Source organism: Caballeronia sp. dw_276 (genome assembly GCF_018449635.1).
In the GTDB taxonomy this organism is placed as follows: Bacteria; Pseudomonadota; Gammaproteobacteria; order Burkholderiales; family Burkholderiaceae; genus Caballeronia.
The window spans coordinates 285839-343509 of sequence record NZ_JAAVUV010000002.1; the positions used below are offsets into that span (position 1 = coordinate 285839).

General features: G+C 59.1%; 51 protein-coding genes and 2 pseudogenes (2 of these 53 running past the window's edge). 23 read left to right on the top strand and 30 right to left on the bottom strand.

The window, feature by feature from the left end; translation table 11 throughout:
• On the top strand, positions 1-286 hold the 3' portion of the coding sequence (locus tag HB633_RS04250) for a LysR family transcriptional regulator (RefSeq protein WP_213776817.1). The gene continues 611 nt to the left of window position 1, outside the view; only the last 286 of its 897 coding nucleotides appear in the window; its start codon lies beyond the left edge, outside the window; its stop codon occupies positions 284-286.
• Positions 287-305: 19 nt separating this feature from the next.
• On the opposite strand, the gene HB633_RS04255 is transcribed toward HB633_RS04250, so the two are convergent.
• Positions 306-509: a hypothetical protein gene (locus HB633_RS04255; protein WP_213776818.1), complete on the bottom strand. Its 204-nt coding sequence runs from the start codon at positions 507-509 to the stop codon at positions 306-308.
• A gap of 207 nt (positions 510-716) precedes the next feature.
• On the opposite strand from HB633_RS04255, the gene HB633_RS04260 reads away from it, so the two are divergent.
• Positions 717-1316 (top strand): GNAT family N-acetyltransferase, encoded by a 600-nt coding sequence (locus HB633_RS04260; protein WP_213776819.1) that lies wholly within the window; start codon positions 717-719, stop codon positions 1314-1316.
• Positions 1317-1329: 13 nt separating this feature from the next.
• On the opposite strand, the gene HB633_RS04265 is transcribed toward HB633_RS04260, so the two are convergent.
• The 11 genes from HB633_RS04265 to HB633_RS04315 all read right to left on the bottom strand — a co-directional run bounded on the left by HB633_RS04265 (position 1330) and on the right by HB633_RS04315 (position 13033).
• Positions 1330-2364, bottom strand: coding sequence for an NADP-dependent oxidoreductase (locus HB633_RS04265; RefSeq protein WP_213776820.1), 1035 nt, complete (start codon positions 2362-2364; stop codon positions 1330-1332).
• A gap of 75 nt (positions 2365-2439) precedes the next feature.
• Positions 2440-3387, bottom strand: coding sequence for a PfkB family carbohydrate kinase (locus tag HB633_RS04270; RefSeq protein WP_213776821.1), 948 nt, complete (start codon positions 3385-3387; stop codon positions 2440-2442).
• Complete coding sequence (locus HB633_RS04275) at positions 3384-4823, bottom strand: cytosine permease (protein WP_213776822.1); 1440 nt, start codon at positions 4821-4823, stop codon at positions 3384-3386. The genes HB633_RS04270 and HB633_RS04275 overlap by 4 nt, the downstream gene beginning before the upstream one ends.
• A gap of 54 nt (positions 4824-4877) precedes the next feature.
• The gene (locus HB633_RS04280) at positions 4878-5915 is read right to left on the bottom strand and encodes an ADP-ribosylglycohydrolase family protein (RefSeq protein WP_213776823.1); all 1038 of its coding nucleotides are present in this window, start codon (positions 5913-5915) and stop codon (positions 4878-4880) included.
• Positions 5915-6640 carry a GntR family transcriptional regulator gene (locus HB633_RS04285; RefSeq protein WP_213776824.1) on the bottom strand — a complete coding sequence of 242 codons (726 nt, stop codon included), beginning with the start codon at positions 6638-6640 and terminating at the stop codon, positions 5915-5917. The genes HB633_RS04280 and HB633_RS04285 overlap by 1 nt, the downstream gene beginning before the upstream one ends.
• 72 nt (positions 6641-6712) lie before the next feature.
• Entirely contained in the window at positions 6713-7729 is a 1017-nt protein-coding gene (locus HB633_RS04290) for a porin (protein ID WP_213776825.1), read from the bottom strand.
• A 224-nt stretch (positions 7730-7953) separates the two neighbouring features.
• A complete protein-coding gene (locus HB633_RS04295) occupies positions 7954-8574 on the bottom strand; it encodes a hypothetical protein (RefSeq protein WP_213776826.1) in 621 nt (206 codons plus the stop codon).
• Between the two features lie 53 nt (positions 8575-8627).
• The gene (locus HB633_RS04300) at positions 8628-9056 is read right to left on the bottom strand and encodes a DUF3597 domain-containing protein (protein ID WP_213776827.1); all 429 of its coding nucleotides are present in this window, start codon (positions 9054-9056) and stop codon (positions 8628-8630) included.
• Between the two features lie 38 nt (positions 9057-9094).
• Positions 9095-10315, bottom strand: a complete 1221-nt coding sequence (gene thrS / locus HB633_RS04305; protein ID WP_213776828.1) for a threonine--tRNA ligase — start codon at positions 10313-10315, stop codon at positions 9095-9097.
• Positions 10316-10565: 250 nt separating this feature from the next.
• On the bottom strand, positions 10566-12698 hold the full coding sequence (locus HB633_RS04310) for a phospholipase C, phosphocholine-specific (RefSeq protein WP_213776829.1): 2133 nt from the start codon (positions 12696-12698) through the stop codon (positions 10566-10568).
• Positions 12699-12775: 77 nt separating this feature from the next.
• Positions 12776-13033 carry a hypothetical protein gene (locus tag HB633_RS04315; RefSeq protein WP_213776830.1) on the bottom strand — a complete coding sequence of 86 codons (258 nt, stop codon included), beginning with the start codon at positions 13031-13033 and terminating at the stop codon, positions 12776-12778.
• A gap of 225 nt (positions 13034-13258) precedes the next feature.
• On the opposite strand from HB633_RS04315, the gene HB633_RS04320 reads away from it, so the two are divergent.
• Positions 13259-13675 (top strand): MarR family transcriptional regulator, encoded by a 417-nt coding sequence (locus HB633_RS04320; protein WP_213776831.1) that lies wholly within the window; start codon positions 13259-13261, stop codon positions 13673-13675.
• Between the two features lie 43 nt (positions 13676-13718).
• Entirely contained in the window at positions 13719-14108 is a 390-nt protein-coding gene (locus HB633_RS04325; protein WP_213776832.1) for a tautomerase family protein, read from the top strand.
• 28 nt (positions 14109-14136) lie between these two features.
• On the opposite strand, the gene HB633_RS04330 is transcribed toward HB633_RS04325, so the two are convergent.
• Positions 14137-14958: a helix-turn-helix transcriptional regulator gene (locus HB633_RS04330; protein ID WP_213776833.1), complete on the bottom strand. Its 822-nt coding sequence runs from the start codon at positions 14956-14958 to the stop codon at positions 14137-14139.
• Positions 14959-15113: 155 nt separating this feature from the next.
• Between HB633_RS04330 and HB633_RS04335 the strand changes: the two genes are divergently transcribed.
• Both HB633_RS04335 and HB633_RS04340 read left to right on the top strand, forming a co-directional pair.
• Positions 15114-15959, top strand: coding sequence for a carbon-nitrogen hydrolase family protein (locus HB633_RS04335; protein WP_213776834.1), 846 nt, complete (start codon positions 15114-15116; stop codon positions 15957-15959).
• Between the two features lie 89 nt (positions 15960-16048).
• On the top strand, positions 16049-17389 hold the full coding sequence (locus HB633_RS04340) for an APC family permease (protein WP_213776835.1): 1341 nt from the start codon (positions 16049-16051) through the stop codon (positions 17387-17389).
• A 229-nt stretch (positions 17390-17618) separates the two neighbouring features.
• Here the strand turns inward: HB633_RS04340 and HB633_RS04345 are convergent, their stop codons facing one another.
• Complete coding sequence (locus HB633_RS04345) at positions 17619-18419, bottom strand: helix-turn-helix transcriptional regulator (RefSeq protein ID WP_213776836.1); 801 nt, start codon at positions 18417-18419, stop codon at positions 17619-17621.
• A gap of 124 nt (positions 18420-18543) precedes the next feature.
• On the opposite strand from HB633_RS04345, the gene HB633_RS04350 reads away from it, so the two are divergent.
• The gene (locus tag HB633_RS04350; protein ID WP_346730261.1) at positions 18544-19443 is read left to right on the top strand and encodes an MFS transporter; all 900 of its coding nucleotides are present in this window, start codon (positions 18544-18546) and stop codon (positions 19441-19443) included.
• Between the two features lie 366 nt (positions 19444-19809).
• On the opposite strand, the gene HB633_RS04355 is transcribed toward HB633_RS04350, so the two are convergent.
• A complete protein-coding gene (locus HB633_RS04355; RefSeq protein WP_213776837.1) occupies positions 19810-20559 on the bottom strand; it encodes a glucose 1-dehydrogenase in 750 nt (249 codons plus the stop codon).
• 349 nt (positions 20560-20908) lie between these two features.
• Between HB633_RS04355 and dhaK the strand changes: the two genes are divergently transcribed.
• From dhaK to HB633_RS04370, 3 genes and pseudogenes are all read left to right on the top strand, one after another.
• A complete protein-coding gene (gene dhaK / locus HB633_RS04360; RefSeq protein ID WP_213776838.1) occupies positions 20909-22612 on the top strand; it encodes a dihydroxyacetone kinase subunit DhaK in 1704 nt (567 codons plus the stop codon).
• On the top strand, positions 22581-23468 hold the full coding sequence (locus HB633_RS04365) for an SDR family oxidoreductase (protein ID WP_255580740.1): 888 nt from the start codon (positions 22581-22583) through the stop codon (positions 23466-23468). Before dhaK ends, HB633_RS04365 begins: the two co-directional genes overlap by 32 nt.
• Positions 23469-23817: 349 nt before the next feature.
• A pseudogene (locus HB633_RS04370) lies at positions 23818-24549 on the top strand (alpha/beta hydrolase).
• 581 nt (positions 24550-25130) lie between these two features.
• Here HB633_RS04370 and HB633_RS04375 read toward each other — a convergent pair.
• Positions 25131-25712, bottom strand: a complete 582-nt coding sequence (locus HB633_RS04375; RefSeq protein WP_213776839.1) for a hypothetical protein — start codon at positions 25710-25712, stop codon at positions 25131-25133.
• Between the two features lie 189 nt (positions 25713-25901).
• Between HB633_RS04375 and HB633_RS04380 the strand changes: the two are divergent.
• A pseudogene (locus tag HB633_RS04380) lies at positions 25902-26528 on the top strand (tyrosine-type recombinase/integrase).
• Between the two features lie 110 nt (positions 26529-26638).
• Here HB633_RS04380 and HB633_RS04385 read toward each other — a convergent pair.
• Together HB633_RS04385 and HB633_RS04390 are read right to left on the bottom strand one after the other, a co-directional pair.
• Positions 26639-27655: a DMT family transporter gene (locus HB633_RS04385; protein WP_213776840.1), complete on the bottom strand. Its 1017-nt coding sequence runs from the start codon at positions 27653-27655 to the stop codon at positions 26639-26641.
• Positions 27656-27685: 30 nt separating this feature from the next.
• A complete protein-coding gene (locus HB633_RS04390) occupies positions 27686-28324 on the bottom strand; it encodes a TetR/AcrR family transcriptional regulator (protein ID WP_213777189.1) in 639 nt (212 codons plus the stop codon).
• A gap of 258 nt (positions 28325-28582) precedes the next feature.
• On the opposite strand from HB633_RS04390, the gene HB633_RS04395 reads away from it, so the two are divergent.
• On the top strand, positions 28583-29269 hold the full coding sequence (locus HB633_RS04395) for a hypothetical protein (protein ID WP_213776841.1): 687 nt from the start codon (positions 28583-28585) through the stop codon (positions 29267-29269).
• A 452-nt stretch (positions 29270-29721) separates the two neighbouring features.
• On the opposite strand, the gene HB633_RS04400 is transcribed toward HB633_RS04395, so the two are convergent.
• Complete coding sequence (locus HB633_RS04400; RefSeq protein WP_213776842.1) at positions 29722-30615, bottom strand: SDR family oxidoreductase; 894 nt, start codon at positions 30613-30615, stop codon at positions 29722-29724.
• 78 nt (positions 30616-30693) lie between these two features.
• Between HB633_RS04400 and HB633_RS04405 the strand changes: the two genes are divergently transcribed.
• On the top strand, positions 30694-31260 hold the full coding sequence (locus tag HB633_RS04405; protein WP_213776843.1) for a TetR/AcrR family transcriptional regulator: 567 nt from the start codon (positions 30694-30696) through the stop codon (positions 31258-31260).
• A gap of 297 nt (positions 31261-31557) precedes the next feature.
• A complete protein-coding gene (locus HB633_RS04410; protein ID WP_213776844.1) occupies positions 31558-32184 on the top strand; it encodes a tyrosine-type recombinase/integrase in 627 nt (208 codons plus the stop codon).
• Between the two features lie 281 nt (positions 32185-32465).
• On the opposite strand, the gene HB633_RS04415 is transcribed toward HB633_RS04410, so the two are convergent.
• Both HB633_RS04415 and HB633_RS04420 read right to left on the bottom strand, forming a co-directional pair.
• Positions 32466-33158, bottom strand: coding sequence for a hypothetical protein (locus tag HB633_RS04415; protein WP_213776845.1), 693 nt, complete (start codon positions 33156-33158; stop codon positions 32466-32468).
• Between the two features lie 498 nt (positions 33159-33656).
• Complete coding sequence (locus tag HB633_RS04420) at positions 33657-34439, bottom strand: helix-turn-helix transcriptional regulator (RefSeq protein WP_213776846.1); 783 nt, start codon at positions 34437-34439, stop codon at positions 33657-33659.
• Positions 34440-34695: 256 nt separating this feature from the next.
• On the opposite strand from HB633_RS04420, the gene HB633_RS04425 reads away from it, so the two are divergent.
• From HB633_RS04425 to HB633_RS04445, 5 genes are all read left to right on the top strand, one after another.
• The gene (locus tag HB633_RS04425; protein WP_213777190.1) at positions 34696-36345 is read left to right on the top strand and encodes a cyclic peptide export ABC transporter; all 1650 of its coding nucleotides are present in this window, start codon (positions 34696-34698) and stop codon (positions 36343-36345) included.
• Positions 36346-36386: 41 nt separating this feature from the next.
• A complete protein-coding gene (locus HB633_RS04430; RefSeq protein WP_213777191.1) occupies positions 36387-37232 on the top strand; it encodes an ATP-binding cassette domain-containing protein in 846 nt (281 codons plus the stop codon).
• Positions 37229-38209 carry an ABC transporter substrate-binding protein gene (locus HB633_RS04435; protein WP_213776847.1) on the top strand — a complete coding sequence of 327 codons (981 nt, stop codon included), beginning with the start codon at positions 37229-37231 and terminating at the stop codon, positions 38207-38209. Before HB633_RS04430 ends, HB633_RS04435 begins: the two co-directional genes overlap by 4 nt.
• Positions 38210-38246: 37 nt before the next feature.
• The gene (fhuB, locus tag HB633_RS04440; RefSeq protein WP_255580741.1) at positions 38247-40244 is read left to right on the top strand and encodes a Fe(3+)-hydroxamate ABC transporter permease FhuB; all 1998 of its coding nucleotides are present in this window, start codon (positions 38247-38249) and stop codon (positions 40242-40244) included.
• 243 nt (positions 40245-40487) lie between these two features.
• Complete coding sequence (locus tag HB633_RS04445; RefSeq protein ID WP_255580742.1) at positions 40488-42578, top strand: TonB-dependent siderophore receptor; 2091 nt, start codon at positions 40488-40490, stop codon at positions 42576-42578.
• A 355-nt stretch (positions 42579-42933) separates the two neighbouring features.
• Here the strand turns inward: HB633_RS04445 and HB633_RS04450 are convergent, their stop codons facing one another.
• From HB633_RS04450 to HB633_RS04485, 8 genes are all read right to left on the bottom strand, one after another.
• Positions 42934-45171, bottom strand: coding sequence for an NADP-dependent isocitrate dehydrogenase (locus HB633_RS04450; protein ID WP_213776850.1), 2238 nt, complete (start codon positions 45169-45171; stop codon positions 42934-42936).
• Positions 45172-45371: 200 nt separating this feature from the next.
• Positions 45372-45725, bottom strand: a complete 354-nt coding sequence (locus HB633_RS04455) for a copper resistance protein CopC (RefSeq protein ID WP_213776851.1) — start codon at positions 45723-45725, stop codon at positions 45372-45374.
• Positions 45726-45739: 14 nt separating this feature from the next.
• On the bottom strand, positions 45740-46636 hold the full coding sequence (locus tag HB633_RS04460; protein ID WP_213776852.1) for a hypothetical protein: 897 nt from the start codon (positions 46634-46636) through the stop codon (positions 45740-45742).
• Between the two features lie 92 nt (positions 46637-46728).
• The gene (locus tag HB633_RS04465; protein WP_213776853.1) at positions 46729-47115 is read right to left on the bottom strand and encodes a DUF2946 domain-containing protein; all 387 of its coding nucleotides are present in this window, start codon (positions 47113-47115) and stop codon (positions 46729-46731) included.
• A 57-nt stretch (positions 47116-47172) separates the two neighbouring features.
• Positions 47173-47397, bottom strand: coding sequence for a DUF333 domain-containing protein (locus HB633_RS04470; RefSeq protein ID WP_255580744.1), 225 nt, complete (start codon positions 47395-47397; stop codon positions 47173-47175).
• A 200-nt stretch (positions 47398-47597) separates the two neighbouring features.
• Positions 47598-49841, bottom strand: a complete 2244-nt coding sequence (locus HB633_RS04475; RefSeq protein ID WP_213776855.1) for a DEAD/DEAH box helicase — start codon at positions 49839-49841, stop codon at positions 47598-47600.
• A complete protein-coding gene (locus tag HB633_RS04480; protein WP_213776856.1) occupies positions 49813-51123 on the bottom strand; it encodes an ATP-binding protein in 1311 nt (436 codons plus the stop codon). The genes HB633_RS04475 and HB633_RS04480 overlap by 29 nt, the downstream gene beginning before the upstream one ends.
• Complete coding sequence (locus HB633_RS04485) at positions 51120-53261, bottom strand: TerB N-terminal domain-containing protein (RefSeq protein ID WP_213776857.1); 2142 nt, start codon at positions 53259-53261, stop codon at positions 51120-51122. The genes HB633_RS04480 and HB633_RS04485 overlap by 4 nt, the downstream gene beginning before the upstream one ends.
• Positions 53262-53590: 329 nt before the next feature.
• On the opposite strand from HB633_RS04485, the gene HB633_RS04490 reads away from it, so the two are divergent.
• Complete coding sequence (locus tag HB633_RS04490) at positions 53591-54598, top strand: DUF1214 domain-containing protein (protein WP_346730274.1); 1008 nt, start codon at positions 53591-53593, stop codon at positions 54596-54598.
• Between the two features lie 33 nt (positions 54599-54631).
• Here HB633_RS04490 and HB633_RS04495 read toward each other — a convergent pair whose 3' ends face one another.
• Entirely contained in the window at positions 54632-55519 is an 888-nt protein-coding gene (locus HB633_RS04495; RefSeq protein WP_213776858.1) for a LysR family transcriptional regulator, read from the bottom strand.
• A 161-nt stretch (positions 55520-55680) separates the two neighbouring features.
• On the opposite strand from HB633_RS04495, the gene HB633_RS04500 reads away from it, so the two are divergent.
• The 3 genes from HB633_RS04500 to HB633_RS04510 form a co-directional block, all read left to right on the top strand.
• Positions 55681-56427: a glucose 1-dehydrogenase gene (locus HB633_RS04500; protein ID WP_213776859.1), complete on the top strand. Its 747-nt coding sequence runs from the start codon at positions 55681-55683 to the stop codon at positions 56425-56427.
• Between the two features lie 92 nt (positions 56428-56519).
• A complete protein-coding gene (locus tag HB633_RS04505) occupies positions 56520-57509 on the top strand; it encodes a zinc-dependent alcohol dehydrogenase family protein (RefSeq protein ID WP_213776860.1) in 990 nt (329 codons plus the stop codon).
• Positions 57510-57535: 26 nt separating this feature from the next.
• On the top strand, positions 57536-57671 hold the 5' portion of the coding sequence (locus HB633_RS04510; protein WP_213776861.1) for a glucose 1-dehydrogenase. 614 nt of this gene lie beyond the right edge of the window; only the first 136 of its 750 coding nucleotides appear in the window; the start codon lies at positions 57536-57538; its stop codon lies off the right edge, out of view.

Consider the following 57671-nt stretch of genomic DNA (forward strand, 5'->3'; position numbering starts at 1 on the left):
GTTTCAGGAGGCTGGTCGCCGCCGCGAGGTGCAGGTACGCGGGACGTTGTCGACGGCGAGCGGCGAAGTGCTGCACGACTGGGCGCTCAAGGGCCGCGGTCTTGCGTTGAAGGCGCTTTGGGATATTGAAGACGACTTGCGCGAAGGGCGGCTGGTCGAATGCCTCGCGCCCTATCACTGCGATGAGATTGAGTTGTATGCCGTGTTTGCGAATCGCCGGCATTTGTCGCCGCGCGTCCGGGTGTTTCTGGACTTCGTTGCGCAGGCGTTCAGTGAACGGCCTTAGCTGCCCGATGCATTACGTTTCAGCCCGACGCCAGCGGCATCCACGGATCGCTGCCGGTGGCCGGATACATTAACGACACTTCTTTGCTGACGCGCACGATTTCATGAATATTGTCCCGGAAGTTCTGGCTCTTCTCGTAACTGATAAACATGGCGTCCGCGATCGCGGACATGGTGAACAGCGCAAAAGCAATGCGCTCGAGAATTACGAAGCGGCGGGGCATTTCCAAAGTTCCTAGAATCATCAACTTCGGGCATTATAAGGGTTTTCCCCTATCGACCGCCATACCTTCGTGCGCCGCATTGCGTAATTGACACAGTTGGCAACACAGTCGAACTTGCCAAATCCGTTTTCAATTAATCCGATTTATTAATTCTTCATATTGAATGCGGCGTTTGTTTCGCAATCAGCGTTCATTAATTACCCTGCAATGGCATTCGATTTCAAAAGCAAAGCAGTTCCCGCATTTCCGCCAGCCGGTCTGGCCGCAAAGCATGTCGTTCTGCGCCGCGCCGACTTGCAACACGCCGATGCCATGCTCGCCTACCGGTTGGCGAATCGCGCACATCTCGAGCCTTGGGAGCCCTTGCGCGACAGCTGCTTTTACACGACGCAAGCGGCGAACGAACGGGCCATGCAGATGGAACAGGCCATGGCCGAAGGTACGGCGCTCCACTTGCTGATCTTTTCGAATGAACCGGGCGCGGCGGAAAACGCGCTGATCGGCGATTGTCATTTCACCAATATCGTTCGCGGACCGTTTCAGGCGTGCAGTCTCGGGTATTCAATCGATCAGCGTCATGAAGGTCGCGGGCTGATGCATGAAGCACTCGATGTCGCGGTGCGCTTTGTGTTCGAGTCCTACAAGCTGCATCGCGTGATGGCGAGTTACCGGCCGGAAAATGAACGCAGCGGACGATTGCTCGCCCGGCTCGGATTTGACTACGAGGGCCTTGCGAAGGCGTACCTGAAGATCGACGGGAAATGGGCCGATCACGTCATGACTTCGCGGGTCAATCCGGTGGATTGAATCTCCCCCGCGATTAAAAGTCACTACCACCCACCCTCACCAGCACCTTCCCGAAATTACGTCCATCGATCATATCGAGGAAAGCTTGCGGCGCGTTCGCGAGTCCATCGGTCACGTCTTCCTGATGCTTGATCTTGTCCTCGCGTAAATAGCCGCCGATGTCGTTCAGAAACGCTTCGCGATACTCCGCCAGAAACTCGTAATTGATATACCCGCGCACGGTCAGACTGCGGGTCAGGATCGCGCGCATGGTGGTCGCAAGGCCATCGTCCACGCCGTCATTTTTCCCCGAAGTCTGCGCCATCAGCCCGCAGACCGGCACGCGTCCGTATTGGTTGAGCAAGGGCAGAACCGCCTTCCACACCGCACCGCCGATGTTCTCGAAATACACATCGATCCCCTTCGGACACGCGTTCGCCAGTTGATCGGCGAAGTCGGCCGAACGATGATCGATGGCGGCATCGAAACCCAGTTGCTCGACCACGTACGCGCACTTTTTCTCGCCTCCGGCAATTCCCACCACGCGCGCGCCCGCCAGCTTCGCAAGCTGCCCGACCAGCGATCCAACCGGTCCGCTCGCCGCGCCGACCACCACGGTCTCGCCGCTCTTCGGCTTGCCGATCGCGGCCATGCCCGAGTACGCCGTGAACCCCGGCATGCCGAGCACGCCGAGATATGCGCGGGCGGGAATGCCATCGGCGGGAAGCGGATTGAGGTTTTTTGCATCGGCGACCGCGTGCGAGACCCAGCCCGCCGTCACCAGCACTTGCGCACCGACGGGCAGCGCAGCGTCCTTCGATTCGATGACCGTCGCCACGCTTTCGCCCGGCATCGGCTCGCCGACTTGCGCGGGTTTTGCGTACGAGCGCGCGTCGTTCATGCGGCCGCGCATGTACGGATCAAGCGACAGGTAGTCGATGCGCAACAGCACTTGCCCTGCCTTCGGCACAGGCATGGGCACTTCTTCGAGGCGGAAATCGGTGAGCTGGGCGCGGCTACCCGTGGGGCGCGCGGCCAGAACGATTTGCTGAGCGGTGGATGCGGTCATGCGGGTCTCCGTGCACGTCGAGGGGAGCCCAGCATATACGCGCTTGCCCGATTGCGCAGAACCGGGCGGGGCGTTTTATCCGCGCGATGCCATGAACGCATCGATCTCGGCTGTATCCGGCGAAGTCGCCGGGCCATAACGCGTCACGGCAATCGCAGCCGCTGCATTGGCACGCTGCGCGGCGGTCTTCGCATCCTGGCCCGTCGCCAGCACGGCGAGAAAGACGCCGGCATGGGCATCGCCTGCGCCGTTGCTATCGATAGCCTTTACTTCGAATCCTGGCACGCAGGTCAGGGTATCGCCCACGCGCAGTTCGCAGCCACGCGCGCCGTCTCGAACGATCGCAAGCGCGCCGGGCGCGAGACGGGCGATGATCGTATCGAAGGCGGTATCGAAGTTATCGGTCTGCGCAAAGCGTAATGCTTCCTCGCGGTTGCTGGACCATATCGACACAACGCCCAGCATGCGCTTGAGCAATGCGGGATCGATAGCGCCAACCAGCGGGCCCGGATCGAACGCAACGCGCGTCCCGCGCGGCATTTGCTCGAGCCAGTCGATCAGTACCGCACCCTTGTCGGCGAGCATCAGGCTGTAACCGCTCACATAAACGATATCGCGCGCATTCACCGCGAGGCCGTCCAGCACGTCGCGCTCGAGCACGCTTTCCGCGCCCATGTGCGACACGAAAGTGCGCTCGGCGGAAGCATCGACGATCGCCACGCATATGCCGGTGTCCCGATCCGCCACTTCCTGACCCGCGATCTCCACGCCTTCTTGCACGAGTGCTTCACGCGCCAGCGCGCCGAAACGTCCGTTCCCGAGACCGCCCGGATAGACCACGTGCATGCCGTTGCGCCGCGCGGCGGCCATCACGTTGAAACCGCCGCCCACTTCAAAGCTCGCGTCGCGCGCGAGCACGTCGCCGCCGGGTGCAGGAAGTGCATCGATCTGCATGACGAGATCGACGATGACCTGACCCGTATGAATCAGCCTGGATGTCTGCTGTGAAACTGTTTGCGTCATGCTGTTTTCCAACGTTTAGCCGAACCGCGCGCGCCGCCCAAAGCCGCGTACACGCCGGCTGCCACCACGAACGTAACGATCCACCCAAGGCCGTTACGCCCGAACCACGAACCCGAGAACACGCCGTGATAAGCGCCAGTCGAGAGGAAGCAAAAACCGAGCACGATTGCGAGCGCCCATGCACCGAACGCACGCCATTCGATCCCGCCTTTGTACCAGTACGCGCTGCGCGGCGAGACATCGAGCAGATCCGTGGGCGAATATTCCTGACGATGAATCAAGTCCACCACGAAGATACCGACCCACGCCGTGATAGGCACCGCGAGCAGCGAAATGAAACCAATGAACGGACCGTAGAAACTTCCGGCGATCAGCATGAAATAGATCGAGCCGGCGAAGATCACGACGACATCGACGACTACCGCCTGCACGCGCTTCACTTTCAGGCCGAGCGTGAGCGTTGTCAAACCCGCCGAATACACGGACAGATAGTTGGACAACAGCAAGCCGCCGAATGCCGTGATGAGATACGGAATCGCCATCCACGTAGGCAACATTTCGCGGATTGCGGCGATAGGATCGGTCGCCGATGCGAGATGATCGTTGCCCACCGAAAGCAAGGCGCCGAGCGTGACCAGCAAGATCAGCGGAATGCCCGCACCAAACGCCGCCGATGCAACCAGCGCCGGCCCCTTCACTTTCGGCGCCTGGTAACGCGACATATCGGCGCCTGCGTTCGCCCAGCCAATCCCCGTTCCCGCTGCAATCGTGCCAATGCCGATGATCACCGCGCTCAACGGCGCAGGCGCTGCATTGAACACCGCATGCCAATCGATTGCCGTCACCAGAAACCCCGCGACCAGCAGATTGAGCACGCCGAACACATACGTGGACCATTTCTGGATCACGAGCAGCGTGGCGTGTCCAAGCCCCGACACGATCAGCGTCATCACCACGAACACCGCGATAAAAACGAGCGTCAGAACCGGCGCGTCCTTCGCTTCGGCCGGCGTCCCAAACACGATGGTCGCAAGCGACAACAACACGTACGCAGCGGTCGTCGTATTGACCGTTTCCCACCCGAGCCGCGAAAGCAATGAAACAATTGTTGGCCCGATGTTTCCTCTCACGCCGAATATCGCGCGCGAGAGCGTCAGGCTAGGCGCATGCCCGCGTCGTCCGGCAATCGAAATCACGCCGACAATCGCAAACGATCCCGCCGCGCCGACGATCGCAACCAACGCCGCCTGCCAGATCGCGAGATGCTGGAATGCGACGAGCGTTGCGCCAAGCGGCAACCCGAGAATGCTGATGTTGGCGGCAAACCAGACCCAGAAAAGCTGCAGCGGATGTCCATGACATTCGCTTTCCGGTACGGGTTCGATACCGCGCGTCTCGACTTTGCGAGCGCTGTTTGACGTGCGTGACGAAGCCATCTGAGTCCGATCTCCAGATTAAAGGGAACTGCGTAAATGTCGGTATAAAGCGGGTCAGGCGTTCGCGGCGCGCAGTCCAAGCAAACGATCGACAAGCGGTTCGAGATCGAGCGTATTCACACGCCTGACGGTTTCGATACAACGTGCCGGCAACGCGTCATAACCCGCACACGCGCCGAGGATTGCGCCGAGCATGGCGGCAATGGTGTCGGTGTCGCCACCAAGGCTCGCCGCCGCGCCCAGCGATGATTCGATACTGTTGCCGCGGCGCTCGGCATCGAAGGCAAGCGCAAACGTCGCGACCACCGATTCCTGCGATGCCACCGATGTGCCGATCACGTCGTAAAGCACCTTGACGACTTCATCTTCGGCGCATTGACGCATCAGTTCGCGCGCCTGGCGGATGCGCGGCGCGATGCGTCCGCCCGCAACCCAGAAACCGCGTGTTTCGGCGGCTTGCGCCATCGCGATTCCGGCTTCCAGTGCTTCGCGCAAACCGGCGCCGTTGAGCCCGGCCGACACCGCCGCCGCCACCGCCGCCGCGCTCGAAATGCCGAGCGTGGTGTTATGCGTGACGATGCATGATTCAACAACTGCATCTATAAACCGTTCCTGCTGCCGCAGATCGAACGCAATGCCGACCGGCGTCACGCGCATGGCCGCGCCGTTCGTGGTGCCGAAGCGCCCGGTGCGCAACGGATCTTCGCCGGCGGTGATGCGCTCGATCGCCTGTTTCGTCGATGGCCCGAGCAGGTCCAGCGAACCGCGCGCTTTCATGGACGCTTCCCACTCGATCAACGCATGCGCGAATGCCAGTGGTTCGATCTTGCCGTTGTTATCGGCGAGAAGATGCGCGACGAGGACGGCTTGCTCGGTGTCATCCGTGATCGAACCGGCGGGCATGTTCGGCGCGATCGGCTGATCGGGAAACGCGTTTTCAAGCTTGTCGATACGGCCAAACTGCTCGACGATCCGTTCGCGGCTGAGCGATTGCGTCGGCATGCCGAACGCGTCGCCAAGTGCCAGTCCATAGAACGCGCCCCGGGCGCGATCGGTCAATGTAGGGTGAGTCAAATGCAAAGACGAAGACATCAGAATTCCAGGTGTAGTGCAAAAAAAGCCGGGTCCAGCAAGCTCACGACATATTCGATGATGCGGTCCTCGCGATCGCGCGTGAGCCGCCTCGAACGCAGGAACGATGTGCCGGCGCGACGCTTGAGCAGGCGTGCATCGGCAGCTTCCAGTCCTGTTACCTCCGCCCACTGCTCACCGTGATGCGGCACCATGCCATGCTCGATCAGCGTCCGGTTCAACGATCCGCCCACGAGACCTTCCAGCGGCAATGCCGCGAGGTCATCGTTGAAAGGCAGACGGCTGCGTTCCAGCGAAATACATTGCCCTTCGGCGCCCATCACACGCATCCGGTCGATGGCAACAAACGTGCTGCGATCGAGCTTCAGTTCCTCCGCGAGAGTCTCGTCTTCAACCAGCGCGATCTGCAGCAAACGGGTTTGCGCGCCGCCCGCTTTTTCTATCGCCGTGGTCCAGCCGAGCGTGCCGTCGATGTTCTGCCCGTTGAACGTCACGAATGAACCGATGCCGCCCTTGCGCGTAATCAAACCGCCATTCGTCAGCAGGTCGAGGCCTTTGCGAACCGTGTTGCGGCTCACCGCGAAGCGCTCGACCAGTTCGTTTTCGCTTTCCAGTTGCTGCCCATAAGGCAGCCGTCCCGTCAAAATCTCTTGCTCGATGGTGGCCGCGACCATATGCGCTTTCGAGCGCCCGACCTCCGCCGCTTTTACTGCACGTTTTGCCATTTGCTGCTCCTGTGCCCTTTGAGAACCGGACCGTCCAGTCCTTGCAAAAGCACAAGTATGCACATGTTTTGCTTAAAACCGCTGCACGATGCCCAACTGAAAGCCGCGCGCATCCGAACCGTTGTAGGCGAGCGGCAAACCGGCGTTCGCCGAACCAGCCAGCCGGTACGCCGCCTGCCCGCGGTTCTGCAGGAAGGACAACGCGCTGTAGATGCTCGTGCGCTTGGAGAACGCGTACGTATAGAGGGCCGAGATCTGGCTTGCGTTGTTGCCCTGGCCGGTTTCATCGTGGAGATAGGTGTAGCCAGCCGCCAGTGCGCTCGACGGCGTGAACTGGTACAGCGCCGATGCGCCGTAAACATTAACGTCAAGATTGATGTCGCGCCATTTCGAACCGCTCCATCCGGCAAACAACGTGGTCTTGCCAATCTGATATGAAAGCCCCGCTTCTTCCGTGCGATCGGTGGCCGTGCCGTCTGCGCTCTTGACCGCTTGCGCAGCGAAAACCGCGCCGATGGGACCGTGCGCGTAAGTGACGTCCGCCTGATAGCTCGAACCTGCGGAGCGCAGGCCGCCGGCGTCGCCGAAACCGGTGTAGATGCTGAATTGCAGTCCGCCCATCGATGGCGACGTGTAGGAAACCGTATTACTCGTGCGCACTGTGAACGTCATCATGTTGCTGAATCCGGACGCCTGCGTGGCAGCACCGAATGCGTCCAGTCCGCCCTGGTCGTTGAATATCGGCGAGTTCTGTCGGCCGGCGCGCACTTCGCCCCATCCGCCGGAAATGCCGACCCACGCCTGCCGGTTGAACATGCTTCCCGGCGATGCAAACGTGCCGTCGTTCGGGTTGAAGCCGTTCTGCAAATCGAAGTTGATGTGGTTGCCGCCGCCAATGTCCTCGGTGCCGCGCAAGCCAACGCGGCTCGCCCATTGCCCCGACGAACCGACCGCGCCCGTGTATCCGCTGCCAGTGTTCACCACCTGCACGAATTCATCGACGATGCCATACAACGTGACGCTTGATTGCGCTCTCGCCGACGGCGCGAGGCAAATCAGGACCAATGCGGCCGGGATGCGGATGTTCATGATTGACTGTGGAATGGGCAAGGCCGCAGAGCGCGGTGTCTTGTTCCTTTTCTGCACACTAAAAAAGTACATGTAGGAACATGTACGAAATTTAAGGCGACATATTGAACAGGTCAAGCGGGAATTAATGGGGGAAAACCCTCGGGTTACGAAGGGTCGGATGAGGCAGGATGTCGCAGGAACCGGGCCGCATCAGAGTACGGCCCGGGGTTTATACAGGTGGCTTAGCCGGCGTCGCCGTCGCTGATCAGCGTTTGCGCGCCGCGAAGATGATCGACGAGATAACGCAGCAAGGCGGCGATATCTCCGAACTCTACGAAGCCCGGGGTCACACCATCATCGAAAAGCGGCGAGCCGTTCAACTTCTCCGTGATCGCCAGGCCATTGAACGACGCCACTGGAATTCGTTCGCCAGGCTCGATGCGAAATGTGTTGCCGCTCGTGGCGGCATCGCGGATACGCATCAGGAACTGAACCTCCGGCGTTCTCAACTCGGAGAAATCGTGCGCTTCGAAAAAGTCAGCAATAGCGAGAATCGCGTTCGTGCCCGCCACCCGCAGCACCACGGACAGACGTTGCGGGTCCTGATGGAACGCCGCCCACGACTGTCCCAAACCGAGCGCTTCACCTTCCACACCAGGCGTTCCATCTTCTATGTGCGTCTGCGGCTCAGAGCGTGACCGCTTGCGCCTGAGCAAAGTGTTCGCGGCCGCCAGATCGGGCGGGGTCTTGTCCTTATCGATCCAGGCTCCGACTGTGCTTGCATACAGCACGAGCGCGAGCAACTGTTCCTCGATCAACGCGATGCCCAGCTCGACCGGGTCCATGCCATTTTTTCTGACCATATTCGTCTCCTTGTTGTTCGCCGATTCGATTCATGAGCCGACGGAATTTATCTTCAGCTCTTAAGGTCCGCAGGAACCTGACCGCCGTTCTCGGCGAGCTTCTCCATGACTCGTTTATGCAGCCAGATGTTCATCGCGGCGCTGTCTTCCGTGCTCCCCGGATAGTTGAGTTCGGCGGCGAGCTCCTTGCGCGCGTCCAGGCTGCTGTCCAGATCGAGCAGCTTCAATAAGTCGACAATCGATGAACGCCAGTTCAACTGCGTGTTGATTCCGGCTTGCCTCTCGGTCAACGCGGCTTCGACATCGACAGGCGGTAGCGCAGCAACCGGAGGTTGGACGTTGCTGGCTGCAACGGTCGAGCCGCTCGAAGGATCCGCATTCGGTGATGGCGGCGCGGCAGGCGCTGTAGCGCCCGTCGATGCCGTATTCGCCGGATGATCCTGCGGAAATATCTTGTTGAGAATGTTGGTGAAGATGCTCATGACGTCTCTCCGATAGGACTTCAAATTGGATTCTTACGTCACATGCGCAACCTTCGTTCCACCATCGGCGCGCGCGCCATGTTGCGGAGGCGTTCAATACCTTCACTCATCAATAGCGTGCTCTGCGTGCCGTCCCTGAATCGCAGCGATACAGTTCCGTCGCGCGCGTCGCGCTTGCCTACCGTCAGAAAAACCGGCACGCGCTGCTCGCGGGCATCGACGACTTTTCGTTCGAGGCGTTCGGGCCGGTCATCGAACGTGGCTCGCAGGCCTGCGTCTTCGAGCGCGTTCATCACGTCCTGACCGTAAGCAACGCTGGATTCCGAAACCGTCGCCACGGCGACTTGATCGGGGGCGAGCCATAGTGGTAACCAGCCCTCGTGATGTTCGAGAAGCATCGCGATAAACCGCTCCATGCTGCCGAGCACCGCGTGATGAATCATCACCGGGCGTACGCGTTCATCGGCGGCATTCACAAAGTTCGCATCGAGCCGCTCAGGCAAGACGAAGTCGAGCTGGATCGTGCCGCATTGCCAGCTCCGGCCACGGCTATCGATCAGATGGAACTCAAGCTTCGGACCGTAGAAAGCGCCCTCGCCCGGGCGCACTTCGAAGTTCAGGCCGGCGGACGCCGCAGCTTTTGCAAGCGATGCTTCCGCGTGATCCCAAACTGAATCGGCGCCCGCGCGCTGCTCGGGACGCGTTGCGAGCATGACGTTGAATGTGGAGAAACCAAGGTCCGCATAGACCACGCGAAGCAGATCGCAGAACCTTCGTACTTCGGCCTCGACCTGATCTTCCGCGCAGAAAACGTGTGCGTCGTCTTGCGTAAAAGCGCGCGTGCGCTTCAGGCCTTCAAGTGAACCAGACGGTTCATCGCGATGACATGCGCCGAACTCGCTGTATCGAATCGGCAGATCGCGATAGGAGCGGATACCTTGATTAAATATTTGCACGTGGCATGGACAGCTCATCGGCTTCAGACAATACGCCCGATGCTCTTCGGCGTCGCTAAGCGAATACATGCCCGACTGAAACTTGTCCCAATGCCCGCTGCGCTCCCACAACGAACGCGCGAGCAATTGCGGCGTGCGTATTTCGCGGAACCCGGCGCTGCGCATTCGACGCCGCATATATTCTTCGACCACGCGATACAGCGCCCACCCGCGCGGATGCCAGAACACCATGCCGGGCCCTTCGTCCTGTTGATGGAACAGGTCCAGTTTGCTTCCCAATTGCCGATGATCGATATCGTTCATGACGCACTCCGTTTCTTGATTGACTTGATAAAACCGAAACGGAGGGCTGTAAACGCAGAAGGCCCCGACCGTTTCCGGCGGGGCCTTCTGAAGCCGCACACTCAAGCTCTAGCGCACGCGAACTCCAGACGACCCGCCTGAGCAGGTGGTCGTGGTGATCGCGGTTGTAAGGGCGAAGAGATGTGAGTTCATGAGACAAACAATAAATGGCTTAGCGGTCCGGCGTCAACATCAATATTGCATTGCAAGATCAGACAAACGTGGTCACCGGCGCCACCGCCGCGGGATCGCTGATGCTCGTGCGGCCGTTTTCGACGTGACCCGCAAGACGGCGAATAAACGAAGAATCATCGTTGCTGGTCACCGTCAGGTCGTACCAGTGATGGCTTGCAGCAAGAATCCACGGCTCTTCGATGGACCCCAACGGCGGCACGATCACGTGGCGTGGTTGCGCGCCGTAAGCGTTATCGATCACTGACAACTTTGCAAAGCCGCCACCTTGGCTCGAGAACTTCAGGAACACGTTGCCGTTCGCCACGTCATATTGCGCGACTACTTCCGGATGCGCCGGCTTGTTGAAAAGACCGCCGCCCTTCGACTGCGATGCATTGCCGGCGAATTCGCGCACGAAACCGTTCGGGCCATAAACAGTGAACGCATAGACGCCCGCCGTAGTGGACAGATCAAACGTCTCGCGCAAGGTCTTGCCCGCTTCGACCGTGTAACGCCACGGGCCATCGGTGCGGTTCGTCGAGTACACGTAAAAGTGTGCGCCTTGGGAACCGGTATTGGCGAAATGCAATGCAAACTGTTTGCGGTCTGCATCGACTTGACCATTCACATGCAACTCATAAGGCAGCGCACGTGCGAAACGCGTACCCGGTTCCTGAGGATCGATCACACCGGGCACAGCCGGAACCGTCGGCGCCGGCTGCGTGGCGCACTGGTTATCGGCGATGGTCTTGTAGTTGCTCGTGTCCGGCAGCGTGGGCATTTGTGCATCGGGCGTGCGGAAATCGAACGCCGTGGTCAGGTCGCCGCACACCGCACGACGCCACGGCGTGATGTTCGGTTCCATCACACCAAAACGCGTTTCAATGAAACGAATCACCGACGTGTGATCGAACACTTGCGAGCACACGAAACCGCCCTTCGTCCACGGCGATACAACCGTCATCGGCACGCGCGGGCCGAGGCCGTACGGAAGACCATCGGCGGTATAGCTGCCGCCACGGCCGGGATTCACGACCGTATGAAGCTCGCCGTCGGTTGTCACCGTCGACAAACCTTGCGAACGCGATGTAGGCGGTTGCGGCGGCACGACGTGATCGAAGAAACCATCGTTCTCGTCGTACATGATGAACAACACGGTCTTGCTCCAGACTTCCGGATTCGCGGTCAGCGCATCCAGAATCTGCGACGTGTATTCCGCGCCGTAAGCCGGTGTGTATTTCGGATGTTCGGAGTAGGCAGCCGGCGGACACAGCCATGAGACTTGCGGCAGCTTGTTCGCGAGGACGTCGGCCTTGAGGTCATCGAGAGTACGCACGGCGTTCGCGCGCTGCTGGAGCGAAGAGCCCTGCGGCGCGTTGATGATGTTGGTGAAGTTCTGCAGGATATTCGTGCCGTAATTGCCATTCAGCGGATCGGCGCCGGTGAGACCTTGCTGATAGATCTGCCAAGAGATACCGGCAGCCTCCAGGCGCTCCGGATAGGTGGTCCACGAAAGCAATTGATATTGCGGCGGTCCGTCGCCATCGACGAAATCATTGTTGTCGAGCAGCGGACCACCCAGCGTACCGGTTGGATCGACCGTACCCGTCATCAAGTACGAGCGGTTCGGATGGGTCGGACCCGGCAGCGAACAGAAGTAGGCATCGCAGACGGTGAATGCATCGGCGAGCGCGTAGTGGAACGGAATGTCGCTACGCAGGTGGTAGCCCATCGTCATGTCCGTCTTGTTCGCGGGCCATTGATCGTAGCGGCCGGCGTCAATGGCCGCATGCGTCTTGTACCAGGAATGATCCAGGTCGCCCACGCATTGCGCGCTCGTTGTCTGCGTGTTCAGATGGAACGGCAGCACGGGCTTCGTCGGATCTTCTTTCGACGGCTGGAACCATACCGGCTTGCCGTTGGGCAGCGGGATCGGGAAGCGGTCGTTGTAACCACGAACGCCGCGCATATGGCCCATGTAGTGATCGAACGAACGGTTCTCCTGCATGAACACGACGATATGCTCCACGTCGTTGATCGATCCCGACCGATGCGATGCAGGAATCGCGAGCGCCTTGCGGATCGAATCAGGAAAGACCGTCAGCGCGGCGGCAGCGCCGGCTGACGTGGCGACAGTTTGCAGGAAACGGCGACGGCTATTCGATGTCATCGTGCTTCACCTTTTAGTGTGTATTGAGGGTACGGCGATACGGCTTCGATCGCGGGAAACGATCGAATGGGGGTGGTTCATTGAGTTGTTTCGGGCGGGGAATGCATTACCGGCGCGACCTGTTGCGTGTCTGCCGCAAGGCTCGTTTGAGCGGCAGCAATGGCGCTGCTCGCCGCCAGTTCACTCGAAGGTGCAGCCTGCACCAATGGTTCGATCGCGCTCGCTGGCAGCGACGGATCAGCCGCGGCTTGAGTAGAGCTAAAACTTTCGTGGTCATCTGGCCCGCACGCCGTGAGGGCGAGCGCGGTCAACGCGAGTATCGCGGTTCGTCTCATGATGTCTCCGCTTGTTCTATGCGCTTGAATGTCAGCAGTAACGTTCTTGTTTCATCGCGGTCGCCAGTGTGCGGATGCTTCAAGAAAATTTTGTGAAACGTTTGCTTAGACTTGGTAAGGGCATTTTTCTATCATTAAGCTTACGGTTTTATATCTTCAAGCTAACCATTGAATATCTTCGAAAAACTAGTTGCATAGCGAATCACTTTCATCTATCCTGAGTTCATGTTCGATCACTGCATTTACTTCAACACAACGGCCCTTGCGCGAACTCTCGAGCGTGAGTGGACTGCTGCGTACAAACCGTTCGGCCTGACTCCGCCACAGGGCTTCATGCTGCGCGCGGTGCTCGCAAAGCCGGGAATCGTACAAAGCGAACTCGCTGCGGAACTCGCGATTTCGCGGTCCACGGCGACCAGAACGCTGGACGGCTTGCAGAAGCTGATGTTCATTGAACGTAGGTTGACGGAGTCGGACGGGCGCGAAACTGCTCTTTATCCAACCAGCGAAGCGTTGCAGATCAAGGATCAACTGAACGCTGCAAGCGCTGCGGTCACGCGGCGTTTGAAGGCTGAGATGGGTGAGGCTCGTTTTGTGACGACGGTTGAGAGCGTGAAAGAAGCGCGGTCGAGCATCGACTGATTTTTTCCTAGATAGTTGTATAGCGAACTAAATGGAGCTGAAAATGCCAATCTTGAACGTGAAGGTGAGTGGTGAAAAGTCGGCTGAAAAGATCTCGGCCATCTCGGCCATGTTGCTGGAACTGACTTCTTCCGTGTTGGGCAAAAAGCGCGACGTGACGGCGATCACAATCCAGTTTATCGAGGCGGATAGCTGGGTGATTGCGGGAAAGCCGCTGACCGAACACAAGAAATCAAGCTTCTACATGGACATCAAGGTCACCGACGAAACCAATACCAAAGACGAAAAGGCGCGTTACATAGCCGAGGTGTTTGCAGGCTTCGCACGGATCCTAGGCGAAGTGCACGAAGAGAGCTACATCTACGTTGAAGACGTCAGAGCGGCTTCCTACGGGTATGGTGGACGAACGCAAGAGTACCGGTATCACCACTGATGCAGTGGGTGCGCGCCGGAGTAAGCGACTAAACGTCGGCGTGCTGCGCCCCGGGTTCATAAAACAAAGCAAACAATTCCGACTGCGAGCCAATTCCCAACTTCGCGTAGATATGTTTCTTGTGCGCGCGCACGGTCTCGAACGAGATAGTCAGCTTCTCCGCTATTGCGCGCGACGAGAACCCGCTTAGCGAGAGCATCGCCACTTCAATCTCACGCGCTGTCAGAGCGCCGCGACCGCTCTTGTCGGTCAGTGCGCCAAAGCGTGCGGGCAGTTCTGAATGCATCGCATCGCCGCCGCTCCCCGCTTCTCGCGCCACACCGAAATTTTCGTATCGAAGACGTTGCTGCATCAATGCCAGCACCCATGGCGAAAACAACGTCAGCAACGCCACTTCCCGCTCGTCGTAACGGCGTGTATTGCCCAGCGAAAAACCCATCGTGTAGTCGGCGTCGATGACAACGTTAAAATGCACTTCATCGCCCACGATGTTTTTCTTGAAGTAGCGCTCGTAGTACTCGGTCATCTTGAAGTTATCGGGCGCAACGTCAGCAAGCGTGTAGAACCCCGATGTCCGCTGCTCGAATGCAGCAAGATAAAACGGATCAAGCTGATAGAGGGCGGCGAGATAGTCCTGGAACATCAGGTCGACCTTGCCGTCGGGTAAAGCCTGCTCCGCGCATACCAGCGGCGCAGCGTTGCGGGCAAAACGCAGCGCCACCCAGCTGTCGAAGCTGATATGCCGCTCCAGCACGCGCGTGAGGCGTGCCCAGAAATGCGGACCATCGAGCGCGTCGATGGCCGAGCCGATCTCACGATGAAACGCGAGATCGTGCCATTGAAATTCCATCGTCGCCTCCGCTTGGGTAACCCATGGTTGTAACCCGGCCGGGGTAACCCCGGTGGGTAATTTCTGGACAAAAATAATGCCTCGATAATAGTTCGAATGAAATTGCGGGACTCACAGATTTACGAATGAAAGGCATCTGGAAGGAGACGCGTCACATGCAGGCAGAACTTGCGCAGATCGCGCTGGTAGACAGCAACCTTGAACACAATACGCGCCGCGTCATTGAGAGCATCGGCCGAGCGGATGTTGAAGGTGGAACCAAGCTAGTGGTTTTCCCGGAAGCCACGCTGTCCGGCTTCCCTACGCGGGACAACATCGCGGACGTGGCGCAATCTATCGACGGCGCTGCGCTGACCGCCGTACGCGACGCTGCGAAACGCGCGGGTGTGTCGGTAGCAGTGGGACTTGCCGAACGTGAAGGGGCGCGATTCTACAACACGACTGTGCTGATCGATGAACGCGGCGAGATCGTCTTGCGGTATAGAAAGACCCACCTTTGGGCGTCGGACGTTGGCGTCTTCACACCCGGCGATCGCTTTGAAACATGCTTGTGGAATGGCATGACCGTAGGCTTGCTGATCTGCTATGACATCGAGTTTCCGGAAACGGCGCGTGCGATCGCAGCGCTTGGCACGGACCTCGCGATCGTCACCAACGGCAACATGAATCCGTTTGGGCCGGTACATCGCAGAGCCATCACCGCACGCGCGATGGAAAACCAGATGTTCGCGCTGATGGCGAACCGCTGCGGCTCGGGCGATGACGACCTCACATTCCCCGGCGAATCTGCACTGATCGACCCGTTTGGTGAAGTGGTTGCATCGGCGGGTTCGGAAGAAACCGTGCTGACCGCGAACATAGACTGGATGCGGCTCGAAGCGAGCCGTGAGCACTACCGCTATCTGCACGACGCTCGTGTGCCGCTCGGCCTCACTCCCGTCAACAACGCAGATGGCTCGCGCGCGCTTTTGATCGACGAGCGCCGCCGACGTATCGACTGAAGTTTTCTGCAGTTCCGTAGCACATGAACCGTCCGGGGCTCGCGCTCCGGGCGCGCCCGCACACGCCTGTTGAAAGTCCCGGAGATATCATGCAAAACGCGTCAACCGAAGAGCAGTCGCATCTGAAACGCACGCTCGGCCTGCCGTCCGTGTTGTTGTTCGGCCTGGCCTATATGGCGCCTTTGATTGTGTACGGCACGTACGGCGTGCTTGCAAAGGCAAGCGATGACACCGCCGCCCTCGCCTATCTCATTGCGCTAGTGGCCATTGCTTTTACCGCGCTAAGTTATGGCAAGCTTGCACGGCTTTATCCGGTCGCCGGATCCGCGTATACATACACACGTAAAACGTTTAACGCACATGTTGGCTTCCTGATCGGCTGGGCAACGTTGCTCGATTATTTCTTCCTGCCAATGGTGATCTGGCTGATCGGCGCGGCTTATTTCAACGCCGCGTTTCCTCATGTGCCTACCTGGATCTGGATTGTCGCGTTTATCGTGTTGACGAGTGCGCTGAACATAGTCGGGATTGAATTGGCTGCGCGCTTCAACATCGTTTTGATGGTGGTGCAACTTGCGATAGTCGGCTTGTTCGTGGCGTTATGCTGGCACTATGCATCGGCGGCGGCCGGGCCTGGCGGTATCGCGATGGCTGAACCATTCTTCAAGTCGCACGTCCCGTTTGCATCGACCATGGCGGGCGCTGCCATTGCTGCTTATTCGTATCTTGGCTTCGACGCTGTTTCAACGCTGACCGAAGAGACCATCGATCCGAAAAGGAACATGCCGCGCGCGATCTTGTGGATTGCATTGATCGGCGGCGCGATTTTTGTTCTCGCCGCTTACACGATGCAACTCGCGCACCCCGGAGTCGATTTCAAGGATACGGATTCAGCCGCGTTTGAAGTCGCCAAGATGGTTGGCGGCGATATCTTCGTGACCATCTTTCTTGCGGGTTTGATCCTCGCTCAATTCGCGTCGGGTATCTCAGCGCAAGCAAGCGTAGGACGTCTTCTCTACGCAATGGGCCGCGATGAAATACTGCCCAAGCGCATCTTCGGTTTCGTCCATCCCAAGTTCAAGACGCCGGCCATCAACATCGCGATTGCAGGGATCGTGGGCCTGATCGCATTGAAACTGGACGTAGCGACATCGACTTCGTTCATCAACTTCGGCGCGTTCCTTGCGTTCACGGCCGTCAACCTTTGCGTGGTGCGCTTGTATCTGTCGGGCAATCACGGCGACAAGAGAATTGGCGTGATCGGTGGTCTGGTCTTTCCGTTGATCGGCGCAATCGCGGATGTGTGGTTGCTGGCGAGCCTCGAGAAAACAGCGCTTATTTTGGGCGCAATCTGGTTCGTGATCGGTATTGTGTATCTGTGCTGGATCACGCGCCTGTTCCGTCAAGCGCCGCCGGAAGTGGTGGTTTGATCAGATGCTGATGACGCGCACCTGTAGTGCGCGTCTTTTCTTTTCACTAAATACCACCTTAACCCGCCAACACCTCCACGATACAAACCACCATGGTGAAGGCCCCGATGCAGCCCGCCAACGTAGCCGCCGCTTTAGCAAAAGGTGACATGTGCGCCCCGATCAAATTAGATTGAGCGCATTCTATATTCATTTGAAATAAAAATGAAAGCAAAAAGAAAGATGTCTTTTAAGCGCCCTTTCCATCATCCTTGTCTGCGAAATAGCGTGCTGGAGGTTTGCCGAGCGCTTTCTTGAACATCGTGATGAAAGCGCTGACCGATTCATAGCCGAGATCCTCTGCCACGCGCTGCACAAGCGCTCCACCAGAAAGCCGCTGCAACGCGATGATGATGTGCAGTTGCTGGCGCCATCGTCCAAAGCTCATGCCGGTTTCGCGTAGCACCAGGCGCGTGAGCGTGCGTTCGCTCATCGCGACACGTGTGCCCCATTCCGCTGCGGTGCTTCGATCGGCGGGGTCGGTCGTGAGTGAATTGGCGATGTGCCGCAGTTTTGCATCGGCAGAAATCGGCAGGTGAAGCTGCTCGGTTTTCATCTGCGTAAGTTCGTCGAGCAAGACGCTTACAAGGCGACCAGTTGGGCCGTCTACTTCATAAACCTGCGGAAGCGCGGCAAGCCGCTGAATCAATTCGATCAACAATGGCGTGAGCGATAACGTGCAGCACGTCTGCGGCAACGCGGCTACGCTTGAATCGACGTAGAGAAAGCAAAGACGACCATTGGCCGTCACGCGATTGCTGTGCAACATGCCGCCGGGCACCCACACGCCGCATTGCGGCGGCACCATCCAAAGACCGTCCGATACTTCACACGTCACGCCACCGCGCAGCGCAACCACCAGTTGCCCCTTGCTGTGCCGATGCATCGGCAACTCGCTCTCGTTCTCCACGACATCCACGCGCACGGCGTTAGCCGGCTGATCCATGGTGTCCGGATTGAAACTCGTCAGGGTGGCGCGAAGGATCGACATTGCGTCTTTGACCGTATTTAGAACTATTTTGTCATTATCTCCAGATTCGTATCCGCGTCCAATGTTTAGTCTTAAGGCTTGTCAATGTCGGATCGCATTCATCGTGAAATCTCAATCCAGTCCTATGCCAAACGTCTCGCGCCCGGCGATGCTCGTGGTCGGCATTCTGTTGATAGCTGCCAATTTGCGTGCGCCCTTTACCGGGGTTGCGCCGCTGCTCGGCATGATTCGCGCGAATGCCGGTCTGACGACGACCGAAGCGGGCATGTTGATCACCCTGCCCTTGCTCGCGTTTGCGATAGTTTCGCCGTTCGCAGCACGCGTCGCCCGCGAGTATGGTCTCGAACGTTCGTTGTTCGCGGCGCTGGTCTTGATTGGCGCGGGAATTGTCGTGCGCTCGACCGGGACTGTGTGGTGCCTGTATTTAGGAACGGCGATCATTGGCGGCGGCATTGCGTTAGGGAACGTGCTGCTGCCGAGTTTGCTCAAGCGCGACTTCCCCGATAAAACCGCCACCCTCACCTCCGCTTACGCGCTGACGATGGGCGTAGGCGCAGCAATCGCCTCGGTCGTCGCCATTCCGCTTGCGCGCGTTTTCAATTCGGATTGGCGGCTCGTCATTGGCGCATTTATCGTGCTGCCGATTGTCACTGCATTGGTATGGATGCCCCAACTTCGCAGCCGGACATCGCCTTCAAAAGACACGGCAACACCTCCTCACGGCGGCGAAGTGTGGCGCTCCGCGCTCGCGTGGCAAGTGACACTGTTCCTTGGGCTGAATTCCTTCGTCTATTACGTTGCGGTTAGCTGGCTTCCTGCCATTCTTCACGATGCCGGCTTTTCCTCCGATAAAGCCGGCTCACTGCACGGCGTCCTGCAACTTTCGACAGCCGTTCCCGGCTTGCTGCTGTTGCCTATTGTGAGGAAGATGAAGGATCAGCGAGCGGCTGCGTTTATCGCTTCCATCATTAGCGCGGTTGGTTTGTTTGGATTGCTTGTAGCGCCATCGTTAGCAATGGTGTAGATCATTTTCTTCGGCCTTGGCGCGGGTGCTGCGATCATTCTTGGCCTTGCGTTCGTGAGCTTGCGTGCAAGCAATTCGCATCAGGCGGCGGCGCTGTCAGGAATGAGCCAGTGTGTAGGGTATTTGCTTGCGGCCGCGGGTCCACCGCTTGTCGGCCGATTGCACGACGGGTCAGGAAACTGGAGCGTGGCCTTGGCGATTTGCGCAGCTCTGTGTGTGGCCATGGCGTTGCTTGGACTCTTTGCCGGGCGCGCGGTGCATATTTCGAGCGCGCCATTTCGCCGAGCAACGGCCAAGGCAATCTAAGCGCGAACGCAAAAAGGCGGCATCGGCATAAAGCCGATGCCGCCAACCTGCCGCTTACTCTTAGACTTGTGCCAAACCACCATCCACGGTCAATTCGATGCCCGAGATATAGCTGCTATCGTCGGATGCAAGGAACAAAGCCGGCTTGGCGATTTCTTCCGAGAGACCAATGCGGCCTAGCGGCACCTGCGAAGTAATACCCGACTTGAAGCCTTCAATTTGCTCGTCGGTGAGGCCAGTCTTGCCGAAGATCGGTGTATCGATAGGACCCGGGCTGATCGCATTCACACGAATGCGGCGTGCCTTGAGATCCGTCGTCAACGTACGTGCCAACGAACGCACCGCAGCTTTAGTGGCTGAATAAACGCTGAACGCTTCCATGCCCTTGGACGATGCAATCGATGCGTTCAAAATGATCGATCCACCGTCCGGCACCAACGGAAGAAGCTTTTGCACCGTGAAGTAAGCACCCTTCACGTTGACGTTGAAGGTTTCATCGAACTGCGCTTCCGTGACCTGATCGATCGGTGCGAGCGAACCCAAACCAGCGTTCGCAAAAATGACATCCACGCGGCCGTATTTCGCCTTCACATGGTCGTGAAGTTTGTCCAGATCCGATAGCTTGGAGACATCGCCCAGCACGCCTTCGGCGTTTGCGCCGATGCTTTCCACCGCTTCATCCAGCTGCTTCTGGCGGCGTCCTGTGATGATGACCTTCGCACCTTCTTTAGCGAAGAGTTGCGCCGTTGCCAAACCCATTCCGCTGTTTCCGCCCGTGATTACGGCGACCTTTCCTGATAGTTTCGTCATGTCAGTCCTTATGCTTGCGTTTGTTGACTCGAGCAGGCCCGTTTTCAAGCTCTGTTTAGTCGCTAAGGATTAGCTGTTCCCGTAACCGTTGACATCGGTTGCGCGGGGTTGGGCTGACTATAGGCGCGGTGCATCACGGGAAATAGTAGGTGGCGACGAATACACTCATCGGCTCAAGCGAATAATCAAAATGCTTTCGATATGACGCCAAAGACTAAGCGCGTAGTACGCTGGTTTTGATGATCGCTTGGTGCAGAGCAAAGAGTCGATGCGCGTGCTGCCTTATCATGTAATGCAACGATAACGTGCTCATGCCGCAGGTTCGCGGCTTTCAAGGAAAGAGTCGGAAATGAAAAAGCTCATCAACGATGTCTCCACCGTCGTGCCCGAAATGCTCGACGGACTTGCTGCGTTCAATCCAGGTCTGTCGTTGTTGCAAGGCAGCACGATCATTGTGCGAGCCGATGCGGAGGCAGCCGCTGCACGCGGCGAGGTCGCGCTGATATCGGGCGGCGGTTCAGGTCATGAGCCTGCGCACGGCGGTTATGTGGGGCCGGGAATGCTTAGCGCGGCGGTCGCCGGTGAGGTGTTTACATCGCCTTCCACCGATGCAGTGCTCGACGCCATTCGCGCCGTCGCCGGTCCTGCAGGCGTGTTGCTTATCGTGAAGAACTACACCGGCGATCGCTTCAACTTCGGACTCGCTGTGGAGATTGCGCGCGCTGAAGGCATCGCGGTCGAAATGGTGATCGTCGCCGACGACGTCGCGTTGTCCGCAAGTGGCGAACATGCAGGCCGGCGCGGTTTAGCCGGCACCGTATTCGTTCACAAGATCGCGGGCGCGGCAGCGGCCGAAGGATTGCCGTTGAGCAAAGTCGCGCAAGTGGCGCGGGACGCGGCGGCATCGCTTGGCACCATGGGCGTGGCCCTCACGCCGTGTACCGTTCCCGCTGCAGGCAAGCCCGGCTTCACGCTCGCCGATGATGAAATCGAATGGGGCCTCGGCATTCACGGCGAACCCGGCGTTGAGCGCGGCTCGCTTGTTTCCGCCGATGCCATTGTCGAACGCTTGCTTGCAAAGATCACGGATGATCTGAAGCTCAAGTCCGGCGATCGTGTTGCGTTGCTTGTGAACAATTTGGGCGGCACACCGCCGAGTGAGTTGAGCATCGTTGCGGGATCGGCGCTTCGGGCCCTCGCTGCAAGGCATATAAACGTGGAACGCGCGTGGTCCGGCACGTTCCTTAGTGCGCTGGAGATGGCGGGTGTATCGCTTACGTTATTGCGAGTCGATGATCAACGGCTCGCTCGCCTCGATGCCACCGCGACCACTAGCGCATGGCCCGCGTTGAGCGGACGCGTTGCACTGGCGTCCGTCAAGCAGGCTCCCGCCGCGCCCGCTGCTGCGAGTGGCGCGCGGCTCTCGCGCGAGTCGGCGTTGAGGCGGGTTATCGAAGCCGTGTGCGCTCGCCTGCTCGAAGCCGAACCCGAGTTGACCGAGATGGATCAGCGCGTGGGCGATGGCGATCTTGGCATCAGCATGTCGCGTGCGGCGCACAGCATCCTTCAGGAGATCGATACGTATCCTGCCGAGACCGCACCCGCCGATGTGCTGCGTACCATGTCGGCGACGATACGACGCGTGGTGGGCGGAACATCCGGGCCGCTGTATGCGGTGATGTTGTTGCGCGCGGCTGCGGCGTTGGATGAGGCACATGAGCCCGATGCGAAAGTCTGGTCGAAGGCGTTCACCGCCGCCGTTGCGGGCGTGATGGATTTGGGCGCCGCGCAACCAGGCAACAGGACGATGGTCGATGCGTTGCATCCCGCGGCGGTCGCGCTGGACGCAGCGCTTGTTAAAGGTGCGAGCGCCATCGATGCGTTGAAGGCGTCCGTCGATGCCGCCGCTCAAGGCGCCGAAGCTACCGCACAAATGCATCCACGGCTTGGACGGTCGAGTTACGTTGGCGACCGCGCGCTAGGTTTCGCCGATCCGGGCGCGCATGCGGTTGCGCTTTGGCTTGGCGCTATCGAATCGACTTTGCGGCGTTGATCGGTTTTCGGTTCTAATTGGCTTAGGTCCTTGGCTTGATTTATTAATAACGGAGACAAACAAAATGGACTTGAATTTGCGCGGGAAAGTGGCTGTGTTGACGGGCGCTAGCGTGGGTATCGGGCTCGCCGTGGCCGAGGCGTTCGCAGCGGAAGGAACGGACCTGTTGTTGGCGGCGCGCAATGCAGAACGGTTAACGGAAGCGGCTGATGGCATCGCCAAGAAGTTTGGCGTCAAGGCCGTGGGCGTTTCTTGCGATGTGGCGACTGCTGCGGGCGTGGATAAGCTGGTCGCTGCGGCCAAGGACAATTTTGGTGGCGCGGATATTCTGTTCAATAACGCGGGCACGGGCAGCAACGAGACCATCATGGATGCGCCCGATGAAAAGTGGACCGCGTATTGGGACCTGCATGTGATGGCAGCGGTGCGTTTGGCGAGAGGCCTGGTGCCGATGATGAAAGCGCGCGGCGGTGGCGCGATCCTGAACAACGCATCGATTTGCGCGAGCCAGCCGCTTGGGTATGAGCCGATTTATAACGTGACGAAAGCGGCGTTGATGATGCTTTCGAAGAATATGGCGAATGAGTTTATTAAAGACAATATTCGCGTGAACACGATTAACCCGGGGTTGGTGCTGACGCCGGATTGGGTGAAGACGGCGAAGCAGTTGACGCAGGATTCGGGAGGTGATTGGGAGGGGCATCTGCAGCAAGTTGCCGATGAGCATGCGCCTATTCGGAGGTTTGCATCGGCTGAGGAACTTGCGGGGTTTGTTGTGTTTCTTTGTTCGGAGAAGGCGAGTTATAGCGTGGGGTCGACCTATTTTGTCGATGGGGGGATGTTGCGGGGGGTGTAAGGTGCGATGAACTATAAGCGGCGAAGATGTTTGAAGATTTTTGATCGCGGACGAGACCTAAAATACTTAGATTCCCGGATTGACCAAGGGAAACGGATTTCGGTTGGTTCGCAAGAGCAACGATTTTCCGAAAATCCCATAGGCCGCTTTTCGGCCTAGCGGACACCGACAACACTGCATCAATGCGGGCGAATGACCCCTTTGGGCCGCTCCGCCATGTGGAGCCGATCGGCCAACAACGGACGGTCGACACAGTGGTCAAGATCGGTGACAATTTCTGCGGCGACCGCCCGCGTCGTACGGTCACTGATACAGCCCTAATGACCTTAAAAGTTCCCGCCTAACAAGCATGAGCAGCACCTCTCCCGTCGTTTTCGTTCACGGCTTCATCGGTACGCTGGACATCACTGGCTACGAGTTGCCCCACGCAGTCCCCGATCTGCTTGGATACGGCGAGCACCAGGCCGTTCCGTTCGATGCCATATCCCTACCCAGTCAAGTCGAACATCTGCGAGCTTTCGTGGACGCCCGCTTTGGAAGCAAATCCGTTGACGTAGTTGGCCATTCCGTTGGCGGTGCGATCGCTATGCTGTTCGCCCACACCTACCCTGAGTACGTCCGCAGAATCGTCAATATCGAAGGGAACTTTACATTGCGCGATGCGTTTTGGTCGGCATCGGTAGGGCGGATGAGCCAGAGCGAGGCTGACGCTATGCTGCAAGATTTTCGTGCTGATCCACTTGCCTGGATCAGCAGTTCCGTTACCGCACCAGCGCCGCATCTGAGTGGGATCGCGGCCCGCTGGCTTGCTCACCAGCCAGCGTCCACGCTTCGCGCGATGGGTCAGTCGGTTGTCACAACAACGGGCAACGATGATTATTCTACGGTAATCGAAACGGTCTTCGATCGGCATCCGGTGTATTTGCTTTCCGGTGAGCGCTCCCGCAAAGGCTGAGACGTACCAGACTGGGCACTGGAAAAATGCGCTGGAGATCACACGCTGGCCAACTGCGGCCATCTGATGATGCTCGACGATGACGTCGCCTTTTCAGCGGCGATCAAGCGATTCTTGGCCGAATAGGTCGGCCGCTGTCGATTGCTTGGGGCCGCCATCGGCCCACTAAGAGACGATCGGCAAGTCCGCCCAGATCGGCGACAATTGCTTGCCTCGACAATCGAGATCTACCTTACGTAACGAGATACTTCTGACCGTTGAAGCGGGGGTATTGTCGACTGCGACCGGCTGCTATCTCAGTTTTCGAAGGAGCGAAACGATCGAATTTACGCCTACCGGTAAAAGTATAAGCAGCTCAGGGATGTATATTTACAAAGCAAATCCACCGCCCAAGTCGGCTTCCTCAGACAGATGCCTTGGCTCGGTGAGGCTGTGATACACGAGTAAGTTAAAGGTCATGTCTCAAATGACGAAGGCGAGCACAATTCCAGCACCATCGGCCAAAAACGTCCAACGAAGTTATTTCGACCGCGCCGATCTTATTTTCATCTTTCCGGTCTATCGCGAACTTCGGATGATGATTTAAAAGCTTGTGCATTGTTCCCTAGACGTAACACTGCGAGTGTGCTCCTGCAAACGATTCGCGATATGTCGTGGTTAGGCTGGGCCGCAATTGCAGTGGGCATCAGCCGGCCACGCAGAGCCGCTCAAGGCGATCGTTCAATTTTCTGAGCCAAACGAAACGGATCGGCTGCCCACATTTCGCAGGCGCGGAGGTATGGCTGTGATAGGGCCAACCAATCCCCGAGCGGCGTGAGACTTATTCCCGGTGAAACCGAACCGCCGAACGACTCGGAGACAAATGGCGCATCATCCTCCGGGCGACGGACAACCTGAGCAATGTGAGTGATGCCGCGTGGACGAAGATGGTTACTTGCCCACGCCGGTTCTCCCATTTTCAACCCGATGGTGGCGCAACGCGGAAGACTGAAGGCCGTGATCTTTCGTCCCTCAAGAACGAACCCTGTCTGGAACTCAATCTCCTGAATGATCCGATCCGACCACACTTGCAGGGCTTCCATATCATCAGCGCCAAATACTGCGCGGCCAGCAGCCTCGTTTTCTGCTCGCATCGCTTTCGTAAGAAGTAGTCCGGCCCACCCCGAACAGTCAATGACTGGAGGGTCGGCAGATAGTCCTTCTAACTTCACGCCCCGCCGGTATCCAACTCGACCCGTGTAAAGCTGTACCAACTCCCACATCGTCGTCTCGCCTGCGTTTAAAGTCATTGCGCAAACCTTCGTGTTGATGGCTATAGACGGCTATTCATGAATCGAGCCGAGATCGTTTTTTTAGTATCCCATGGTGAAGGGCGGCCTGAATGACCGCTTAGTGGTTTGTCCAAAGTCTCTTAGGGGTCGAGTATCACCGCGTGCGGTGGCCAGACTGAGTCTCCCTTCCCTCGAAAGGAGATCGTCATGGAAATGACTATTATCAGCAGGGTGCCGCGCGTACCGTGGAACAAGGGCAAGTTGCTTGGGCAGAAGCCGCCGCTGGAGCTCAAGGAAATCTGGGCCATCCGGATCCGCCTGCAGCTCGGCGCGAGAACATGTGATCTTGCAATGTTCAATCTGGCGATCGACAGCAAGCTAAGGGCACGCGATCTGACGAAACTGCGTGTGCGCGATAGCTGCCTTGGCTTCCGCGTGGTACCGCGGGCGACTGTGATGCAGTAAAAGACGCAGAGGCCGGTGCAGTTCGAGATCACCGAGCAAACCCGCGAAAGCGTGGAAGTTTGGATCAGGGCAGCGGGGCTTTTGCCTTCAGACTCCCTGTTTCCGGGCCGGATTCACGCGTCGCCCCATCTATCGACGCTTCAGTATGCGCGCCTCGTGCATCGCTGGATACGGTCGATTGGACTCGATGACACCGCGTACGGCACGTACACGATGCGTCGGACCAAAGCATCCCTGATTTATCGCCGGACAAAAAACCTCAGGGCCGTACAGCTGCTCCTTGGCCATAGCAAACTCGAGAGCACAGTTCGATACCTCGGCATCGAGGTAGACGACGCGCTCGAGATGGCAGAGCAAACCGAGATTTAAGTCGCGGTCCCGCCGGGCAGTAATAAACACTGTCCGGCCAATTTGAGTTGTTTGACCCAGCCGTCCAGATCATTGACAGCCGACATTCGAGCGACCTTTTTTCCACGACGTCAGCGTGCCGTTTGCGATTTTCGGACACGGTACCGCACGTAAAGATTGTTGAAAACAAGCGCCGTACCGGTCATGCACGCGCCGACTATTTGCGCACGCGCGGGCACGACACCGGTAAGGGAAGAAACAGCGAAAGTGGTGACTGGCAATACATCCATGAAAAGCACGCCGTTAAGCGGCGTAAGTATCCGGTTGCCGAGATTCCAGAACAGGATAGCAACGAAGCCAGCGATAGGGCCCATATATAACAAGTGAGGTGCAATCGCCCTTAGCTGTGCGGATGTCGGTACGGGCACGACATGCACTGCGAAAAGCAGTGCGTTAAGGCCGAGGATTGTCGTAAGTCCCAGCCACGTGGTCAGCGTTGTGTATTTCAGTGGGGACCACGTTTTGAAATGCGATGCGCTAAAGGTATAAATAACCCAGCAGAGCGCTCCGACCAGAATCAAGGCGTCGGCTGAAAAGTGCTGTGGCACGTGTAGTGCCCCAGAAACGTCGCCCTTTGTGACAACAAGCGAGACGCCTGCAAACGACATCAAGATGAACAAAAACGAAAGGACGGGCGGCATGCTTTTGCGGACAATTGAATTCAGGAGTAACCCCATCATCGGCTGGGTCGCCATCATGATGGATGCGGTGAGCGCACCGGCTGGCCCTGCGAGTTGCTGACCAAGAAACACAAACGAGCCAAATCCGCAGAAGCCCACTGAACCCAACATCCACGCTACGAAAATTGACTCCCCGTTCGCCCGCAAGCCGCCCCTACCTTCCTTGAGCAGAAGCAGAGCCAGAAATGCTGTGCCCGCGATCAAGTATCGCAGTGACGTGAACGTGAACGGATCGACGTGCGTAAGTGCGTCTGTCATGACGGGAAACATGATGCCCATCAGCACCGTTGCAGCCACGCAGAACAGCACACCTTTTCCGTAGGCTGCATGGATCGAGGGGAGACTCTCAGACCCTGAGGCTGCTTCACAAGCGGACGATTCTGACGAAAGTTCAACTGGCGAATTCATGACTGATCGTTCCAAAAATGGGAAAAATTTTTAGATCAGCGCCCGCATCGTCATGTCGACAACTGGGACAAGATCGTTCTCTTCGAAACTGAGCTTGCCAAGAACACGAAACCCCTGAATAACGCACAATAGAAAGGTTGTTACGGCTTGCTCATCGAGTGTCGAGTTGAATTCGCCCGCCCGCTGGCCTCGAATTACGGCAGCAGCGAGATAAGCCGCAATGCGCCGCAGCGTCGCCTCAATATGCGGACGTAGTGCTTCGTCGGCCGGTAGCAGTTCAATAGCCGCATTCGTAATGAAGCAGCCATGCCGTCGCGATAGACTGGTCGAGACTTTCGTGTAGTGCATCAGCGCCTGACGGAGAGCCTCATGCGGTGACGCGTTTTCTTCCAGTCTCTCTTTCAGACGGTCGATAGCACCTTCCGCATACTGGTCGAACGCGGCAACAAGGAGACCATGTTTGTCACCGAACGTGCTGTAGAGGCTCGCCCGAAACAGGCCCGTGGACTTGCAAAGATCAGCAATGGATGTCGCGTGATAGCCCTGTTCCCAAAAAACTCGGCCAGCGGCCTTGGTCACGCTGTCAATATCGAACTCGCGGGGTCGCCCGCGTTCCGCTGAGGGGGTTGAAGGAGACGGGAATTTAGAAGTTCGTCGCATCATGCTCATCATATTAAGACTGAACGTTCCATAAATCAATCCCTGCCGCAAACATGGCGTAAAACCCAAGCGAGTGGCTGCTTTGGGAGAATTGCGGCGGTCTCCTCTGGGTCGGTGGAGCCGACCGCGTTGGGGCACCGGTCGGCCAGGAACGGGCGTTCGACAGCGCAGTTTAGATCGTTGACAATTGCTAGCACCGAATGACGGCCACGCCTGGTCACTTACATCAAGGCGATGGTTTTCCTCTCCTGAAATGGAGTTGCATCGATGAGCATAAGCAAGTGGATCGAGGGCATTCGCAAAGATACGCACAAAGCCGACGCATTCGCCACGGTGACATTGGAGGCTGCACATCGGGTGATCTCTCCTGTTGTCGATGCGGCCTTGGAAGGGCGAGGATTCGAAACAATAGCGCCGCTGAAGTGGGTAAGATTCGACGGTTCGCCCGTCCGCCAGATTTTTGCCTTTCCGGCTTGGAAGGGCGGCGTAATAGCGCCGCGATGGGGCTTGTCTTTTGACTTTGTCCCGCATGTATCGGGTAGCTCTGTTCGATGGCACCGAACCAATAAGTCTGCAATGTTTGATCTCGCTGTCGATGCGCGCGATAGGGCCTTAGATGTAAGCCTTATTCGCGGCGAGCAGGTCGTCGTTCAAAAATCTGCGGCGATTGTGGACATGGCGATTGCGCGTGCAGACGAATTTTGGCAACGCGTTAATTCGGTTGATGACGTCGTTGCGGCATTCGAATGGCTACGAGGCTATCTATCGACAGAAGGCTTGAGTTTCTACAACTATGTCCAGCATCCGATCGCGCTGGCGTTTGTGCTCGCGAGGCTAGGCGACGTAGTTGGCGCACGGCGAGAACTGGACCGCTTTCTAGCACGGCGTTTGCCCGAAGACCCGCTTTCAATACGCCTCGGCGAATTGCTGGCTAAAGCTACCTGCAGCGCATGACCGCGGTGCGGGATAGAAACGCTTCCCGCGTAATCGGGCGACCTTGCCAATGAACACGCGCTGAATCTCCGTTTGCGGAATGCGACCAGCGTCTGCTCTGGGTCGACATCTGCACAACGCGGTCCGATCAATAGCGGCTCACTACGCTAATTCAACGTCGGACCGGGCTCGGCCAAAAGCCGCCGTTCACATCCGTCGTCGGCCAGACGTTCAGGCGTCGGCTGCGCCCCGTAACGGGCCATCCGACTACAAATGTCGAAGGCGCCTTCTCGGCCGTTCGCTGGTGGTCTCGCGAACGGCCCTTTTCTGCCCGCCGAAGATCGGTCCAAAGGACAAGAAAGGCTTTGATCCAAACAGCGTCGCGTTAGAAAGAGGTCACTAAACCGGTGGCGAGCACATAAGCAATGGTTTCCGTCACCGGGATGTGGTTCGTCCGTGTCCGTCAGTCGCGATCAATGACCAGGGTAGTGCCCGGCCGCGATGTCTTCTAGCAATGTCGGGTGTGTGGGCTCCCAACCCAGCAGCGAGCGCGTGTACGCGCTGGAAGCTGGGATGTCGGCGCCGAAGAACATGCTTAGCCACTCGAATTGCGCCTGCGCGAGGTCGGCGGGGATCGACTCCACCGGCACGCCCAGAGAGTGGCCGAGCGCCGTGGCGATTTCGCGTGTAGCGACACCTTCCTCGGCGACCGCGTGCAGCACGGCACCCGCGCTCGCCTTGTCGATCGCCAGACGCACCAGCTTGCCAGCGTCTAGCCGGTTGACAGCCGGCCAACGGTTCTGCCCCTCGCCGATGAACCCCGAGATACCCTTTTCGCGTGCGATCCGGGCGAGCACCGCGACGAAACCGTGGTCGCCTCCGGCGCCATGGACCGTGGGGGCAAAACGCACGACGATGGATCGAATCCCTCGCTCGGACAGGCTCAGCGTGTAGGCGGCGTTTTCGGTGCGCGGATGAACGTCTGCGGCAGGCATGTCCTTCTCGGTGCCTACACTGCCCGATGCCAACCCCAGCGTCCCCGAGGCGATCAGCAGCGGGCCACCCGTGTCCTGCAGCACGTCGGCAAAGACGTCGATGGCCGCGCGATCGGTTTGTGCGGCAGCGGCCATCTGCGAGAAGTCATGGTTGTAGCCGAGGTGCACGATGCCGTCGGCCAATGCGGCTGCAGCGCGCAAGCTGCTGAGGTCATCGAGGCTCCCGCGAACCACCTCAGCGCCGAGTTCGGTGATCCTGGTGGCAGCATCGCCGCTGCGGGCCAGCCCGAGGACATGATGTCCCGCGCCGATTAGTTCCTTGACGCTGGCCGAGCCAATCCAACCCGACGCGCCGGTTACGAGAATTCGCATGGGAAACTCCATTGATGTCATTGAGTGACATCAGTATAGCGCTATGATGTCACATTGTGTCAACACCCTGGGAGCAACATGGGTCGCTGGGAACCCGACTCTGAAGACCGCTTCCGCGCGGCGGCCATCGAACTGTTCCGCGAGATCGGCTACGAGCGTACGACCGTGGCCGCCATTGCGCAGCGCGCGGGGCTGACCCCGCGCACGTTCTTTCGCTACTTCGCCGACAAACGCGAAGTGCTCTTCAACGGCTCGGAACGGTTGCAGGAGAAGATGGTCGCTGCCCTTGCCCAGGCACCAGCTGAGGCGTCACCGGTCGACGCGATCGCCGCAGCGCTGGCGAAGGCGGGTGATTTTTTCGATGACGAGCGCCGCCCTCTGGCACGAGTGCGCAAGTCGGTGATCGCCGCCAACCCCGATCTGTACGAGCGCGAGTTGATCAAGATGGCGACGCTGTCCGCCGCGCTCGCGCACGCGCTTCGCGCGCGCGGCGTAGACGATTCGGACGCGAGTCTCGTCGCCGAGGCAGGCATCGCCGTCTTCCGGGTCGCTTTCGCGCAATGGGTCAGCGACTCCGAACGACGCGGTTATGTCGAGATCGTGAACGAATCTCTTGAGCGATTGAGGCTGCTGACAGCACGCTGACCCGGTTGCGGTCCGTTGGCCCCTTGTCCTCGAGTTAGAGGACGATCGAGCCCGAGGCGCCCTTGCCGAACGACGGGTGGACATCTGCAGTGTGGTGGTTAGCGGTAGTCTGAAAGAAGCTTGGCGAACGACCGAACAGGCCGAGGACTTGCCGGCGGAGACTGCAACTCGAATGGCCGTACCGGTTTGAAAGCTGACGCAGCGCTCGCGCCGGGTCGAAGGACGCCTGTGGGTCGGGTCTCGCCCCAGGACAGTCAGCGCACACTAACTCTCCCTTCACCTGAGAGGAGAGTCGTCATGGAAGCAAATGCCAGCAACGCCCCGACGCGCGTCCCGTGGAATAAGGACAAGCTTACTGGGCAGAAGGCACCGCTGAAACTAAAGGAAATTTGGGCCGTTCGGATTCGGCTGCAACTGGGAGCGAAGACCCGTGGTCTTGCGATGTTCAATCTCGCAATCGACAGCAAGTTGCGGGCATGCGATCTGACCAAGTTGCGCGTGCGTGATGTCTGCTTAGGCAACCGGGTGGCGCCACGGGCTACAGTCATGCAGCAAAAAACTCAGCGACCGGTGCAATTTGAAATCACCGAGCAGACCCGCGACAGCGTGGAAAGTTGGATCAAAACGGCAGCCCTGCGTCCATCCGATTTTCTGTTTCCGGGCCGCATCCATGCTTCGCCGCATCTTTCGACACGTCAGTACGCGCGCATCGTCCATCGGTGGATCAAATCGATCGGGCTTGACGACACGGCCTACGGGACGCACACGATGCGTCGCACAAAAGCGTCGTTGATTTACCGACGTACGAAAAATCTGAGGGCTGTTCAGCTGCTGCTTGGTCATACGAAGCTGGAAAGTACCGTCCGATATCTCGGCATCGAGGTTGACGACGCGCTCGATATGGCCGAGCAGACCGACGTTTAACAACGGGAGGCCGGTCGGCAATTGGACGATGACCGGCCATGAGGGAAGTTCAACGTCGCTATCGGGATCGTGGGCAATTTGAGCTGATTTTCAAACAATCATGCTGATGCTCTGAAAATTCCGAGTGACTTGAGACATAGACCAAAATGCTCGTGGCAGTGGCGCGCGTCGCTTTTTTGACCCGCACCTTGATTGCGGGCACGTTTTGCAGGCTGGAAATAGTTGTCCCGCGGCAGCGATTGCTGCGATACGCCATACCGCTGAACAACCGCTATTGCAAATCAAATGGGATGATTCAGATCGGCCGTGAGTTGGGATGCGATGTTGTTTGCCCCTTCCGTCAGATCCTGTTTGATATCGGTAGCGACCACATTCAACTTCCCGTAGTTGAACGTCTTCCGGTATATAGCATTGCCAGCATCGAGCGGGTCGGAATCGTTCGGCTTTCTCCTGAACTGCAGCAAGTTGTCGGCCTTTGGATACATCACGACGTTGGCGGAGACATAAAGGTTTCCTGACTGTAACTGGTAGCCGACATCGACGAACAAGACTGCGCTTGCTGCAGCATTGTCAAAGACGATTCTTTTCTGCGTGCTTGAGTTGACAGTCTCGACATCGAGCGGCGCGACAAACTTGATGGTCTGAAGCGTGCCGACTGCACCGTTGGACGCCTGCTTCATGACGGCGCGGAAGTCATAACCGTGGAGTTGCTCAAGAATTGGGGTGGCGGTGCTTTCCGCCGAAGAACGCCGGGCGGCATCAATGCCCGCTGCAACCAGAGCGCCGAGGAGGCCCGTGGCACCAGCATTGGTCGGCGTCACTGTCACCAACAAGCTATTCTGGGGAATGAATAGCGCACCGGCTACCGGTCCAAGTTCATGCTGCTCCTGCTTCGTTACCGACATGGGTGGTGTCGTCGCACATCCGGCCAGCATTGCGATAAACAGCAACAACGAGAGGTTTCTCAGGTTCATATTTAAGATTAGTTCCGAGTTGACTTGTGATTAAGGTTGCAGCGCCCGTAAGTCATATGGCCTTCCCAGCAGTCGTTTCGGCCAATTCAACGCGGAAGTGCAGAAGGCGGAACAGAGGAGGTCAAATGGATCGAACGTCTGCGATACTCTTAACGACAAATCCGTACTCAACTTTAGTGTGTGGCGACACTAAGACGCCATTGAGGACCTGGGCGGCTAAATACGAGCACGCCTGAGAATGCCTTCGCCATCGTAGGTGCTATCGATTGGCCTCGAGCGGTCTCTCGAATGCAACGAATGGAGCCCGCAAGAATATTGGTAGCGGCTAATTTGGTAGTCAATCGATATAATTAATTGGAAACAAAACAGTATTGACTGCCCGCAAAGTGGTTTTAACCGGGGGTACCAAGACACGCTCTCCTGATGGACCGTCACCGGCCAAAAACAGCCAGTGGCCACCTCGGAGCGAATGCCCGACGGTCGGCAGAAAGCGGACGCTCAGGTTGCAAGGTATTTCTGTGGCGGACTGCCGGTTATTTGGCGGAACATCACGATAAATGCGCTGGCACTGCTGTAGCCAAGATCGCTTGCGACGCGCGAGAGCGGATGGCCAAGCGTCAGCCTCGTGATGGCTTCATCGACACGCATGTGTTGACGCCATAGCCCAAAAGTCATGCCGGTCTCTTCCTTGAAGCGTCGCGCAAGCGTACGGCTGCTTGCGCCCAGCCGTGCGGCCCAGAAGTCCAGCGATGTATCGCCGCCCGGGTCATTCATCATGTGCTCGCAGATCGTCACGAGCCGGGGATCGCCTGGCAAAGGCACCCCACTTTCCGGCATGGTCGCCGTCTCCGCAATAACCTTGACCAGCAGCGACGCAGATAGCGCAGCCTGGCTCGACGGCAGGTAGTTGGGTCCACCTGCGCTCAGGTTCAGCACGAGCTCGCGCAGTAATGGCGATGCCGACAGCGCCAGCGGCTCGTCCCAGTGCCATTCGAACACGGCGGGTTCGATCGACACATTGCACAGTTCGAGTCCGCCGATGGCATGCAATTCGTGATCGATGTCCGACGGCAGCCATAAGGCTCGTGATTGAGGCAACGTCCACGTGCGTTGCGGCGTCAATACGCGGACCACCCCGCGTATCGCAAGCACCAGTTGTCCGTGATGGTGTTGATGCCACGCGATGCGCTCGCCGTGCCGATGATGCGTCACATGTGCGAGGACGCTGCGCGACAGCGGCAACTGGGTCGTCGGATAGCGCTTCAATAAAAACTCTTTCATCTGGTCCCCTGTGCCCGGCGTGCAGTGCGGTGGTTGTGGCAAGCCACGCCGCCTCGGAAGTGTCGAATTTTGGACACATTTTGTCAAAAATTTGATATAGATTGTCGGCTTTTCGGGACACGAAACCGATATTCTCCTTTCACATCAATATCTAGAGCGAAAACTGCGAGATATCAGGAATGAGTCTCATTTTGACATGTAACGGCACTCCAGCTCGACCGGAACAGTGGACGGACAGCTCCATGGCGAGGCGCCGGTGACGATAATCCTGTTCCTGTTCAACAGTGCCCGCTGGCTCGTGCTGATTGCTTTGGCCGCGAGTGCGGTCAGCGGGTTAGGCAGCGCCACGCTGGTCGCTCTGATCAATCGCGCGCTTGGCGCGCCGTCGTCGCAGCTTGTTGCGGTTGGTGTGCAATTCGCCGGCGTGGGACTGGTGGTGCTTGTCACGCGGCTGGTTTCGCAGACGCTCTTCATGTACCTGGGACAGCGGGCGAAAGCGACCCTGAGAATGCGCACGATCGCACGGATCGCCGATGCCTCATATGCGCATCTCGAGAAATACGGCGCTGCACGTTCGCTGGCCGTGTTGACCCAGGATCTGGATGCGATCGTGGTGTTCTTCATCGGCTTGCCGGCCATCGCAATGCAAGGCGCAGTGATCGCCGGATGTCTCGTTTATCTCGGCCTGCTGTCGTGGCAAATCCTGTTGTTCGCGTTGGTGACGATCGGTATCGGGTCGCTCGGATTTTATTATGCGAACGGCCGCGCTCTATTTCTGCTGCGGGCATCTCGCCTTCGAGAAGACGCGCTGGTCGCGCAATTCCGCGCGCTATTCGACGGAGCAAAAGAACTCAAGCTGCATCGCGCGCGCCGTCATGCGTTCGTCGACGAGGCGCTTGCGCCGCATGTCGAAGCCGTGCGTGTGCAGCGTACCCGCGGCTACGTGCTGTATGCCGCGGCGGCCAGTTGGGGCAGTCTGATCCTGTTCGCGTTCGTGGGCCTCACACTGTTCGTGCTCGCCCGCATTTTCAACGTCGATACGCACGTCATGTCGGGTTATGCGCTGGTGTTTCTCTACATGATCATGCCGATCGAAAATCTGCTCGCGGCTCTGCCTGGCATAGGCGCTGCACGCGTTGCGCTGGAGCGTATCGAACAGTTGAATGCGGATCTGCCGCCCGAGCACACCTGCACCGCGCCACCGAATCCTACGTTCGGAAGCATCCGGCTCGAAGCGGTGACGCATCGTTACTTCCGGGAAAAGGAAAACGGATTTTTCGCGCTCGGACCCATCGATCTCACTTTGCGCCCCAGTGAAGTCGTGTTCCTTACAGGCGGCAATGGCAGCGGCAAAACGACGCTTGCCAAACTGCTGGTCGGTCTGTACGAGCCAGAAGAAGGGCGTGTGCTTCTCGACGATCGCCCCGTCAACGTATCGAACCGCGAGCATTACCGTCAGCTGTTTTCGGTGGTGTTTAGCGACTTCTTTCTCTTTGATTCGCTGTTCGGCTTGCCACCGGCGAGCCAGCAGCTAGCGCAAACATTGCTCGTCGATCTGCAACTGGACCACAAGGTATACATTCAAAACGGCGCGTTCACGACGCTGGATCTGTCTCAAGGCCAACGCAAACGTCTCGCACTGCTGGTCGCGTTTTTGGAGGACCGGCCTGTCTATCTGTTCGACGAATGGGCGGCGGATCAGGATCCTGTCTTCAAGGATGTGTTTTATCACCGGCTGTTGCCCGCGTTGAAAGCGCAAGGCAAAACTGTCGTCGCCATCACGCACGACGATCGCTATTTTCATCTCGCGGACCGGCAGATCAAGCTTGAATATGGACACATTGTCGAGAGTGGCCCGATCGACAGCCGAGCACCAACGCAGTCGAGAACGGTGATGTCGTCATGAACAGCATCGATCACGCAACCGCGCGCGGGCCGAGCGTTTTTATGGACGCAGATCTTTCGTCGTCCGCCGCATCAACGGATGCTGCCTCTTGGCAGGTACAACGCGACAAGCCGGTGCTACTTTATACGCTCGAACGCAGCACCTTTTCGGTCGGCGGGCGTACGCTGTTGCATCCGCTCGACCTCACACTGGAAGCCGAGCGCGTGTACGGCCTGATCGGCCACAACGGCTCCGGCAAATCGACTTTGCTCAAACTGCTTGCGCGGCAATTGCAGCCCACCGCCGGCACCGTTCAGTTCGCCGGACGACCGCTCGGCGGGTGGCAGAATCGCGACTTCGCGCGCGAGGTCGCCTACCTGCCGCAGCAACCGCCATCAGCAGACGGCATGCTGGTGCATGAACTCGTCGCACTCGGACGGTACCCCTGGCACGGCGCGCTCGGGCGCTTTACGCGGGGCGACGCAGCGCGCGTCGACGCAGCGATGAAACTGACCGATGTCGCGCAGTATGCCGATCGTCCCGTCGACAGTTTGTCGGGAGGCGAGCGTCAGCGCGCATGGATCGCGATGCTGGTCGCGCAGGACTGCCGCTGCATGCTGCTCGACGAGCCGACGTCGGCGCTCGACATCGGCCATCAGCTCGCCGTGCTGGACCTCGTACGCAGGCTTTGCTCGCAACACCGGATAACGGCGGTCGTCGTGCTGCACGACGTGAACATGGCCGCACGTTTCTGTGACGAAGTGATTGCGTTGCGCGAAGGTCGGATGCTGATGCGTGCCACGCCTGCGCAGTTGATGCGCGGCGCTAGCCTCGAAGCTATCTACGGCGTGTCGATGAACGTGCTGACGGATCCCGTCAGCGGCCGCGCCGTCGGAGTGCCGCGATGACATCGAAAGCCGGTTCCCATTCCCGTCGCCGCGTGCTTCGCGCGCTCTGCGCCAGCGCGGCAATGGCGGGCGCGGGCGTGCTGCGGCCATATGCTGCGGCTGCATCGCTGACATCCGGTTCAGCGCCACCGCGCCGCATCGTGTCGATGAGTTGGGAACTGACCGAAACGTTGCTAGCACTCGGCGTCGCGCCGGTTGGGATGTCATTGCCCGACTGGTACACGCGGACGGTGGTCGAGCCACCGCTGCCAGGTGGCATTGCCGATATCGGCCTGCTTTATCAGCCTAATTTCGAAGTGCTGCAAAGACTGGCGCCGGACGTCATGATCGTCACGCCGGGTCACGCGAGCATTCGCAGCGCGCTTGAACACATCGCGCCGACGCTGACACTCGGCGCGTATATGAGCGATTCACAGCCGTATCAGAGCCTGCGTCGCGAGACAGTCAAACTGGCAAAGCTATTGGCGTGCGTGCCACGCGGTACCGCGCTGCTCGATGCAACCACGCACCATGTTGCTGCTGAAAGAAGCCGGCTCGACGCGCAGCCAGCATTGCGTGCGTCACCCGTCATCGTCGCAGATGCTGTCGACGACCGCTATCTGCGGGTTTATGGCGCGGGAAGTCTGTTCGACGATCTGCTTCGCGAGATGAAAGTGGCCAACGCAGTGCATCCGTCGACGCCGCTGGGAAAGGCTGCGTGGACGATGAACGTCGCCGGTTCCGCCCTCGTCCCGGTGCAGCGGCTGGTGGATGTCCCGCAAGCGAGTGTGCTACTTGTCGGCCCGGTTCAGCCCGACGTGCGTGCGGGCCTACTACGCAATCCGTTATGGCAGGCATTGCCCGCTGTGCGCAGCGCTCGGGTGGCGGAGCTGCCGGTAATTGCGCCGTATGGCGGCCTTGTATCGATGCAGCGATTCGCGCAGGCCGTCACCACCGCGCTCGCGCAAATCGCCGGCGGGAGTTCGCGCCGTGCATAATCCGACGTCCAACCCTTCGTCGTCACAGCCGTCCGACATGGTGAGAGATCGTCGCTTGACGCTCGTCGGCGGCCTGTTTGCGCTTGCGATGATGCTCGCGATCTATCACATCCACGATGCACTGGACGGCGCGTCATTATGGTCGGCGCTTGCTTTGCCGAACCCGCTCGACGTACGCGAGATTGTGTTTCACGACAGCCTGCTGCCGCGCATCGCAATGACGCTATTGTGCGGCGGTGCACTCGGGCTTGCCGGTACGCTCACGCAGCAGGTCCTGCGCAATCCGCTCGCAGAGCCGATGACGCTCGGCGTGTTTCCCGGCGCGTATCTGGCCTTGATGTGCGCCGAATTGTGGGTGCCGGCATGGTTGTCCTCCGGGCGTGAACTGATCGCGCTGACGGGGGGCTCGCTGGCGATGCTGGTCGTGTTTGCGCTGGCGTGGTCACAACGCATGTCGCCGCTTGGCGTGATTCTGTCGGGGACCATCGTCTGCCTCTATTGCGGGACAATCAGTCTCGCGCTTGCGATGTCCCACTTCGATCTACTGCAGGGCTTGATGATCTGGGGCGGCGGTTCACTCGATCAGACCGGCTGGCACGGGAGCCGGCATCTGCTGGCAGGTTGCACGGCATGTGGGTTCGCGACCTGGCTGATTCGCCGCCCGCTCGACGTGTTCGATGCGGGTGATGCCACTGCGCGCAATCTAGGCATCCCGGTAGGATTCACGCGATTTCTTGCGCTGCTGATCGCGGTTGCGCTTACGGCGTTCGTGGTGTCGGCGGTCGGGGTGATCGGCTTCGTGGGCCTGGCTGCGCCGACGCTCGTCAAACTCGCCGGCGCGCGGCGCATGCGCGACCGTTTGCTGTGGGCGCCGCTTTTCGGCGCGGCGCTGTTATGGGCAACGGATGAACTGGTGCGCACGGTGTCTGTCGCAGACGTCTTCTCGGCCTATCTGATTCCAACGGGCACCGTGACGTCGCTGCTCGGCGTGCCGCTGTTGATCGCCTTGCTGCCGCGTCTGCATTCGCGCCCGAGGCTCGACCATGCCCCGCCGGCGGCGCTCGTGCTTGCGCGTATCTCGAAGCGTGTACCGTGGTGGCTTGCGTCGCTGGGTGTGGCGTGTCTGTTGTCACTGGCAGTTTCGCGCGACGCCGATGGCTTGCGCATCGCGACGCTGGCGCAACTCGACACGCTGTTGTTCTGGCGCTTGCCGCACCTCGCGTCGGCGCTCGCCGCGGGTGTATTGCTGGCTGTCGCCGGAACCGTGATGCAGCGCACGACCGCCAACCCGATGGCGAGCCCGGACTTGCTTGGGGTAGGGTCGGGCGGCGCGCTCGGCATCGTCATTACGCTGTTCGTCGTCGCGCAACCGGGACCGGGTGCGCTGTTCGCGGGCTGTGCCGCTGGCGCACTGGTAACGCTGCTCGCGCTGATGGCCCTTGCGCAAAGGGCATCGTTCGCACCGGAGCGGCTGCTTATCGTCGGCGTCGCGATCAGTTCGCTGTTTCAGGCGGTGGTCTGCGCGGTCATGGCAAGTGGCGATCCACGCGCGGGATTGATGATGAATTTCGTGGTCGGGTCGACTTACTACGTAACTCCCGCTGCCGCATGGACGGCAATGGGAGTCGCGGTGTTCGCCCTCTGCATTGCACCGCTCGCCGCGCGCTGGATGCTCGCTCTCGGGCTTGGCGCACCGATTGCCGCGAGTCTCGGCGTGCCGGTCCCGCGAGCGCGTTTCGTCGTGTTGGTGTATGCGTCGGCGCTGGTTGCGACCGCAACCTTGCTGGTTGGTCCGCTCTCGTTCATCGGTTTGATCGCGCCGCATATCGCGCGCCTGTCCGGCGGCAGACGGCCGCTCGCCCAGCTCTATCTGTCGGCGATGGTGGGCGCATCGCTGATGGTATCGGCCGAGTGGATCGGCCGTCAGATCGTGTTTCCGCAGGAAATGCCCGCGGGGCTGGTCGCGACGCTGCTGGGTGGGCCGTTCGTGATCGTGCTGGCACTGCGTCGCCCAACGGCGGGAGGACACGCGTGAAGCGACGCAGCGCAGTTCCAGGCTGAATTGATGTACGGCAGTTCGACTAGCCGCACCACATTACAACGCTTTTCCCCTCCATCACATTTGAAGAAACCCGCTTTCGACCGGAAGGGCATTGCTCGTCCATTTATTCTCAACGCACTGGTTCATTGCCATATGAAAACAACCATAGACCAAGCACAAACCTGCCTTGCGCAACGACCTGGCCGCGCGCCGCAACTGACCTGCCTGGCGCTTTCAATGTTCGCCATGTGGACGGCGCAGGCGCACGCGCAAACGACTTCGACCACACCGAACACCGCCTTGCCTAAGATTGACGTGACCGCGTCGGCGGATGCGACCACCGAAGGCAGCGGTTCGTATGCCGGTCGGACGGCAACGATCGCAGGAAAGACAGAACAGGCGATCAAGGAGATTCCAGCATCGGTATCTGTGCTGACGCGACAGCGGATGGACGATCAGAACCTGACGTCGATCCAGGATGCGCTGAAATACGTGACCGGCGTCCAGTCGGTCGACTACGGCGATGGCACCGCTTATTACAAGTCGCGTGGCAATTACCTGAGCATAGAATTCGATGGCGTGCCGATTATCGGGGGACTGCAGTATCTGCAGCAGTTCGATCTGGCGATGTACGATCGCATCGAAGTGATCCGCGGGCCGTCGGGCGTCATGGACGGTGTCACCGATCCGGGCGGCACGGTCAATCTGGTACGCAAACGACCGCAAGATACCTTCCATGTATCGACTGAAACCCAGGTCGGTTCATTCGGCAGCTTCCGCCAGGCGATTGACGTGACCGGACCGCTAAACAAGGACGGCTCGCTGCGCGGCCGAGCAGTGGTGGTTGGCAGCGATGCGCTACAGTCGGTCGACCGCACGCGCCAGAAAGAGGTGATGGCCTACGGCGCTATCGATTACGACTTCAGCCCGCGCACCACGCTGTCGGTGTCCGGCGGTTATCAGGTCAACCCGATTAATGGGCTCGACTATGGCGCAAGCGGCGTCACCGATGCCGACGGCAATCTGATCGGTCGCGTACCAAGCTCATACTCACAGAATTTCAGCCCGAGCTGGAATTACGGCTATACGTCATTGTACGAGGTCAACGGAAACCTCGTGCATCGTTTCGAGAATGGCTGGAAGTCGCAGACCACGTTGTTCTACCGGCACGAACTCGCGAAATCCGATTACGCATACGCTGGCCCGGGTGCCACGGCGGACGGTCTGACGTTCTTTGGGGAGCAAAAGCAGCGAAACACCTACGACTGGTGGGGGGCGGACACAAACGTGACGGGTCCGATCAAGGCATTCGGTCAGACCCATACGTTGACCATCGGCGCGAATTATTCGTTGGAGAGTAGCACGGCCGATTCCGGCTTCGTGGCGTTGAACGGCCCGTTCGACGGTCAGACGTTTAGTCTTTTTGATCCGAATGCGGTCGAGAAAGCCGATGTGCCTTTCGCGTTCGGCTCGAATAATCGAATCGAACAATATGGGATTTACGCGCAAGCGCGTATTCATCTGCTGACCCCCCTGACCCTTGTGCTCGGCGCGCGCGAAGCATTCCTGCAGGAACAGTCACAGCCGACTATTCCTGATGTCACAGACTGGTCGACCCAGGCACAGGTCAATCACCGTTTCCTGCCGAACGTCGGTCTCGTGTACGACATCACGCCGGCGATGACGGCTTATGCGAGCTACTCGCGGTTCCTGACCGCGCAAACGGCGACCACCTACTCGGGTGGACTCCTTCCAGCGCGGACGGGTGAGCAGTACGAAGTCGGTTTGAAGAATAGCTTCTTCAACAATCGTCTGGCGACCACGGCGGCGCTGTTCCGCATCAACGACAACAATCGCGCGATTACAGACCCGAATAACCCGCTCGGCTCGATTGCGGGCGGCAAGTCGACGGATCAGGGTTTCGAGTTCGAAGTGACTGGTCAGCCGCTGGCCAACTGGAATGTGTACGCGGGCTATACCTATCTGAACGTCAACTACGAAAACGACATGCCGAACCTGACGGACGGCACGGATCCGAAGCATCTGTTCAAGCTATGGACCAAGTATCTTTTCTCGCAAGGCACGTTGCGCGGTCTGTCGGTTGGCGGCGGCATGCTTGCGCAGACGCGCATCTCGCGTGGCGTCGAACAGGGCGCCTACGCGATCTTCAATGCGCAGGTCGGCTTCCAGTTCAACAAGCACGTGCAGGCGTCGCTGAATTTGAATAACATCTTCAATCGTGACTATTACATCCGTCCGCCAGGCAACTTCTTCAGCACATTCGGCGCGCGGCGCAATGTGATGCTAACGGTGCGTTCCGACTTTTGAACGGTTGGCAGGATTGGGGAGTAGTCGAGCGACCCGGGTCCGGCCATTGTGCGGTGTGCGACGCGCTCAAGCAGGCTTATGGCCTCGCAGGGGTGGCACATGGCCGCTTGTGCTTGAGAAGAGACGTTCAACGGGAGGCGGCGAGTGACCGAGAAGGGTCGAGTTCGGTCAATCGTTATCGTCGAGGGCCGACGTTTGCGCCATGTACTCTTCCGCAGGCGGTGAATGGCCGTTGTAGCCGCAAAGCAGACACACTACAGTTCAAAAATAGGGGCTCCTTCCCGCTATCGCCGGAAGGAGCCCCTAGATTTTCAGCTGGGTGAGACCGCCCTAATCTCAAAGGCGGCCCAAAGGATCAACCCTTCACCGTCCCCAACGCCGCATTCAACGTCTTACTAGGCCGCATCACCGCCCCGAGCTTCTCAACATCGGGCCAGTAATACCCACCGATATCAGCCGCATTCCCCTGCACAGCAGCCAGCTCGGCGACAATCGTAGCTTCATCATTGGTAAGGCGCTTCGCCAACGGCGCAAACAACCCCGCCAACTCCGCATCATCAGTCTGCTTCGCCAGTTCCTGCGCCCAATACATAGCCAGATAAAACTGGCTACCGCGGTTATCCAGTTGCCCGGTCTTCGGCGAAGGATTCTTATTGTTCTCAAGCAGCAAACCAGTCGCCGCATCGAGCGTCTTCGCAAGAACCTTGGCCTTCGCGTTCCCCGTCTTGATACCCAGATCTTCCAGCGACACAGCCAGCGCCAAGAACTCACCCAACGAATCCCAACGCAGATGGTTTTCCTCAACCAACTGCTTCACATGCTTAGGCGCCGAACCACCCGCGCCCGTTTCATACATCCCGCCACCAGCCATCAGCGGAACAATGGAAAGCATCTTCGCGCTGGTCCCCAGTTCCATAATCGGGAACAAGTCCGTCAGATAATCGCGCAGAATATTGCCCGTCACCGAAATCGTATCGAGCCCGCGGATCACGCGCTCAAGCGTATAACGCATCGCGCGAACCTGCGACATGATCTGAATATCCAGACCGGTCGTATCGTGATCCTTCAAATACGTTTCGACCTTCTTGATCATCTCGGCTTCGTGCGGACGATACGGATCCAGCCAGAAAATCGCCGGCATGCCCGAGTTACGCGCACGCGTCACAGCCAGCTTCACCCAGTCGCGAATCGGCGCGTCCTTCACCTGGCACATGCGCCAGATATCGCCCTCTTCCACGTTCTGCGTCAACAACACTTCGCCCGTAGCGATATCGACAATGCGCGCCTCACCCGCTTCCGGCACTTCGAACGTCTTGTCGTGCGAACCGTATTCCTCAGCCTGCTGCGCCATCAAACCGACGTTCGGCACGGTGCCCATTGTGACCGGATCAAAGTTGCCGTTGGTCTTGCAGAAGTTGATGATCTCCTGATAGATACGCGCAAACGTGCTTTCCGGAATCACGGCCTTGGTGTCTTTCGGACGGCCATCGGCGCCCCACATCTTGCCGCCAATGCGGATCATCGCGGGCATGGATGCATCCACGATCACGTCGTTCGGCGCGTGCAGGTTGGAGATGCCCTTGGCGGAATCGACCATCGCGAGTTCCGGACGATGCTCATGGCAAGCATGCATGTCGCGGATGATTTCTTCGCGCTTGGAGCTTGGCAGGCTTTCAATCTTGTCGTACAGATTGACGAGGCCGTTGTTGACGTTGACGCCAAGTTCATCGAAGAGCTTGCCGTGCTTGGCGAACGCATCTTTATAGAAAATCTTCACTGCGTGACCGAACACGATGGGGTGCGAGACCTTCATCATCGTGGCCTTCACGTGCAGCGAAAGCATTACGCCAGTTTCGCGCGCATCTTCCATCTGCTCTTCATAGAAGTCGCACAGCGCCTTCTTGCTCATGAACATGCTGTCGATGATCTCGCCATCCAGCAACGATACCTTTGGCTTGAGCACGACGGTCTTGCCGCTCTTCATGACGAGTTCCATCTTGACGTCGCGCGCGTGGTCTATCGTCATGGATTTTTCGCCATGATAGAAGTCGCCGTGCTTCATGTGCGCAACGTGCGTGCGTGAAGCCATGCTCCACTTGGCCATGCTGTGCGGGTTCTTGCGCGCGTAGTTCTTGACGGCGGCGGGCGCGCGGCGGTCGGAGTTGCCTTCGCGCAGCACGGGGTTCACGGCGCTGCCGAGACACTTTGAATAACGCTGGCGGATGGCCTTTTCTGCGTCGGTCTTCGGGTCTTCGGGGAAGTCGGGAATCTTGTAGCCCTTGCCCTGCAGTTCCTTGATCGCGCCAATCAGTTGATGCTGGGACGCGCTGATGTTCGGCAACTTGATGATGTTGGTTTCCGGCAGCAGCGTCAGGCGGCCGAGTTCGGCGAGGTTGTCGGGTACGCGTTGTTCTTCGGTCAGGAACTCGGGGAACTCACCCAGGATACGGCCGGCAACCGAGATGTCGCTCGTGGTGACGTTGATTCCTGCCGGCGCGGTGAATGTGCGGATGATCGGCAGAAAGGCGTTGGTCGCCAGCAGCGGAGCCTCGTCAGTCAGGGTGTAGATGATCGTGGGTTGTTGGGTGCTCATCGCTAATCCGAGAAAAGGGAAAGAGGTTGAAACGCCGCCGGCCGCGTCACAAACCGGCGTTAACTCTCGAATTTTGCCTTATTTTTCTTTCGAAGGGATTTAACCGCCTGTTTCGGGTCTGGTTTTCCGGCCTGAATATCGCCGATAAGGCCCCGCCAGCGGGGCCTGGGTGGTTTCCATTCCGGAATATGGAATGCGCGTTATTTCACATCGAATGAATAATCGCCGTGCGTTCTGTGGCCATCGTCGGCTACGGCCGCCCAGTGGACCGTGTAATGCCCAGTCTGCAGAACCGGCAACGCGACGGAGGCAATTGTCGGCTGCTGGGCATCGACTGACGACTTCGCGGTGTTGACCTGCTTGCCGGTGGCATCGGTGACGGTGAGCGTGGTGAACGCGGGTTCCAGCGGCCCGTCGAAGGTGATCTTTACTTGCGCCGGCGCCGCCACCGAAGCCCCCGCCCCCGGCTCCTGTTTTTGCGGGAACACGTGCGCGAAAGCGCTGGCGGCGAACAGGAGTCCGGTGGCGAGCGCTATCGAATGTATGGGTTTCATCGTGGATCTCCTGGTCACTGGAACAACGGTTTACCGATGGTTTTCGGCGCGACGTCATCGAAGAAAATATGGGCCTGGACCAGAATGCCCACATGCGATCCGCTCGCCCGGTTGATCGGAATCTGCGCCTCGACGCCGAACTGACCATACCGGTTGATCCAGATGAAACCCGGGTTCACCGTGCCCGTAGTCTGCCCCTGGCTGCGCGACAACGGCACTTCGACCAGCGGGACGATGCTCGCGAGCGGTTGCGGCAACCCGAGGTCACGCACATGCTGCTGCAAGTACGGCAGGCTGTACTGGAAGGTAAAGCCGTAGTTGAACGCGTTGGGCTGACCCGCGCCCGTGGTCAGCGCGGGGCCGGCTTCGCCAGTGATGGCAATCGGGCGCAAGTACGCGAGCGAATCGGGGAGATCGCCCATGCCCTTGCCTGCGAAAATCGTCGGTGAAAGGGTCGAGAAATTGTCGGCTATTGCGCGGCTTCCCGTGCCGCCAATCTCGGCATCGAGGCCAACCGAAGTCATGAACTCGTGCGCCTCGTTGACGTAAAGCAAGTACTTCACGCCGACATCGAGGTTATCGAAGCCGCGCGCCTTCGGGTTGTTCTGCATCACATAGGTCTCGCCCACCGATACCGCCAGCCGCGGCGTGATGAGCTTGTCGTATTCGACGTCGAAGGTATTGATGCTTTGATCGCCGTTGTCGCCAGGTACGCGTTGATGACCGTACTGGAAGTTGGCTTCATCGCCGACGCCGGGATCGTCTACCGACATGGTCGATGGAAACACGCGGTCGCCCGCAATCGCGTGTGCAAGTGCTGAAGATGGCGTCAGAAACCAAGTGATGGCGACGGTCGAAAAAATCGACGACGCAACAAGCGGCGCTGCGCCGCGCGTTAAGAGATTTCGCATGATGGTCCGTTCAGTCTGATAAGAGGTCGTGGTCATGCCGTCGCACGCCGTTTGTCGGGCGTGTGACGCAGCTATGTACCGGTGAACTTGAATCAGGACAAAACGGGTGGAGCGCGAGGCTGGACGAACGTGTACGGCTCGGCGCGCACGACACTTTCAAAGCGCGTGGCAACTTGATGTTGCGTAAGCCGGACCGTGATGGCGAACAGCGCCTGCACGGTCGGCACGGCGGGCATGTGGACAAGCAAGCTGCAATACGCGCAGTCCTGGCCGTCGGACATCTGGGCGTGTTTATCGGCGTCCGGGTTATCGTCCGTCGATGATCCTTGCATCGACGGCATTGGACAATGCTCGTCCTGCATGCCGTTCTCGGGGTTGTTTGCCGCGAGGATATGAGAAGCCGTCGGTGCGAGCGTTGCCATGAGGATCGCAAGCAATCCCAGCAGGCTGCCAATCTTCCGATAGAAACGGCTCAACATGCTGCGCCCGGTTATCCGCAGATACGTCTTTCGCGGATTATGACATGCGGCAATTGGTCACGGCTGCCGATGATCGCGCCGGAAAAGCGCCCATTCATCGATGACGGTTCCATCGGGCAAGTGGCAGACGCTGGATTCGTTGCCGGCGGCGTCCTTGCGGGTTTCGCGTTTTCCCCCTAGGCCGAGGCAGTATGTCGATGCAGGATTGGCCAAACCGATGGGCTTGGGTTGTTCCGCAGTTTCCGGAGATGCGCATGCGCTCATGGCGATCGTCAATACCATCAGGGCTGCACCGTTGAATAGAGAAATGGACGGAAGATTCATAGCGATAAAACCAAACGTGTGAAAGATCGCGGCGATTATAGTCGGCGTGAGGCACACCATTACATCCGATAAGAATCAAAGCCTTGCCGCGTGTTCCCAATAGTTCTCCACAGCCTTGCCAACAATTTCTGTGGACAACCTCGGCTAACAAAGCATGGCTATAACCGCCCCTGATTCTCCGCCACCAATCGCCTCGCCACCTCCACCCCGCCCTGCATATCCAGCCTCAACGAAGCGAAAGCCGCGCGTTTGACATCGTCGGGAAGGGCCCAGTCCCATTTCTCATTCTCAACGTTCTGAACCACGCTCAACGCGCGCGTTAAATCCGAAGCCGACCGCGTGCCGATCTTCTGCAACACGCTCATCACCGTCTCGAACTTCGACCCGGTAATGCTCACAACCGCGCCCTGATTCCAGGCATCAAGATTTTCGGCGCGCAGCAAAACGACCAACGCATCGTTCACCCAATCACCCGCCCACGTCGCGAGCATCACATGATTGCCCTCGCCGAACATCGACTTGTTCGCAAGATCGGCCGCGGCGAAATACTTACGCCCTTCTTCCAAAAGCTTCGCCGCTTTTGTATCGATGAAAACAACCGGCTGGTCATCCGCTAGAACGCGTTTCATCTCGCGGCGAACTTCGTCGTGGACCATGGCGCTGGCGCCATCGAAGACAGGCGGCGCGCCGCCCCGATCCGCCGATACAAACACCGTCTTCCTCTCAGGATCGACTTCCAGCACCCGCCAGCGCTGACCGCCGAAAATGATCCCCTGCCCCGGAATCAGCGGACGCGCGACGGGCAGCGACCCCAGCTGCTTGCTTCCAGCAACGATGCGAAATTCGTCGTCGCTTGAAAACGATGCGTAGAACTCGTAGTGATTAACGAGCTTCTCGCCGCGCACGCCATGGAGCAGCAAGCCGCTTTTCTCCTGCACGATCAGATCGGCCTTGCCGAGGCTGCGCAGGATGGCGGCGAACGTGGGTTTATCGATCATGTCGAAGGGACCGTTTTCGACCAGCGTCTCCCACAAGCCGGTCGCCGTCGCGCCGCCGCGTTCCGCGATCACTGACATGATTTGCTGCACAAAAGTCGATGCATGCAACCCACGCGCCCTCGGGGGTTCCACCCATTTCTTCTGCAACAGGAAAACGCCGGCTATCGATTGCACGAGTCCTTCGCGGATGCGATCGGAGAAACCGGAATGCGCGTGAAGCTCCGCCTCCACGCAATAGCTGCGCAGGATCGCAGGCTCGCCGTGACGCCGTCCCGAGCGCCCGAGCCGCTGCATCAACGCAGCCACCGACGGCGGCGGTCCGACCTGAGCGACACTTTTCACCGCGCCAATATCGATGCCCAATTCCAGTGTCGATGTACACACCGCCGTCGCCGGCCGATCGCCCGAACGCAAAGCGTTTTCCGCATCCTCGCGCAGCTCCTTCGAGAGACTGCCGTGATGCGGCCAGAACTCGTTCGGATGACCATCGCGTTCGCACGCGCGGCGCAACAGGTCGGCGTAAAGCTCGACTTGCCGACGGCTGTTCGGAAAGACGAGATTGTTCGCGCCGCGCAAGGCGAGGTACATCTGGTTGGCAATTTCGAGCGTGCTGCCGGGTACGGCGTCTTCGAGTTGCGGGCTGCGGATATCAGGTTGCGTTTCAACGCGCGCCGGCGTCTGCACGAAGCCTTTGATGATGAGCCGTATCTCCCGCAAACTTCCCTTCGATTCGATGATCTCAACCGGCCTCTCCGCCTTCGGCCGCAGAAACTGCGCAGCCAGTTGCATATCGCCGAGCGTCGCCGATAACCCCACGCGCGGCACGAACCGCCCGCATACGCGATCGACTCGTTTAAGCAGCGATTGCAATTGCATGCCGCGCTCCGAGCCAATGAACGCATGCAATTCATCTACGACGATGTATCGAAGGGAACCGAAGGTTGTTGCAAGCGAAGATCCGCGCGTGACGAACATTGCTTCGAGCGATTCGGGCGTGATGAGCAAGACGCCCGATGGCTTCTTGAGAAAGCGCTGCTTGCGGCTCGCCGATACATCGCCATGCCAGCCGACAACCGGGATCTCCAGCGTCTCGCACAAGCCTTCGAGGCGCGACCATTGATCGTTGATCAATGCCTTCAAGGGACTGATGTAAAGCACGCTGCCGGCGACGGGTTCATCGCGCAGCAGGTTCGAGAGGATTGGGAAAAACGCCGCCTCGGTTTTACCCGCCGCCGTGGCCGCGGCGATGATCACGTCGCGATCCGCATCGATCAACGCGGGAACCGAGCGCTCCTGCGCATCGCGCAACTCGGTCCAGCCTTCCTGCCAGATCCATCGGCGGATGCGTTCGTCGAGCAGGTCGAAACTTCGGGAATCAGTCGAGCCGGAAGCTGGCGAGTTCATCGTCACCGTCGGTGGGTGAAGCGGGAACGTTGGACGCGCTGCCGCCGTCGTCGCGCTCGATGGTCAACGCGTCGATCAGCTCGCGCCAGTCGCGGCCGGGATTCTGTTCAAGCACGGCGAGGAAATTGATGAACGCTGTGATGGTGGTGCGCGGCGTGCGGAAATACGCCTCGCCAAGACGCGCCGCGCAATGGGCCATGAATGCGGGGATGGCTTCTTCGGGTACGAGCGCTTTCGCGGCATCTCCGAATGCGTAGACAATCCGGATCTTGTCGAGCAGCACGTAGAAGTCTTCTGGCGTAAGGCTGGCGAGCCGGATAACAGGTCCGCTGTAGTCGACCAGACCGTTAGTCGCAAAAGCGTTTTCGGCAAGACGCGACTGCAGCGCCGGATAGCTGTAGAGACCGCGTTTTGTATCGAGCAGGAATTCGGGCGTGCCGCCAAGCACGAAACCCAGACCAACGGCCGTACCCTGCAATGAGTCGTTCAGGATGCGCAGGATCTGCTCGTAGTTCGAGTTGCGCGCGGAAACGTTCGAAAGCTTGTAGAGGTTCACGAGCTCATCGAGACACACCATCAGGCCGCTGTAACCCGCCATGCGCACAAAACGCCCGAGCAGCTTCAACTGGTCGTAGATAGTTGCATCGTCGACGATAGTGCGCACACCCAGCGCCACGCGGGCGTCGGTGCGTGTGGAGAATTCGCCGCGCAGCCAGCGGACGGCGTCGCTTTTGAGTTGCTCGTTGCCTTCCTCGAAGCCTCGGCAATACGCCGCGATGACATCCGCGAAATCGTAGCCGTTCACCATCTCAGTCAACTGGCTCAACTGCGCGCGGATCACTTCTTCGCTGGTTCTGCCCGATGCCTTCGCCTCGGTCTTCGCCTGTCCGATGAACTTCTCGACCACACCCGCAAGCGCGCCGCCGTCGGGCTTCGTGCGCGTGGACATGTTCTTGACCAGCTCCGCGTACAACGAGCGCGCCTGGCCGCCGGAGGCGTGCAAACGGCGGTCCGGGTTCAGGTCGGCGTGCACGGTCACGAGTTTCTTTTCCAGTGCGATCGCGCGCACAAGGTTCAGGAAGAACGTCTTGCCCGCGCCATATTCGCCCACGACGATACGAAAACTCGAGCCGCCATCGGCCACGCGTTCGATGTCCTTCATCAGCGCGTCGAGTTCCCTCGCGCGGCCGACCTGGATCAGATGTTGCCCGATGCGCGGCACGACGCCGGCGCGAAGGGATTGCAGGACCGCATCGCGGTCCCTTGGGCGAATCGTTGTCATGCAGCCAGCCTTTGAGCTAATTCCTGATTGATTTCGACAGGGTCGTCCCCGTCCGTGAGCGGCTCGTCCCAGATGTCGAGCGCAGCCTCGTTCACTTGTTCCATGGCGCCATCGAGCATCAAGTCAAGCTTCGTTGCCGCTTCCTCCAGCTCGGCGCGCGTCCACGAAACACGCGTGACCAGCAGGCGCAGGAAGTTCGAGTGGGCGCCGTCGAGACCTATCAGCGGCGCTTGTTCAGGCTCGGGCGCTGCTGGTGCGGCCGTCGCGGCCAGCGCGACGTGCGGCTCTTCAATGAACACATCGGCAAGAATCGCCGATACCCGCGCCGTCTCGTGCTTCAACGCGGCAATACGCGCCGGATCGAGCGTGAAGCTCGCCGCGGGTTTTGCGATCCCCGCATCCCGATGAAGCGCGCTGTAAAGACGCTGGGTATCGATGTCCATCATCCGATACACCTTTTCCAGCGCCTTTACTTTTTCCCGCGACACCACGCCATCCGCGTTTGCGACTTGCACGAGCAGCAAAGCCAGGTCCTGCCGTGCTTCACTTGCCAGCGCTTCGATCCTTTTCCTGAATCCCGCGATGGACACGCGCTGCGCGAACTGCACGCGACTACGCGCTTTCAACCGCAGCTTGAGTTCTTCCGAAAACTGCGGCCATATATCGACCTGTGTCTCGATCACGGAAATTCCGGCATCCGATGCATTGCCGTCGGCCACGGCCACTGTTGCAGCGAGATCGATCATGACCGTTGCGACCGAATATGCGTCATCGGCTGGAGGAACGTCCACGCTTGCCGATGTAGCGAACAGCGCCAGCGAGTCGCCCGGTTTCGGCGTGCGGGCGCCAAGCCTGACATCCGGTTCAATAGCAATTCCGCTCTTCGATAACACCGTGCAAAACGCGGTCATCTTGTCCCGCGTCACGTTCCCAGTGAACTTGAATCGCCCGAGGATTTCGCCGAACGTCGAAACGCGGATCTCCTCTTGCGCAAGTTCCTCCTTGAGCGCATCGAGCGCCTGCTGCATGGCGTCGGGCCACAATTCAATGGGCAGCATCAACGTTGCATCGAGCGTGCCCGCTGCGCCCGGGAATCTGCCCAGATAACGGCTATACGAGTCGAGCGCGCTCGCCGATTCGTTCATCAGCGACTGCAGCCGCCCGCGCGGCCCGTTGATCGCGCCGATATCCGGCAAGCCGACGAGGAAGCCCGGCACCGGCAGATTTTTGAGCGCGCTGAATGCCGGATCAGGGCGGACTTCGAGCGTCGTACGATTCACCGAAAGCAACATGCCGTTCTTGAAACGCTCGGCATATTTGCGCACGAACACTTTGTCGAACTCTTCCGGGCAACGCGTCACGGCCGCGCGGCGCACGAGCAGCGGGTCCATCTTCGCCCAGGCGAGCGCCCAGTCGGCGGGGACCGGATGTTTGTCGACCGCGGCTTGTGCGAACGCGACGCGCACGTCCATGGGAACCTGATAGCCGATCGCCATGCCGCGCGGCGCGGGTTTGTCGTACATCTTGCCGTTTCGTGACGACATCAGGCCGACCGATTCCAGCAAGTTACGCAGATGCTTTTGCCATGAATAATTGGCATCGATATTCAGCAAACGACGCAATTCGCGCGCAATGTCTGCGAACTCGCTTTCGCTCACCTTTCCTGCCGCGCCGTCCACCAGAACCCGCCGCTCAAGACCGTAAAGGTAGAAAAACAGATAGCCGGTGTGGATCTCGGATTTCTTGCGGTCCGAGCCGAGCCATTCCAGATAAGTCCGCCGTTGTTCGCCGGTCAGTGTGCCGTAGCTCAGTTCCTTGGAACCAAGCGCCGTGACTGGATTCGCGCCCATATCGGCCAGATCCGCGCGCGGGTCGATCACGCACGCTTCGATTGACCGGGGCGATGAGCGATGGACATCGCCGATATAGAACATGCCGCCCGAAATGGACACATCGCCAATTTCGACCGTTTGCCCGGGCGGAATCCACGCTACAGAGGATGGCGAAACATTCCGTGGCGGCTTGATCGAGTGGCCGGTCGCGTCCGAATTTTCCGCGATGGTCACCGATGTCAACGTCTCGTCGTCGCTATTGTCGTAAGCGTCGCGGTCGTTGTAAGCGCCGGAAGAACTCCCCATGGATTAAACAGGCCCCTCGTGAGCGGTTTTGCGATTGTCAAAAATGGTTGCAACAAGCCGAGCCAGAGGCGGGCTGATGCGGCCGTTCTTTGAAGCTTTCCTGTTGATTATATTACTTATTCCGGTCTTTCACCGTGGTCACGGGAGGTGCCGGAGCCCGGCTGATCATGGGGTTCCGCGAAGAGGGGTTGTGCTAGCGTCGTCTTTCCGATATCGGTCGGATCAAACGCCACCGCGCGGCTCGCCGCGCCGTTCGGGCACCATCCCACGATTCGAAGGAACCCATTGTGAAACCCGCATTGACTTGCACGTATGTTGTATCGGCCGCCATTGGATTATCGGGCGCACTGTCCAGCGCGGCCAACGCACAGACCACCACGGTTCCCGTCACCGTCGACAACTTCATTCGTGCCGAATCCGACACCTACGTCGCCGCGTTGGCCAAGCAGGGAGGCATGGGGAAGCTTTTGCATCGGCGTGAACCTGCGTCGATTGAACACCAGACCGTGATACGACTCAATCGCGACACGCTTTATTCATCGGGCGTTTTTGATCTCGATGCCGGGCCCGTCACCGTCACCATGCCTGATCCGGGCAAGCGTTTCATGGCGTTGCAGGTCATCAGCGAAGACCACTACGTTCCGAATGTGTTTTATGGCGCGGGCGTTCATACGCTGACTCGCGAAAACGTCGGCACGCGTTATGTGGTCACCGCCATACGCACCCTGGTCGATCCCGCGAGCCAGGAAGACATCAAGGAGGTTCAGGCGTTGCAGGACAGCATCACGGTCAGTCAGGCGGCGCCCGGTCAACTGGAAATTCCGAAGTGGGACCCCGTCAGCCAGAAGAAAGTGCGCGATGCGCTGCTGGTGCTCGCTTCCACAATCCCGGATTTCCGGGGCGCATTCGGGACCAAAGAAGAAGTCGATCCGGTGCGCCGGTTGATTGGCGCCGCTGCCGCGTGGGGCGGAAATCCGGACAAGGATGCAACCTATCTCAACATGACACCGGCCAAGAACGACGGCAAAACCATCTACACGCTTCGTGCGAACGATGTACCCGTGGATGGCTTCTGGTCTGTCAGCGTGTACAACGCAAAAGGCTATTACGAGCCCAACAAACAAGGGGCATACACGCTCAACAACCTCACCGCGAAGAAAGACGCGGACGGTTCGATCAAGGTCCAGTTCGGCGGCTGCGACGGCAAAACGGTCAATTGCCTGCCGACCACGCCCGGATGGAACTACATGATCAGGTTGTATCGGCCGAAAGCGGAAGTGTTGAACGGTCAGTGGAAGTTTCCGGAAGCACAGCCGGCTTCACAGCCTGCTTCATAGCTGGCTTCATAGCCTGCTTCACAGCTTTAGCGCTCAAACCCCGGGCGCAATCAACTCCTGCGCCCTCGCAAGAAACATCTTCAGCACCGGCGAAGCGTTCGACTTGCTGTAGCCGATCACGAGATCCACTGTCGGCGCGTCGCCTTCCAGCGGCCGGCTGACAACCGACCACGGCAGCAGGTTGTTCGCATACTCCGGCATCAGCGCAAGCCCTCTTGTGGACGCCACGAGCGACATCGCCATGGCGAGGTTGTCCACGCCGTGCTCGGGCGTGATGTCCAGATCGTTCTCCCGCAGATATTGCACGATGACATCGTGGAGCACGGTTGCCTTGTTCGTCGCCAGGATGAACGTCTCGCCGATGAAATCCTCCGGCCGTATTGCCGAGCGCGCCGTGAGCGGGTGATCGCTCGGCATCAGCGTGATCAGCTTTTCACGGCTGACCACGCGATAGTCCAGATCGAAACCCGGCTCCGCCCGCAGGAACGCCAGGTCGAGCTTGCCGCGCGCGAGGGCATCGGCGAGATCGGGCGAATAGTGGCTTGACACGGTGACATCGATATTCGGCAACTCGTCGCGCAGAACCTGCATGGCGCGCGGCAACCAGGTCATTTCCTGGCCGGTCAGAAAGCCAAGCGCGAAGACCTGTTTTGCCGGCCGCGCGGCGCGGCGTGCAGCTTCCGTGGCGGCATCGACTTGCGATAAGGCGAGCCGCACGTGGTCCAGAAACGCCTTTCCCGCTGCGGTGAGCTCGACGCCCCGGGCACTTCGGCTGAAGAGCGCCGCGCCGACTTCGTCTTCGAGGTCCCGAATCTGACGGCTCAGCGACGGTTGCGACGTGTGCAGCCGCTTTTCGGCCGCAACAGTCAGGCTGCCAGTCTCGGCGACCGCTATGAAATACCGCAAATGTCGAAGCTCCATGCGCCCTCTTCGGTTTTCCCATGCTTTTCAGGCATGCCCGCCAGCCTACAAAGTCTTTTTACTTTGTGCAAGAGGCGCCTAAATTACGCATCAGGCCGCGACGCAGCGACTCTCTGCCGCTGACCAGCGCCATGCCTCATACCTATATCGGAGAAAACATCGTGACCAATCTCACCGGAAAGACGGCGCTCGTCACGGGCGCTTCACGCGGCATCGGACGCGCCACCGCGCTCGCGCTCGCCAAGGAAGGCGCGCAAGTGCTGGTGCACTACAGCAGCGGCGAAAAAGAAGCGGATACCGTCGTCGCGGAAATTCGCGCAGCCGGCGGCAATGCGCAGAAAGTCGCCGCCAACCTTCGCAATGCCGACGGTCCGCATGCGCTCGCAAAAGAAGTACGCGCGGTGGTGGGGCATCGTCTGGATATTCTGGTGGCGAATGCGGGCGTCTCGAAGGCGGCGAGCATCGAGGAAACGACCATCGAGGACTTCGACGACCTCTTCGCCGTGAACGTCCGCGCGCCCTACTTTCTTGTGCAGCAACTGCTGCCGGTCATGCGCAAGGGCAGCAGCGTGGTGCTGTTGTCGTCGCTTGCAGCGCATGCGGTGGTCGGCAAGCTGTCCGCGTATGCATCCACGAAAGGCGCAGTCGATACCCTCGTCAAGCATTTCGCATCGGCGCTTGGTGAGCGCGGTATTCGTGTGAACGCGGTTGCGCCGGGCGTGGTCGCCACCGAAATGTCGAGCTTCACCAAGACCGAAGAAGGCCGCAACGCCGCGACCGGCATGCAGGCGCTCAAACGCGTCGCGCAGCCCGACGACATTGCAGGCGCGGTTGCATTTCTTGCCTCCGATACCGCGCGCTGGGTGACGGGCGAGACCTTGCATGTGGACGGCGGCTCGAAGCTCTAATCCGATTCGGCGGCACGCCAGGCAAGCAGCATCCCGCTGAATTGCCTACTGTAGAAGTCGCACTGCTTCATCCATTTCTTCTGGAGAATTTCATGTCACGCACAGTCAAGTTTGCAAAAGCCGGTGGTCCCGAAGTGCTCGAATTCATCGATATCGATGTCCCCGCGCCCGGCCCCAACGAAGTCCGCATCAACGTAAAAGCAATCGGCCTTAATCGCGCGGAATCGATGTGGCGCCTCGACGCTTATATCGAGCCGGTCAAGTTTCCGGCGGGTCTCGGCTATGAGGCAGCCGGCATCGTGGACGTGGTCGGCAGCAACGTCTCAGGTTTCGCGCCCGGCGACAAGGTGAACGTGATCCCATCGTTTTCGATGAACCAGTACTTCACCTACGGCGAGACGATCATCGCGCCCGACTACGCGGTCGTGAAGCATCCGGAGTCGCTTTCGTTCGGCGAGGCGGCGTCGGTGTGGATGATGTTCGTCACGGCGTATGGCGCGCTGGTCGAAGATGCGAAGGTGACCAAGGGCGATTTTGTGATCGTGCCCGCGGCGTCTAGCAGCGTGGGACTCGCGGCAATCCAGATCGCCAACTACGCGGGCGCGACATCCATTGCCCTCACGCGTACCGCCGAGAAGAAACAGCAATTGCTCGACGCAGGCGCGGCGCATGTGATCGTCACCGACGAAAGCAGTCTGCTCGATGAAATCATGCGCATCACCGAAGGCAAAGGCGCGCGCGTCGCCTTCGATCCCGTTGGCGGCCCGAACTTCGCAAAGCTGATATCGGCGTTGTCGTTTGGGGGTATCGCTTACATCTACGGCGCGCTCAGCGAGGACGTCACGCCGCTGCCCGTGCTCGAAATGATCGCGAAGGTGTTGACCGTGAAGGCGCACAACATCTGGCTGACGAGCGGCGATGAAACCCGCAGGAAAACGGCCGTCGACTATGTGCTGAAGGGCTTCGAGAGCGGCGCGCTCAAGCCGGTCATCGATCGTACTTTCACGTTCGATGAGATGGTCGACGCGCATCGCTATCTGGAAACCAATGGCCAGTTCGGGAAGATCGTGGTGACCGTTTGAAACACAGCCCATATGAGGAGAGGCAAATGTCCAGCAATCCCGTTGTACTCATCACCGGCGCATTGAGCGGCATTGGCCGCGCGGCGGCCTTCGCGTTCGCGCGCGACAAAGCACGCGTTGTTGTCTCGGGCCGCAGGGCTGAAGAAGGCCGCACGCTCGCCG

Coding starts and splice junctions, on each gene's coding strand:
- HB633_RS04255 (WP_213776818.1), bottom strand. CDS start 509: ATGCCCCGCCGCTTCGTAATTCTCGAGCGCATTGCTTTTGCGCTGTTC.
- HB633_RS04260 (WP_213776819.1), top strand. CDS start 717: ATGGCATTCGATTTCAAAAGCAAAGCAGTTCCCGCATTTCCGCCAGCC.
- HB633_RS04265 (WP_213776820.1), bottom strand. CDS start 2,364: ATGACCGCATCCACCGCTCAGCAAATCGTTCTGGCCGCGCGCCCCACG.
- HB633_RS04270 (WP_213776821.1), bottom strand. CDS start 3,387: ATGACGCAAACAGTTTCACAGCAGACATCCAGGCTGATTCATACGGGT.
- HB633_RS04275 (WP_213776822.1), bottom strand. CDS start 4,823: ATGGCTTCGTCACGCACGTCAAACAGCGCTCGCAAAGTCGAGACGCGC.
- HB633_RS04280 (WP_213776823.1), bottom strand. CDS start 5,915: ATGTCTTCGTCTTTGCATTTGACTCACCCTACATTGACCGATCGCGCC.
- HB633_RS04285 (WP_213776824.1), bottom strand. CDS start 6,640: ATGGCAAAACGTGCAGTAAAAGCGGCGGAGGTCGGGCGCTCGAAAGCG.
- HB633_RS04290 (WP_213776825.1), bottom strand. CDS start 7,729: ATGAACATCCGCATCCCGGCCGCATTGGTCCTGATTTGCCTCGCGCCG.
- HB633_RS04295 (WP_213776826.1), bottom strand. CDS start 8,574: ATGGTCAGAAAAAATGGCATGGACCCGGTCGAGCTGGGCATCGCGTTG.
- HB633_RS04300 (WP_213776827.1), bottom strand. CDS start 9,056: ATGAGCATCTTCACCAACATTCTCAACAAGATATTTCCGCAGGATCAT.
- thrS (WP_213776828.1), bottom strand. CDS start 10,315: ATGAACGATATCGATCATCGGCAATTGGGAAGCAAACTGGACCTGTTC.
- HB633_RS04310 (WP_213776829.1), bottom strand. CDS start 12,698: ATGACATCGAATAGCCGTCGCCGTTTCCTGCAAACTGTCGCCACGTCA.
- HB633_RS04315 (WP_213776830.1), bottom strand. CDS start 13,033: ATGAGACGAACCGCGATACTCGCGTTGACCGCGCTCGCCCTCACGGCG.
- HB633_RS04320 (WP_213776831.1), top strand. CDS start 13,259: ATGTTCGATCACTGCATTTACTTCAACACAACGGCCCTTGCGCGAACT.
- HB633_RS04325 (WP_213776832.1), top strand. CDS start 13,719: ATGCCAATCTTGAACGTGAAGGTGAGTGGTGAAAAGTCGGCTGAAAAG.
- HB633_RS04330 (WP_213776833.1), bottom strand. CDS start 14,958: ATGGAATTTCAATGGCACGATCTCGCGTTTCATCGTGAGATCGGCTCG.
- HB633_RS04335 (WP_213776834.1), top strand. CDS start 15,114: ATGCAGGCAGAACTTGCGCAGATCGCGCTGGTAGACAGCAACCTTGAA.
- HB633_RS04340 (WP_213776835.1), top strand. CDS start 16,049: ATGCAAAACGCGTCAACCGAAGAGCAGTCGCATCTGAAACGCACGCTC.
- HB633_RS04345 (WP_213776836.1), bottom strand. CDS start 18,419: ATGTCGATCCTTCGCGCCACCCTGACGAGTTTCAATCCGGACACCATG.
- HB633_RS04350 (WP_346730261.1), top strand. CDS start 18,544: ATGCCAAACGTCTCGCGCCCGGCGATGCTCGTGGTCGGCATTCTGTTG.
- HB633_RS04355 (WP_213776837.1), bottom strand. CDS start 20,559: ATGACGAAACTATCAGGAAAGGTCGCCGTAATCACGGGCGGAAACAGC.
- dhaK (WP_213776838.1), top strand. CDS start 20,909: ATGAAAAAGCTCATCAACGATGTCTCCACCGTCGTGCCCGAAATGCTC.
- HB633_RS04375 (WP_213776839.1), bottom strand. CDS start 25,712: ATGACTTTAAACGCAGGCGAGACGACGATGTGGGAGTTGGTACAGCTT.
- HB633_RS04385 (WP_213776840.1), bottom strand. CDS start 27,655: ATGAATTCGCCAGTTGAACTTTCGTCAGAATCGTCCGCTTGTGAAGCA.
- HB633_RS04390 (WP_213777189.1), bottom strand. CDS start 28,324: ATGAGCATGATGCGACGAACTTCTAAATTCCCGTCTCCTTCAACCCCC.
- HB633_RS04395 (WP_213776841.1), top strand. CDS start 28,583: ATGAGCATAAGCAAGTGGATCGAGGGCATTCGCAAAGATACGCACAAA.
- HB633_RS04400 (WP_213776842.1), bottom strand. CDS start 30,615: ATGCGAATTCTCGTAACCGGCGCGTCGGGTTGGATTGGCTCGGCCAGC.
- HB633_RS04405 (WP_213776843.1), top strand. CDS start 30,694: ATGGGTCGCTGGGAACCCGACTCTGAAGACCGCTTCCGCGCGGCGGCC.
- HB633_RS04410 (WP_213776844.1), top strand. CDS start 31,558: ATGGAAGCAAATGCCAGCAACGCCCCGACGCGCGTCCCGTGGAATAAG.
- HB633_RS04415 (WP_213776845.1), bottom strand. CDS start 33,158: ATGAACCTGAGAAACCTCTCGTTGTTGCTGTTTATCGCAATGCTGGCC.
- HB633_RS04420 (WP_213776846.1), bottom strand. CDS start 34,439: ATGAAAGAGTTTTTATTGAAGCGCTATCCGACGACCCAGTTGCCGCTG.
- HB633_RS04430 (WP_213777191.1), top strand. CDS start 36,387: ATGGACGCAGATCTTTCGTCGTCCGCCGCATCAACGGATGCTGCCTCT.
- HB633_RS04435 (WP_213776847.1), top strand. CDS start 37,229: ATGACATCGAAAGCCGGTTCCCATTCCCGTCGCCGCGTGCTTCGCGCG.
- fhuB (WP_255580741.1), top strand. CDS start 38,247: ATGGTGAGAGATCGTCGCTTGACGCTCGTCGGCGGCCTGTTTGCGCTT.
- HB633_RS04445 (WP_255580742.1), top strand. CDS start 40,488: ATGTTCGCCATGTGGACGGCGCAGGCGCACGCGCAAACGACTTCGACC.
- HB633_RS04450 (WP_213776850.1), bottom strand. CDS start 45,171: ATGAGCACCCAACAACCCACGATCATCTACACCCTGACTGACGAGGCT.
- HB633_RS04455 (WP_213776851.1), bottom strand. CDS start 45,725: ATGAAACCCATACATTCGATAGCGCTCGCCACCGGACTCCTGTTCGCC.
- HB633_RS04460 (WP_213776852.1), bottom strand. CDS start 46,636: ATGCGAAATCTCTTAACGCGCGGCGCAGCGCCGCTTGTTGCGTCGTCG.
- HB633_RS04465 (WP_213776853.1), bottom strand. CDS start 47,115: ATGTTGAGCCGTTTCTATCGGAAGATTGGCAGCCTGCTGGGATTGCTT.
- HB633_RS04470 (WP_255580744.1), bottom strand. CDS start 47,397: ATGGTATTGACGATCGCCATGAGCGCATGCGCATCTCCGGAAACTGCG.
- HB633_RS04475 (WP_213776855.1), bottom strand. CDS start 49,841: ATGAACTCGCCAGCTTCCGGCTCGACTGATTCCCGAAGTTTCGACCTG.
- HB633_RS04480 (WP_213776856.1), bottom strand. CDS start 51,123: ATGACAACGATTCGCCCAAGGGACCGCGATGCGGTCCTGCAATCCCTT.
- HB633_RS04485 (WP_213776857.1), bottom strand. CDS start 53,261: ATGGGGAGTTCTTCCGGCGCTTACAACGACCGCGACGCTTACGACAAT.
- HB633_RS04495 (WP_213776858.1), bottom strand. CDS start 55,519: ATGGAGCTTCGACATTTGCGGTATTTCATAGCGGTCGCCGAGACTGGC.
- HB633_RS04505 (WP_213776860.1), top strand. CDS start 56,520: ATGTCACGCACAGTCAAGTTTGCAAAAGCCGGTGGTCCCGAAGTGCTC.